58 protein-coding genes and 3 tRNA genes (2 of these 61 running past the window's edge) are annotated in these 55792 nt (G+C 70.7%); 39 read left to right on the top strand and 22 right to left on the bottom strand.

The genetic code is table 11. From position 1 onward, the window contains the following. A protein-coding gene (locus BLT44_RS11950; protein ID WP_143026052.1) for a putative bifunctional diguanylate cyclase/phosphodiesterase crosses the window boundary here: on the top strand, nucleotides 1-248 show its final stretch. 2044 nt of this gene lie to the left of the window's left edge; the window shows 248 of its 2292 coding nt (coding positions 2045-2292); the start codon falls outside the window, past its left edge; it ends in the stop codon at nucleotides 246-248. 9 nt (nucleotides 249-257) lie between these two features. On the opposite strand, the gene BLT44_RS11945 is transcribed toward BLT44_RS11950, so the two are convergent. Continuing rightward, nucleotides 258-1076: a hypothetical protein gene (locus tag BLT44_RS11945; protein WP_010156834.1), complete on the bottom strand. Its 819-nt coding sequence runs from the start codon at nucleotides 1074-1076 to the stop codon at nucleotides 258-260. 352 nt (nucleotides 1077-1428) lie between these two features. Here BLT44_RS11945 and BLT44_RS11940 point away from each other — a divergent pair, with 352 nt between their 5' ends. Both BLT44_RS11940 and BLT44_RS11935 read left to right on the top strand, forming a co-directional pair. Continuing rightward, a complete protein-coding gene (locus BLT44_RS11940; RefSeq protein WP_143026051.1) occupies nucleotides 1429-2178 on the top strand; it encodes a hypothetical protein in 750 nt (249 codons plus the stop codon). Next, a complete protein-coding gene (locus BLT44_RS11935) occupies nucleotides 2175-3116 on the top strand; it encodes a ThiF family adenylyltransferase (protein WP_010156837.1) in 942 nt (313 codons plus the stop codon). The genes BLT44_RS11940 and BLT44_RS11935 overlap by 4 nt, the downstream gene beginning before the upstream one ends. 112 nt (nucleotides 3117-3228) lie before the next feature. On the opposite strand, the gene BLT44_RS11930 is transcribed toward BLT44_RS11935, so the two are convergent. Further along, nucleotides 3229-3304: transfer RNA gene (locus BLT44_RS11930), tRNA-His, on the bottom strand. Nucleotides 3305-3418: 114 nt separating this feature from the next. Continuing rightward, entirely contained in the window at nucleotides 3419-4060 is a 642-nt protein-coding gene (gene orn, locus BLT44_RS11925; protein ID WP_010156838.1) for an oligoribonuclease, read from the bottom strand. Nucleotides 4061-4200: 140 nt separating this feature from the next. Between orn and def the strand changes: the two genes are divergently transcribed. Continuing rightward, complete coding sequence (def, locus tag BLT44_RS11920; RefSeq protein WP_010156839.1) at nucleotides 4201-4764, top strand: peptide deformylase; 564 nt, start codon at nucleotides 4201-4203, stop codon at nucleotides 4762-4764. Here the strand turns inward: def and BLT44_RS11915 are convergent. The 7 genes from BLT44_RS11915 to pepN all read right to left on the bottom strand — a co-directional run bounded on the left by BLT44_RS11915 (nucleotide 4753) and on the right by pepN (nucleotide 11699). Beyond that, entirely contained in the window at nucleotides 4753-5985 is a 1233-nt protein-coding gene (locus tag BLT44_RS11915) for an MFS transporter (RefSeq protein ID WP_010156840.1), read from the bottom strand. The two genes, def and BLT44_RS11915, sit on opposite strands and share 12 nt — an antisense overlap. Nucleotides 5986-6032: 47 nt before the next feature. Then, nucleotides 6033-6105, bottom strand: a tRNA-Arg gene (locus BLT44_RS11910). 43 nt (nucleotides 6106-6148) lie between these two features. After that, nucleotides 6149-7081: a GGDEF domain-containing protein gene (locus BLT44_RS11905; RefSeq protein WP_010156841.1), complete on the bottom strand. Its 933-nt coding sequence runs from the start codon at nucleotides 7079-7081 to the stop codon at nucleotides 6149-6151. Between the two features lie 52 nt (nucleotides 7082-7133). Next, nucleotides 7134-7712 carry an HhH-GPD-type base excision DNA repair protein gene (locus BLT44_RS11900; RefSeq protein ID WP_010156842.1) on the bottom strand — a complete coding sequence of 193 codons (579 nt, stop codon included), beginning with the start codon at nucleotides 7710-7712 and terminating at the stop codon, nucleotides 7134-7136. 25 nt (nucleotides 7713-7737) lie between these two features. Beyond that, a complete protein-coding gene (locus BLT44_RS11895; RefSeq protein WP_010156843.1) occupies nucleotides 7738-8202 on the bottom strand; it encodes a globin in 465 nt (154 codons plus the stop codon). Continuing rightward, nucleotides 8199-9113, bottom strand: a complete 915-nt coding sequence (locus tag BLT44_RS11890) for a mechanosensitive ion channel family protein (RefSeq protein ID WP_010156844.1) — start codon at nucleotides 9111-9113, stop codon at nucleotides 8199-8201. Before BLT44_RS11890 ends, BLT44_RS11895 begins: the two co-directional genes overlap by 4 nt. Then, nucleotides 9114-11699 (bottom strand): aminopeptidase N, encoded by a 2586-nt coding sequence (gene pepN, locus BLT44_RS11885; RefSeq protein WP_010156845.1) that lies wholly within the window; start codon nucleotides 11697-11699, stop codon nucleotides 9114-9116. It abuts the gene before it with no gap. Nucleotides 11700-11843: 144 nt separating this feature from the next. On the opposite strand from pepN, the gene BLT44_RS11880 reads away from it, so the two are divergent. The 11 genes from BLT44_RS11880 to BLT44_RS11830 all read left to right on the top strand — a co-directional run bounded on the left by BLT44_RS11880 (nucleotide 11844) and on the right by BLT44_RS11830 (nucleotide 22617). Further along, complete coding sequence (locus BLT44_RS11880) at nucleotides 11844-12800, top strand: aldo/keto reductase (protein ID WP_010156846.1); 957 nt, start codon at nucleotides 11844-11846, stop codon at nucleotides 12798-12800. A gap of 17 nt (nucleotides 12801-12817) precedes the next feature. Then, nucleotides 12818-13438 (top strand): DsbA family protein, encoded by a 621-nt coding sequence (locus BLT44_RS11875; RefSeq protein WP_010156848.1) that lies wholly within the window; start codon nucleotides 12818-12820, stop codon nucleotides 13436-13438. 27 nt (nucleotides 13439-13465) lie between these two features. Beyond that, nucleotides 13466-13957, top strand: coding sequence for a ribose-5-phosphate isomerase (locus BLT44_RS11870; RefSeq protein ID WP_010156849.1), 492 nt, complete (start codon nucleotides 13466-13468; stop codon nucleotides 13955-13957). Beyond that, entirely contained in the window at nucleotides 13957-14961 is a 1005-nt protein-coding gene (locus BLT44_RS11865; RefSeq protein ID WP_010156850.1) for an Fpg/Nei family DNA glycosylase, read from the top strand. The genes BLT44_RS11870 and BLT44_RS11865 overlap by 1 nt, the downstream gene beginning before the upstream one ends. A gap of 355 nt (nucleotides 14962-15316) precedes the next feature. Next, nucleotides 15317-15664, top strand: a complete 348-nt coding sequence (gene rplS / locus BLT44_RS11860; protein ID WP_010156851.1) for a 50S ribosomal protein L19 — start codon at nucleotides 15317-15319, stop codon at nucleotides 15662-15664. A gap of 150 nt (nucleotides 15665-15814) precedes the next feature. Then, nucleotides 15815-16534 carry a signal peptidase I gene (gene lepB, locus BLT44_RS11855; RefSeq protein ID WP_050803121.1) on the top strand — a complete coding sequence of 240 codons (720 nt, stop codon included), beginning with the start codon at nucleotides 15815-15817 and terminating at the stop codon, nucleotides 16532-16534. 3 nt (nucleotides 16535-16537) lie between these two features. Further along, nucleotides 16538-17221 (top strand): ribonuclease HII, encoded by a 684-nt coding sequence (locus BLT44_RS11850; protein ID WP_010156853.1) that lies wholly within the window; start codon nucleotides 16538-16540, stop codon nucleotides 17219-17221. After that, nucleotides 17218-18057: a glutamate racemase gene (gene murI / locus BLT44_RS11845; protein WP_010156854.1), complete on the top strand. Its 840-nt coding sequence runs from the start codon at nucleotides 17218-17220 to the stop codon at nucleotides 18055-18057. Before BLT44_RS11850 ends, murI begins: the two co-directional genes overlap by 4 nt. A gap of 53 nt (nucleotides 18058-18110) precedes the next feature. Beyond that, entirely contained in the window at nucleotides 18111-18851 is a 741-nt protein-coding gene (gene rph / locus BLT44_RS11840) for a ribonuclease PH (RefSeq protein WP_010156855.1), read from the top strand. A 2-nt stretch (nucleotides 18852-18853) separates the two neighbouring features. Continuing rightward, nucleotides 18854-19453, top strand: coding sequence for an RdgB/HAM1 family non-canonical purine NTP pyrophosphatase (rdgB, locus tag BLT44_RS11835; protein WP_010156856.1), 600 nt, complete (start codon nucleotides 18854-18856; stop codon nucleotides 19451-19453). 146 nt (nucleotides 19454-19599) lie between these two features. Further along, complete coding sequence (locus BLT44_RS11830) at nucleotides 19600-22617, top strand: aminotransferase (protein WP_029608290.1); 3018 nt, start codon at nucleotides 19600-19602, stop codon at nucleotides 22615-22617. A gap of 159 nt (nucleotides 22618-22776) precedes the next feature. On the opposite strand, the gene mgtE is transcribed toward BLT44_RS11830, so the two are convergent. The 3 genes from mgtE to BLT44_RS11815 all read right to left on the bottom strand — a co-directional run bounded on the left by mgtE (nucleotide 22777) and on the right by BLT44_RS11815 (nucleotide 25307). Further along, nucleotides 22777-24135, bottom strand: a complete 1359-nt coding sequence (gene mgtE, locus BLT44_RS11825; protein WP_010156858.1) for a magnesium transporter — start codon at nucleotides 24133-24135, stop codon at nucleotides 22777-22779. 311 nt (nucleotides 24136-24446) lie between these two features. Beyond that, nucleotides 24447-24531, bottom strand: a tRNA-Leu gene (locus BLT44_RS11820). A gap of 29 nt (nucleotides 24532-24560) precedes the next feature. Continuing rightward, nucleotides 24561-25307, bottom strand: coding sequence for a TIGR00645 family protein (locus BLT44_RS11815; RefSeq protein ID WP_010156859.1), 747 nt, complete (start codon nucleotides 25305-25307; stop codon nucleotides 24561-24563). 146 nt (nucleotides 25308-25453) lie between these two features. Here BLT44_RS11815 and BLT44_RS11810 point away from each other — a divergent pair, with 146 nt between their 5' ends. The 7 genes from BLT44_RS11810 (at nucleotide 25454) to BLT44_RS11780 (ending at nucleotide 33471) form a co-directional block, all read left to right on the top strand. Further along, nucleotides 25454-26506, top strand: a complete 1053-nt coding sequence (locus BLT44_RS11810) for a TerC family protein (RefSeq protein WP_074690233.1) — start codon at nucleotides 25454-25456, stop codon at nucleotides 26504-26506. Nucleotides 26507-26767: 261 nt separating this feature from the next. Further along, a complete protein-coding gene (leuC, locus tag BLT44_RS11805; RefSeq protein WP_010156861.1) occupies nucleotides 26768-28306 on the top strand; it encodes a 3-isopropylmalate dehydratase large subunit in 1539 nt (512 codons plus the stop codon). Nucleotides 28307-28309: 3 nt separating this feature from the next. After that, the gene (gene leuD / locus BLT44_RS11800) at nucleotides 28310-28912 is read left to right on the top strand and encodes a 3-isopropylmalate dehydratase small subunit (protein WP_010156862.1); all 603 of its coding nucleotides are present in this window, start codon (nucleotides 28310-28312) and stop codon (nucleotides 28910-28912) included. Further along, entirely contained in the window at nucleotides 28909-30366 is a 1458-nt protein-coding gene (gene murA, locus BLT44_RS11795) for a UDP-N-acetylglucosamine 1-carboxyvinyltransferase (protein WP_010156863.1), read from the top strand. Before leuD ends, murA begins: the two co-directional genes overlap by 4 nt. An 80-nt stretch (nucleotides 30367-30446) precedes the next feature. Then, entirely contained in the window at nucleotides 30447-31223 is a 777-nt protein-coding gene (locus BLT44_RS11790; RefSeq protein ID WP_010156864.1) for a lysophospholipid acyltransferase family protein, read from the top strand. Continuing rightward, nucleotides 31220-32341: an NAD(P)H-dependent glycerol-3-phosphate dehydrogenase gene (locus tag BLT44_RS11785; protein ID WP_010156865.1), complete on the top strand. Its 1122-nt coding sequence runs from the start codon at nucleotides 31220-31222 to the stop codon at nucleotides 32339-32341. Before BLT44_RS11790 ends, BLT44_RS11785 begins: the two co-directional genes overlap by 4 nt. Continuing rightward, nucleotides 32338-33471, top strand: coding sequence for a D-alanine--D-alanine ligase family protein (locus tag BLT44_RS11780; RefSeq protein WP_010156866.1), 1134 nt, complete (start codon nucleotides 32338-32340; stop codon nucleotides 33469-33471). Before BLT44_RS11785 ends, BLT44_RS11780 begins: the two co-directional genes overlap by 4 nt. Before the next feature lie 40 nt (nucleotides 33472-33511). Here BLT44_RS11780 and BLT44_RS11775 read toward each other — a convergent pair whose 3' ends face one another. Continuing rightward, nucleotides 33512-34006: a DUF3515 family protein gene (locus BLT44_RS11775; protein WP_010156867.1), complete on the bottom strand. Its 495-nt coding sequence runs from the start codon at nucleotides 34004-34006 to the stop codon at nucleotides 33512-33514. 88 nt (nucleotides 34007-34094) lie between these two features. Here BLT44_RS11775 and thiL point away from each other — a divergent pair, with 88 nt between their 5' ends. Further along, entirely contained in the window at nucleotides 34095-35189 is a 1095-nt protein-coding gene (thiL, locus tag BLT44_RS11770; protein ID WP_010156868.1) for a thiamine-phosphate kinase, read from the top strand. A gap of 42 nt (nucleotides 35190-35231) precedes the next feature. Here the strand turns inward: thiL and BLT44_RS11765 are convergent, their stop codons facing one another. The 5 genes from BLT44_RS11765 to BLT44_RS11750 all read right to left on the bottom strand — a co-directional run bounded on the left by BLT44_RS11765 (nucleotide 35232) and on the right by BLT44_RS11750 (nucleotide 38260). Continuing rightward, nucleotides 35232-35603, bottom strand: a complete 372-nt coding sequence (locus tag BLT44_RS11765) for a hypothetical protein (protein WP_010156869.1) — start codon at nucleotides 35601-35603, stop codon at nucleotides 35232-35234. A gap of 6 nt (nucleotides 35604-35609) precedes the next feature. After that, nucleotides 35610-35738, bottom strand: coding sequence for a hypothetical protein (locus BLT44_RS16080; RefSeq protein ID WP_269208766.1), 129 nt, complete (start codon nucleotides 35736-35738; stop codon nucleotides 35610-35612). Nucleotides 35739-35804: 66 nt separating this feature from the next. Then, entirely contained in the window at nucleotides 35805-36086 is a 282-nt protein-coding gene (locus tag BLT44_RS11760; RefSeq protein WP_010156870.1) for a WXG100 family type VII secretion target, read from the bottom strand. Continuing rightward, complete coding sequence (locus tag BLT44_RS15955) at nucleotides 36083-36586, bottom strand: hypothetical protein (RefSeq protein WP_231291548.1); 504 nt, start codon at nucleotides 36584-36586, stop codon at nucleotides 36083-36085. Before BLT44_RS15955 ends, BLT44_RS11760 begins: the two co-directional genes overlap by 4 nt. Nucleotides 36587-36703: 117 nt before the next feature. Beyond that, a complete protein-coding gene (locus tag BLT44_RS11750) occupies nucleotides 36704-38260 on the bottom strand; it encodes a PucR family transcriptional regulator (RefSeq protein ID WP_010156872.1) in 1557 nt (518 codons plus the stop codon). 156 nt (nucleotides 38261-38416) lie between these two features. On the opposite strand from BLT44_RS11750, the gene gabT reads away from it, so the two are divergent. Together gabT and BLT44_RS11740 are read left to right on the top strand one after the other, a co-directional pair. Continuing rightward, the gene (gene gabT / locus BLT44_RS11745; protein WP_010156873.1) at nucleotides 38417-39754 is read left to right on the top strand and encodes a 4-aminobutyrate--2-oxoglutarate transaminase; all 1338 of its coding nucleotides are present in this window, start codon (nucleotides 38417-38419) and stop codon (nucleotides 39752-39754) included. Between the two features lie 42 nt (nucleotides 39755-39796). Next, nucleotides 39797-41266, top strand: a complete 1470-nt coding sequence (locus BLT44_RS11740; protein ID WP_010156874.1) for an NAD-dependent succinate-semialdehyde dehydrogenase — start codon at nucleotides 39797-39799, stop codon at nucleotides 41264-41266. 184 nt (nucleotides 41267-41450) lie between these two features. On the opposite strand, the gene rsmD is transcribed toward BLT44_RS11740, so the two are convergent. Next, nucleotides 41451-42041, bottom strand: a complete 591-nt coding sequence (gene rsmD, locus BLT44_RS11735; RefSeq protein WP_010156875.1) for a 16S rRNA (guanine(966)-N(2))-methyltransferase RsmD — start codon at nucleotides 42039-42041, stop codon at nucleotides 41451-41453. Between the two features lie 43 nt (nucleotides 42042-42084). On the opposite strand from rsmD, the gene BLT44_RS11730 reads away from it, so the two are divergent. The 11 genes from BLT44_RS11730 to mutM all read left to right on the top strand — a co-directional run bounded on the left by BLT44_RS11730 (nucleotide 42085) and on the right by mutM (nucleotide 52754). After that, complete coding sequence (locus BLT44_RS11730) at nucleotides 42085-44304, top strand: ATP-dependent DNA helicase RecG (RefSeq protein WP_010156877.1); 2220 nt, start codon at nucleotides 42085-42087, stop codon at nucleotides 44302-44304. 220 nt (nucleotides 44305-44524) lie between these two features. Beyond that, nucleotides 44525-45436, top strand: a complete 912-nt coding sequence (locus BLT44_RS11725; RefSeq protein ID WP_010156878.1) for an ABC transporter ATP-binding protein — start codon at nucleotides 44525-44527, stop codon at nucleotides 45434-45436. 64 nt (nucleotides 45437-45500) lie between these two features. Next, nucleotides 45501-46382 carry an ABC transporter permease gene (locus tag BLT44_RS11720; protein WP_010156879.1) on the top strand — a complete coding sequence of 294 codons (882 nt, stop codon included), beginning with the start codon at nucleotides 45501-45503 and terminating at the stop codon, nucleotides 46380-46382. Nucleotides 46383-46423: 41 nt separating this feature from the next. Then, nucleotides 46424-47833 carry a sensor histidine kinase gene (locus tag BLT44_RS11715; protein WP_074690231.1) on the top strand — a complete coding sequence of 470 codons (1410 nt, stop codon included), beginning with the start codon at nucleotides 46424-46426 and terminating at the stop codon, nucleotides 47831-47833. After that, on the top strand, nucleotides 47820-48509 hold the full coding sequence (locus BLT44_RS11710) for a response regulator (RefSeq protein WP_010157791.1): 690 nt from the start codon (nucleotides 47820-47822) through the stop codon (nucleotides 48507-48509). Before BLT44_RS11715 ends, BLT44_RS11710 begins: the two co-directional genes overlap by 14 nt. Nucleotides 48510-48584: 75 nt before the next feature. Further along, on the top strand, nucleotides 48585-49568 hold the full coding sequence (locus tag BLT44_RS11705) for a siderophore-interacting protein (RefSeq protein WP_010157792.1): 984 nt from the start codon (nucleotides 48585-48587) through the stop codon (nucleotides 49566-49568). Between the two features lie 77 nt (nucleotides 49569-49645). Continuing rightward, complete coding sequence (gene coaD, locus BLT44_RS11700; RefSeq protein WP_029608393.1) at nucleotides 49646-50137, top strand: pantetheine-phosphate adenylyltransferase; 492 nt, start codon at nucleotides 49646-49648, stop codon at nucleotides 50135-50137. Between the two features lie 97 nt (nucleotides 50138-50234). Beyond that, nucleotides 50235-50855 (top strand): YceD family protein, encoded by a 621-nt coding sequence (locus BLT44_RS11695; RefSeq protein WP_010157794.1) that lies wholly within the window; start codon nucleotides 50235-50237, stop codon nucleotides 50853-50855. Between the two features lie 13 nt (nucleotides 50856-50868). After that, nucleotides 50869-51072, top strand: a complete 204-nt coding sequence (gene rpmF, locus BLT44_RS11690; protein ID WP_010157795.1) for a 50S ribosomal protein L32 — start codon at nucleotides 50869-50871, stop codon at nucleotides 51070-51072. 73 nt (nucleotides 51073-51145) lie between these two features. After that, entirely contained in the window at nucleotides 51146-51814 is a 669-nt protein-coding gene (gene rnc / locus BLT44_RS11685; protein ID WP_010157796.1) for a ribonuclease III, read from the top strand. Further along, on the top strand, nucleotides 51807-52754 hold the full coding sequence (mutM, locus tag BLT44_RS11680) for a bifunctional DNA-formamidopyrimidine glycosylase/DNA-(apurinic or apyrimidinic site) lyase (RefSeq protein ID WP_074690365.1): 948 nt from the start codon (nucleotides 51807-51809) through the stop codon (nucleotides 52752-52754). Before rnc ends, mutM begins: the two co-directional genes overlap by 8 nt. A 49-nt stretch (nucleotides 52755-52803) precedes the next feature. On the opposite strand, the gene BLT44_RS11675 is transcribed toward mutM, so the two are convergent. Continuing rightward, entirely contained in the window at nucleotides 52804-53331 is a 528-nt protein-coding gene (locus BLT44_RS11675; protein WP_029608293.1) for a GNAT family N-acetyltransferase, read from the bottom strand. A gap of 50 nt (nucleotides 53332-53381) precedes the next feature. Here BLT44_RS11675 and BLT44_RS11670 point away from each other — a divergent pair, with 50 nt between their 5' ends. Beyond that, nucleotides 53382-53642: a hypothetical protein gene (locus tag BLT44_RS11670; protein WP_010156883.1), complete on the top strand. Its 261-nt coding sequence runs from the start codon at nucleotides 53382-53384 to the stop codon at nucleotides 53640-53642. Here BLT44_RS11670 and BLT44_RS11665 read toward each other — a convergent pair. Next, a complete protein-coding gene (locus BLT44_RS11665; protein ID WP_010156884.1) occupies nucleotides 53639-54259 on the bottom strand; it encodes a chorismate mutase in 621 nt (206 codons plus the stop codon). The two genes, BLT44_RS11670 and BLT44_RS11665, sit on opposite strands and share 4 nt — an antisense overlap. Nucleotides 54260-54329: 70 nt before the next feature. Between BLT44_RS11665 and BLT44_RS11660 the strand changes: the two genes are divergently transcribed. Further along, a complete protein-coding gene (locus BLT44_RS11660; RefSeq protein WP_029608294.1) occupies nucleotides 54330-54725 on the top strand; it encodes a DUF4260 family protein in 396 nt (131 codons plus the stop codon). Nucleotides 54726-54832: 107 nt separating this feature from the next. Beyond that, a protein-coding gene (locus BLT44_RS11655; protein ID WP_074690229.1) for a chromosome segregation SMC family protein crosses the window boundary here: on the top strand, nucleotides 54833-55792 show its 5' end (the start). Its footprint extends 2820 nt past the window's final position; 960 of the gene's 3780 nt are visible here — the first part of the coding sequence; its start codon is at nucleotides 54833-54835; the stop codon falls past the right edge of the window.

Genomic DNA, 55792 nt, shown 5'->3' with positions numbered 1-55792 from the left:
TCGACAAGAGCCTGATCGGCAACCTCGACGATTCCCGGCAGCGCGAGCTGATCAAGGCCCTGCAGGGGTTCGGCGACAACCTCGGGCACACAGTGGTCGTCGAGGGGATCGAGAGCGCCGCGGTTGCGGAGACGCTGCGGGAGCTCGGCGTGCGCAGCGTGCAGGGCTACTACTTCGGCCGGCCGCAGTCGTTCGCGCTCACGCGCGACCGGCTGCGGCGCTTCGGCACGCGCGCGGAGATCGCCTGATCCCCGTCCTCAGTAGGAGGTGTCGGCTCCGGGCGACTGCGGCGTGACGTCGACCCCCGAGCTGAGCCGCGAGATGGCCTCGGCCGCGACGAACTCCGGGTCGGGCTCGATGAACGCGTCGACGACGCCCATGAACGCGAGCGCCGAGACCGACCAGGTCTCGTCGGGCGCCGCCTCGCGGCCCTCGCCCTCCAGTACCGCGCCCGGCGCGCTGAAATGCGCCCCCACGAGAGCAGGGACCGTCGCGCGCACGATGCCGAGGCCCTCGATCACCGAAGCCGCCGCGACGACGAAGGGCTGGTAGTCGTTGTGGAACATCGGCTTCAGCCGATAGCCGACCGTGGGGAGCACGTTGCGGTAGAAGCTCTCCATCGTCTCGACGAACGAGAGCTCGCTCGCCTGCAGCGCGTCGAGCATCCGAGAGCGATCCGCCTCGTCGGGCCACGCCATGATCGTGGTCGAGAGCGCCGCGTACGTGCGCCACTTGCTCGAAGCGGTGACCACCTCGAAGTTGTACTCCGCCGCGGTGCGGATGATGTCGATGAGCACGCTGCGACGGCCCGCGGGCGTCCGCAGATCCTCCGTGCGCATGCTCAGGTACTGCCACGTCGTCAGCAGGGTCTCCGTATCCGCGCGATCGATCTGCGCCTGATTCGCGAGCTCGCAGAACAGGTCGGCCATGAACGCGTTCGCGCTCGGCCACACCTGCCCGAACTGCTTCGCCGAGACGCCCGCTTCGAGGCAGATCCGGTCGATGAGGTCCTGCGAGACCCCGAGGGAGATCCCTACGGTCTCCACGTGCTGCACCGCGGTGAGCAGCACTTTCATGCGGGCGTCATCGAGCGCCGGTCGGGAACGAACACTGTTCCCGCGGTTCCAACCGTCTCCCTGCACCTTTCCCCCAATTTCGACGTCAGTAGTGCACATATGCTAGCATCCCGCTTTTGCTGTCTCCCACCACCGCGCCGCCGTCGCGCTGCGTTCGGAGGCGTCCGGCGGCCCGGACAGGCGCGGCGCGACTCGCCGTGCGAAGCCCGCGCTGCGCGATGAACCGCGATTCGGGCACAATGAGACCTGCAGGAGTCGTTCGAGGTCACACCCGGGCATTCATGACGTATCCGCGGCGCATGCAGCCGCTCCAACAGGAGGATCCTCGGCGTTGTCCCATATCGATCGTTCCGTGACGAATCACGACGTCATCCCCGTCATCGGCTCCGCCCTCTTCGCGGAGCAGCCGACCGCGCGCATGTGCATCGGCATCATCGCGGAGAACGACGTGCCGCGACCCGGGCTCGAGTCGGAGTACCGTGCGCACTTCGAGCTGCGGAGGAACGTCTACGTCGATCAGACGGGCCAGCTCGACGAGAGCGAGATCCAGCCCGACGGCACCGACCGCGACGCCGACGACGCCCGCTCGATCACCTTCGCAGTCTTCGAGAACCACATCGACGGCGTGCGCGTCGTCGGGGTCTCGCGCCTCATCGTGCGCGGCGACGAGCTGCCGCTCCCGGTGGAGGAGTTCTGCCCCGACTCGTTCGTCGACGGCGACCTGTCGCCGCGGAGCGTCGAGGTCTCGCGGGTGATCGCCCGCCACGAGCACGCCGTCATGCAGGAACTGGTGCAGTGGCACCTGTTCGCCGTCATGCTCGCCTACGAGGCGAACCACGGCCTCGAGCGCACCTTCGCCATCATCGAGCCCTGGCTCGAGCGTCATCTGCGGGGCACCATCGCGATCTCGCGCATCGGCGAGCCGCGCTACGTCGAGCACTACCTCGACTACAACCTGCCGATCGAGATCGACATCCCGCTCTCGACGGAACGCGTGAACGACCGCCAGAGCGGAATCATCGATCAGTACCGCGCCGACGACGGCGCCATGACCTATGTGGGCCGCGCCCCGAAGCGCGCGCTGAGCGAGCAGCTGCAATGACCGCTCTGGGCGTCGACGCTCCCCAGTTCTCGAGGAACTACGGGTTCTGGAGCGAAGACGAGCAGCGCGCCCTCACCGCTGCGCGCGTCGCCATCGCGGGTGTCGGCGGCGACGGCTTCCAGCTCGGCCTGAAGCTCGCGCGCATGGGCGTGGCCGCGTTCAGCGTGGCGGATCCCGAGGTCTTCGAGCTCGAGAACGTGAATCGGGTCGAGGGCGCGAGCAGCGCCACGATCGGCAGGCGCAAGGCCGACGTCTTCCGCGAGCGCGTGATCGACATCAACCCCGAAGCCGAGGTGCGCACGTTCTTCGACGGCGTCACCCCCGAGAACGTCGCCGACTTCATGCAGGGGGCGTCTCTCGTGCTCGACGAGTCGGAGCTCACGAAGCCCGAGATCGGATCGCTCATCGCCCGCCGGGCGCGGCTGCAGGGCATCCCCGATCTGCTCGTGATGAACGTCGGCTTCGCCGCCCAGGTCACCTCCTTCGCGCCGGCATCGGCCTGGACGTTCGAGCGCTTCATGGGATTCGACGCGGAGATGCCGCTCGACGAGATCGCCGACGCGGGAGTCGACTTCGCCCGCTGCCTGCCCTACATCCCGTCGTACACCGACCTCCGCTCGCTGCGAGCCGTCGAGGGGGAGGGGGGCGAGGAGCCCGCCTCGCTCCCGTCGATCTCGATCGGCGTCGACGCGGCGTCCGCGATCGGCAGTGCGCAGGCGTTCCTGCACCTCACGACAGCGGTGTCGAATCGGCGCCGCTCGCCCGTATGGGCGCCCCGCGTCGCCTACACCGACGCCTATCTGCTCCGCACGCGCATCGTGCGGGCCGGACGCGCGCAGCACCTCCGCGGGCTGCTCGTCGCCGCGGCGCGCCAGCAGCTGCGCCTCAATCCGCTCGGCAGCTACACGCTCGCCGACATCGCGCGGCACCGCGGGTAGGCGGGGCGCGAGGCGCGGTCGGCCCCAGGCCGGGCCGAACGCGGTGCTCACACGAACGAGGCCCGCCGCGCACCGGATCTGCATCCGTGTGCGAGGCGGGCCTCGATTCACTTGGGGTGGCTAACGGGACTTGAACCCGCGACCACCGGCACCACAAGCCGGTGCTCTACCGACTGAGCTATAGCCACCATGCTGACCTGACTCGCGTGAGCTCGCCGGGCAACCTGATCATCATAACCCACCCACCGGCGCCAATGCCAAACCGACTGGAACGGCGCGCGCGTCGCGCGCCGGTGCCGCGACTACTCGGCGGCGTCTCCGTGCACCAGCGCCGCGAACCGCTCCGTCGCGCGCTTCGCGTGCGATCCGGCCGTCTCCTTGTCGGGGCCGGGCATCGAGACCATCACCGCGTCGCGGAAGTACGCGAGCTCCTGGATGGACTCGGCGATGTCGGCCAGGGCGCGGTGCCCGCCCGTCTTCTCCGGCGCCCCCGAGTACGCCGCCGGGTACCAGCGGCGGCTCAGCTCCTTGATCGTGGAGACGTCGATGCTGCGGTAGTGCAGGCGCTCCTCCAGCACGGGCAGGTATTTCGCGATGAAGCGGCGATCCATGCCGATCGTGTTCCCCGCCACGAGCGGGCGCCGCCCCGCGGTGACGAAGCGCTCCAGGTAGGCGATGACCTGGCGCTCGGCCTCCTCGAGGCTCGCGCCCTCCGCGATCCGGGGCAGCAGCCCCGATTTCTCGTGCATCGTGCGCACGAAGTCGTTCATGTGCTCCAGCGCCTCCGCACCCGGGTCGATGACGATCTCGAAGCCGGCGTCGAGGGGGGTGAGATCGAAGTCGGTGACGATGACCGCGATCTCGCACAGCCCGTCGCGGTCGACATCGAGCCCCGTCATCTCGCAGTCGATCCAGACGATCTGGTCAGCCGGCGTATTCGCCACAGTTGCTCCTCGGGTGCCGTGTCGTGGTGCGGGCGCGCGCCCGCAATCGGTTCAGTCTACTGGGCGGGGTGCGGCCGGCCGGAGGGGTGCGGGCGGGCGGCGGCGTCAGCCGCGCCGGGGCACGCCCTAAACTGGAGACCATGGCTGTTCTTCCCATCGTGATCTCCGGCGAACCCGTGCTGCATCGCCCCGCCGCCCCCGTCACCGAGTTCGACGCGGAGCTGCGCACGCTCGTCGACGACATGTTCGAGACGACGGTCGCGGCGCCCGGCGTCGGGCTCGCCGCCCCGCAGGTGGGCATCGGCAAGCGCGTCTTCGTGTGGATGTACGACGAGCAGGAGGAGGCGGCGCCGCGCGGCGTCGCCATCAATCCGGAGCTGTGGATCTCGCCGCCCGAGCCCGGCATCCCCGGCGAGGACGAGGTGGAGGGGTGCCTCTCCTTCCCCGGCGAGCGCTTCGCGCTCCGGCGCTCCCCGCGCGCCCTGCTGCGGGCGCAGGACATCGATGGGAAGCCGTTCGAGATCACGGCGAGCGGCTGGTTCGCGCGCATTCTGCAGCACGAGTACGACCACCTCAGCGGGCTGCTCTACGTCGACCGGCTCGTGCACCCCGAGCACCGGGGCGCGCAGAAGGCGCAGCGCAAGAACGGCTGGGGGCGGCCCGGCCTCAGCTGGATGCCCGGCGTCGACGACCTAGAGGGCTGACGGCCGCGGCGGTGCCGGCGTCGCCTCGGGCGGCCGAGACGCCGGGGTGAGCGTCCAGGCGAGCGCGGCGACGCCGATGAGTGCGGCGGTCGCGCCGAACGCCCATCCGAACCCGGCGAGGTCGACGATCGCCCCGGCGATGAGCGGCCCGAGCACACCCCCGAGATCGCTCGTCATCGAGTACGCGGCGACCACCGATCCGCCGCGGCGCTGGGCGAGGACGTCGGCGAGCACTGCCTGCTGCCCCGGGTTCACGAGCGCCGACCCGGCGCCCGCGGCGAACATGACGGCGAGCGCGACCCAGAGCACGGGGGAGAACGGGAATGCGGCGTAGGCCGCGGTGAGGATGATGGAGCCGGTGATGAGCAGCGGCTTGCGGCCGATCGTGTCGTTCCACCGCCCCGACGGGAAGATGAGGATCGCGTTGCCCGCCGCGTAGGCTGCGAGCACCCAGGCGGCCATCGTCGCGTCGCCGTGGAACGTCGCGGCGACGAGCAGCGGGATCACGGAGACGCGCACGCCGAACGACGACCAACCGAAGGCGAACACCGAGAGCAGCAGGGTGCGGTACTGCGGAACGCGGAGCGCCGCGCCCAACGTCATCTCGCCGCCGTCGTCGGCCGACCCGCGGGGAGCGCGTCCCGCGAGCGCCGAACGACGCAGTGCGACGGCGACGACGGTCGCCGCTGCGACGAGCGTGAAGAAGTAGAACACGAAGGGCGCGCGGAGGCCGAAGATCGCGACGGCGCCGCCGAGCACCGGCCCGAGGAGGCCGCCGAGCAGGAACCCGGCGGCGTTCACGCTGGCGACGCGACCGCGCGCGGCGGGCGGACTGACCTTGATGAGCAGCGCCGTCGCGGCGACCGTGAACATCGCGGACCCGATGCCGCCGACGCCGCGCAGCACGACGAACTGGGTGTAGTCGGCGGCCAGCGCGGCGGCACCCGTGGAGACGGCGACGATGAGGATGCCGATGATGTACGTGCGTCGCTCGCCGAGCCGGCCGACGACCCAGCCCGCGAGCGGCGCGGAGACGAGGCGCATGAGGGCGAACGCGCTGACGATCGCCGACGCGGCGAAGTTGGAGACGTCGAACTCGAGCCCGAACTGCGGGATCGCGGGCGCGACGACCCCGTACCCGAGCGCGACGGTGAAACCGCCGGCGACGAGCGCCCAGACCTCGAAGGGCAGCTTCGCCTGCGCCGGCTTGGGGGTGGGCACGCGTTCAGATCCCTTCGATGACGCCGCAGCGATCGCGGAACTCCGAGTGCCTCCGGCAGGATTCGAACCTGCGACCGACGGATTAGAAGGCCGTTGCTCTATCCACTGAGCTACGGAGGCAACTCTACGAGCGTACACCGAGTTCGCTGCCGTCGCAGTCGGGTCAGTGGTGCTCCTCGACTTTGCGCGCGTACATCGCGCGGTCGGCCTCCGCGACGGCTTCGGCGAGCGTCGCGAGCCCCGGAACGGCGGCTGCCACGCCCATCGCAGCCGAGACGCCGGCGCGCTCCAGCTCCGCTGAGAACGGGGCGAAATGGTCGTCGGCGCCTCGCGCGGTCACGCCGTTGGCGAGGATCGCGAACTCGTCGCCGCCGATGCGGGCGAGGCGGTGGACGTGCGTCGCGGCCGCCGACAGCGCCTGAGCTGCGCTCACGAGCAGCCGGTCGCCCGCGAGATGGCCCTGCGTGTCGTTGACGCACTTGAGGCCGTTCAGGTCGATGATCGCGACGGCGACCGGATCGCCGAACGCGTCCACGCGCTCCTGCGCATCGGCGAGCACGCGATCCCAGCCGCGCCGGTTGAGCAGGCCGGTGAGGGCGTCGGTGTGCGCGAGTGCGTCCGCGATGGCGATGCTGCGGCGCTCGCGGTCGATGCCGCGTGAGAGTTCGAGCTGCGAGGAGAGCAGGTCGCTGAGCAGGCGGATGAGCTCCTCGTCGATGGTCTCGCCATCGGCGAGCGGAGTCTCGCGCACGCCGCAGAGCACGCCGAACAGCGCTCCGTCGTCATCGCGGATGGTGTACCCGGCGTACGACCCGACGCGCTCGGCGGCGCGGAGGTCGGAGTACTGCGGATCGCGGCGCGAATCGGGCACCACGTGGGCCGCTCCCGCCGACATCCGGCTGCAGAACGACTCGTTCCAGTCGACGCGGTCGCCGACGGAGATCACCTGATCGTGGTGCACGTGCACGTGGATCTGCTCGCCGTTCGTCACCCGCGAGACCGACCAGTCGGTGAGGGGAGTGTGCTCGTTGAGGTAGGCGACGACGCGCTCCGCCGATCGGGTGAACGCGGCGGCTCCGTTGAGGGGATCCGCCATCACCGTCCCCGCTCGACAGCGCGACGGCGCGTCTGCGGCAGCAGGACGCGGCTCATCGTGCGCGCTCGGCCTTCACGGCCGCCTTCGCGGCCCGCTTCGTCTCGCGCACGCGCTGGAGCGCCTCCGGGGAGGTGATGTCGGCCACGCTCCGATACGAACCGGGCTCGCCGTAGGCACCTGCGGCCTCCTGCCAGCCCGCGCCGTCGAAGCCGAGCTGCTTGCCGAGCAGGGCGAGGAAGATGCGGGCCTTCTGGTCGCCGAAGCCGGGGAGCGCTTTCAGCCGCTTGAGCACCGTCTTTCCGTCCGGGGAGTCCGACGTCCAGATCGCGGCGGCGTCGCCGCCCCACTCCTCGACGATGGTCTGGCACAGCGTCTGCACGCGGGTGGCCATGGATCCCGGGAAGCGGTGCACGGCCGGGGTCTCCGTGAAGACGGCGACGAGGCGATCGGGATCGACTGCCGCGATCGCCGCGGCGTCGATCTCGCCGAACCGCTGCTGGATCTTGAGCGGCCCGGTGAACGCGACCTCCATGGCGATCTGCTGGTCGAGCAGCATGCCGATGAGCAGTGCGAGCGGGTTGTTCGTCAGCAGCTCGTCGGCCGCTGCGTCGTCGGTGAGGTGCAGACTCATGGTGTCAGTGTACTGAGCGCGCGAGCTACTCGAAGCGGTTGACCATCGCGAGCGCGGCGCGCTCCACGTAGTCGCGGAAGGCGGCGTCGTGCATGGGCGGGAGCTCAGCGGCGTCGAGGGCAGCGTGCATGTGCCGCAGCCACCGGTCGCGGGCGTCGGGGGTCACGGCGAAGGGCTGATGGCGCATGCGGAGGCGCGGATGCCCGCGCTGCTCGGAGTACGTCGTGGGCCCGCCCCAGTACTGCTCGAGGAAGGCGCGGAGGCGCCAGGTGGCGCCCTCCCAGTCGTCGTCGGGGTACATCGGAGCGAGCACGGAGTCTTCGCGGACGCCGCGGTAGAACTCGGCGGCGATGCGCTCGAAGGTGGGGGTGCCCCCCACCTGTGACCAGAGCGTCTCGGTCACGGCCTCGCCGCTCTCGCCCGCGCGGAGCGTGAGGCGCGGGCCCGGCTGCGGGCCGGGCTCCGGGACGGGCTGCGGTGATTCGTTCATGCGGGCCCTCCGGGCTGTTTCGGCAGTTCATCGGCGAGGGTGATGTCGTGCTCGGCGAACTTGCGCCGCAGCTCGGCGCGCACGCCGCGCTGCACCTCCCACTGCGCCTCCGGGCGCGTCTTCACGAGCAGGCGCAGCGTGGCGCGGTCGCCGAAGATGCTCTCGAGGCCGAGGAGCTCGGGGGAGCCGGTGACCTTGCGGGCGTACTTCTCGGACCGCAGCAGCGTGCGCGCCGCGTCGAGCGCGACGTCGGAGACCCGCGACATGTCCTGCCGCGCGTCGACGGTGAAGTCGATCACGGCCTGGCCCCAGCCCTGCGAAGCGTTGCCGAGCGTCAGCACCTCGCCGTTGCGGATGAACCAGAGGGTGCCGTCGATCGCGCGCACCTGGGTGACGCGGATGCCGACGTCTTCGACCGTGCCCGTGATCGCGCCGATCGTCACGATGTCGCCGACGCCGAGCTGATCCTCGAACACCATGAAGATGCCGTTCAGCAGATCTTTGACGACGTTCTGCGCGCCGAACGCGAGGCCCGCCGCCACGATTCCCGCCGAGGTGAGCAGCGCGCCGAGATTGACGCCCAGCTGGCCGAGGATCAGGATCAGCGCGATGACGACGATGGTCCACGTGATGACGGCCCGGCCCACGGTGCCGAGGGTGCGCGTGCGCTGCACCGCTCGTGCGCTGACGTAGGGGGCCGCGCGCATCTCGGAGGTCGTGTCGACGTCCTGCGCCTTCTTCACCCCGCGCACCACGTGCGTCACCGTGCGCATGAGCAGCTTGCGCAGGAGCCAGTTGAGCAGGAGCGCCGCGATCACGATGACCGCGATCGCGAGCGGCACGTGGTAGGTGGTCAGGAAGGTCTGGAAGGCGTTGCCGACCACCTGCTCCACGTCATCGACGCCGTCCATTCACACCTCCCGGTCCGCCGCCTGCACGCGCAGCGCGCGCTCGACCCCGGCGAGATGCTCGGAGACCATGCGGCGGAGCGCCGCCGGAGCGTCGGGGTGGCCGTCGAGCCAAGCGCGCGTCGCCTCGGCGAGGGGCTCGCTCGCGAGCTCGGCGGGGTAGAAGCCCTCGACGAGCTCCTCCGCGATCGCGTAGCTGCGCGACTCCCACACCGGCAGCAGGGCGTCGAAGAAGCGCTCCACGTAGGGCTCGAGCAGCGCGAGGTCGTGCGCACGGGTGAAGCCGGCTGCCGTGGCGCGCACGATCGCGTTCGGCTGGTCGTCGGCGTCGAACACGGAGGCCCAGGCGCGAGCCTTGTCGTCGGCGCCGGGCAGCGCTGCGCGCGCGTGCGCCGCAGCCTGGTTGCCGTTCGCGGTGCGATCCCCGGCGAGGCGCTCGTCGATCCGGGCCGACGTCGCGCGGCCCCCAGCGGCGAGCGCGAACAGCAGCTCCCAGCCGAGGTCGGTGTCGATCGCGAGGCCCGTGAGCTCGCGGGTGCCGTCGAGGAGCGACTGCACGGTGTCGAGCTGCGCGTCGGTCGCGGCGAGGTGCGCGAACGACTTCACGAACTGGAACTGACGATCCGACCCGGCGTCGGCCTGCTCGGCGAGCGCCCACAGTGCGTCGGCGACCCGCTCGAGCGTCGCGGCGCGGCGGTCGCGCGCGACGTAGCTCGCCGACGCCAGCGACAGCTGCCCGAGCAGCGTGCGCAACGTGGTCGAACCGGTCTCGTGGCGCACGTGGGCGAGCACGATGTCGATGAACCGGCTGGCCGGGAACTCGCCGTCGCGGGTCGCATCCCACAGCGTTCCCCAGAGGAGGGCCCGCGTCAGCGAGTCCTCCGCGGCGCCGAGATGCCGAGCCGCGGTGTCGAGCGAGCGCTCGTCGAGGCGGATCTTCGCGTAGGTGAGGTCGTCGTCGTTGAGCAGCAGCAGGTCGGGCTGCGCCGCGCCGACGAGCTCGGCCACCTCGGTGCGCGCGCCGTCGACGTCGAGCTCGATGCGCTGCGTGCGCCGCAGGGCATCGCCCTCGAGCGCGTAGAGGCCGATCGCGATGCGGTGGGGGCGGATCGTCGGGTGATCGGGGGCGGCCGACTGCTCGACCGCGAAGCTCGCGTAGCGGCCCTCGGCGTCGAGCTCGAAGGCGGGGCGCAGCGTATTGACGCCGGCCGTCTCCAGCCACAGTCGCGACCATTCCGAGAGATCGCGGCCGCTCCGCGCCTCGAGTTCGGCGAGCAGATCGGGCAGCTCGGTGTTGGAGTGGTGGTGCTTGACGAAATAGTCGTGCACGCCCTGCATGAACGGTTCGCGGCCCACCCAGGCGACCAGCTGCTTCAGCACCGACGCGCCCTTCGCGTAGGTGATGCCGTCGAAGTTGACGAGCACGTCTTCGAGGTCGCGGATGGGGGCGACGATCGGGTGCGTCGAGGGCAGCTGATCCTGCCGGTACGCCCACGACTTCTCGGAGGCGGCGAACGTGGTCCAGCACTCCGTCCACTCCGTGGCCTCGGCGACGCCGAGCGTCGACATGTACTCGGCGAACGACTCGTTGAGCCACAGGTCGTTCCACCACCGCATGGTGACGAGATCGCCGAACCACATGTGCGCGAGCTCGTGGAGGATCGTGACGACGCGGCGCTCGCGCATGGCGTCGGTGACCTGGCTGCGGAAGACGTACGCCTCGGTGAAGGTCACCGCCCCGACGTTCTCCATCGCACCCATGTTGTACTCGGGCACGAAGAGCTGGTCGTACTTGTCGAACGGGTAGGCGTAGTCGAACTGCTCCTCGAAGAAGCCGAACCCCTCGCGGGTCTTCTCGAAGATGTAGTCGGCGTCGAGGTGCGGCGCGAGCGACTCGCGGCAGAAGACGCCGAGCGGAATCGTGCGGCCGTCACGGCTCGTCAGCTCGGAGCGCACGACGTGGTACGGGCCGGCGATGAGGGCGGTGACGTAGCTCGACATGACGGGCGTCGGTTCGAACGACCAGGTGGCGATCGCCTGCTCGGGCCAGTCGCCGCCCTGCGCGCCCGCCCGCGCTCCGGCGTCGACCGGCTCGGGCGTGGGCTGGTTGCTCACGACCTGCCAGCGCGCGGGCGCCGTGATGGTGAACGCGAACGTCGCCTTGAGGTCGGGCTGCTCGAACACCGGGAACATGCGGCGGGAGTCGGGCACCTCGAACTGGGAGTAGAGGTACACCTCGCCGTCGGCGGGGTCGACGAAGCGGTGCAGGCCCTCTCCGGTGTTGGTGTACCGCTGCGTCGACGCGATCCGCAGCACGTTCCGCTCGGCGAGGCGCGGCAGGCGCACGCGCGAGTCGGCGAAGACCTCGGCGGGATCGAGCGCATCGCCGTTGAGCTCGACGCTCTCGACCGAGTCGGCGATGAGATCGATGAAGGTGTCGGCTCCGGGGGTGCCGCTGAAGTGCACGGTGGTGACCGCCGAGAACTGCTCGGCTCCGGTGGTGAGGTCGAGCGCCACCTCGTAGCGCTCCGTCGAGACGACGGCCGCGCGCTCCTGGGCCTCTGCGCGGGTGAGATTCGTTCCTGGCACTGATGCTCCTGACGACGGTGGACAACGTATGGGGTCCAGCCTAGGCCCGCCCGCCGACGCCGGTGATGAATCCGCTGAGTGCGCCGTGTGAAGCGGCGGTGCGGGGCTGCCGGGCGCCGGTCTGGCCCCTCTACAGTGGAGCGCATGGATCGCACGCTCGGCACCTCCGACCTCCTCGTCTCCGCTGTCGGCCTCGGCTGCAACAACTTCGGGCGACCGGGCGCTTACACGGAGGACCAGCGCGGAACCGATGCCGTCGTCGGCGCGGCGATCGACGCAGGCATCACCCTCTTCGACACGGCGGATCTCTACGGGTACGCCTTCGGGCGCAGCGAGGAGATGATGGGGCGCGCGCTCGGTGCGCGCCGCGACGCCATCGTGCTCGCGACCAAGTTCGGCCACCCCGACGCCGATGCGCCGTACTCGGGGCGTCGCGGATCGCGCGAGTTCATCCGCGCCTCCGTCGAGGGCTCGCTCGCGCGCCTGCGCACCGACCGCATCGACCTCTACCAGATGCATGTGCCGGATCCCGAGACCCCGATCGCCGACACGCTCGTCGCGCTCGACGAGCTCGTGCGCGAGGGGAAGGTGCGGTGCATCGGGCACTCGAACTTCTCGGCCGAGCAGATGCGGGAGGCCGCCCGGGTCGCGGCGGAACTCGGTACGACGGCGTTCGTCTCGGCGCAGAACGAGCTCAGCCTCGTGCAGCGGGAGGCTGACCGGGCGGAGGTGCCGGCGGCGCGCGACCTCGGCCTCGGCTTCCTCCCGTTCTTCCCGCTCGCGAACGGTCTGCTGACCGGCAAGTTCGCCCGCGACCGGTTTCCCGAGGACACCCGCATCATGCGCCAGCGCCCCCACGTGGCGCAGAACGCCGACTGGGATGCGCTCGACGCCTACCGCGAGCACTGCGCCGACTGGGGCGTCACGATGCTCGAGGCGACCTTCGGCTGGCTGCTCGCCCACGAGCCGGTCTCCAGCGTGATCGCCGGCGCGTCGACGCCCGAGCAGGCGCGCCAGAACGCGCTCGCGGGGGAGCGGTGGCGCCCCGACGAGGCGCAGCGCGCGCGCATCGAAGCGCTCTTCCCGGTGCCGGGCCGGTGAAGAGTAGGCTGAACCGCATGAGCATCGAGCGCAGCGATTCCGCACAGCCCTCCGTCGAGTTCTGGTTCGACCCGATCTGCCCGTGGTGCTGGATGACCAGCCGGTGGATCTCGGATGTGGCCGCGCAGCGCGGGTTCGACATCGCCTGGCACCCGGTGAGTCTGCAGATCATCAACGAGGGCAACGATCCGGGCGAGCACGCGGAGGGCATGCGGCAGGGGCACCGGCTCGGCCGGGCCGCGGTGGCCGCTGGGCGCACGCACGATGCGACGGTCGTGGGGCGCCTGTACACCGAGCTCGGCACCGCGATCCACCCCGGCGGACGCACCGATTTTGACGCGATCCTCGCCGACGGGCTGGAGGCGGCGGGGCTCGACGCCGTGCTCGCCGCAGCCGCCGACGACGAGCAGTACGACGCGGAGCTGCGCGCGAACACCGCGCATGCGCTCGACATCGCCGGCCCCGACGTGGGCGTGCCGGTGATCTCGGTGGACGGCGTCGCGTTCTTCGGCCCCGTCGTCACCCCGGCGCCGCAGGGCGAGCAGGCGCTGCAGCTCTGGGACGGCATCGTCGCGGCGGCGAGCGTGCCCGGCTTCTACGAGCTGAAGCGCGGCCGCACCGCCGGTCCGCAGTTCTGACCCCGCCGCACCGGTAGAATCGGGCCCATGCGCATCCACGTCGCCACAGATCACGCCGGACTCGAATTCAGCCAGCAGCTGCAGGATCACCTGCGCGCCCAGGGCCACCAGGTCATCGACCACGGCCCCGCCGAATACGACGCACTCGACGACTACCCGTCGTTCTGCATCAACGCGGCGATCGGCGTCGCGCGCGACGAGCGCGACGGCGTCGAGGCGCTCGGCGTGGTCTTCGGCGGCTCGGGCAACGGCGAGCAGATGGCCGCGAACAAGGTCGCGGGCATCCGCGCCGCGCTCGTGTGGAACGACGCGACGGCGACGCTGGCGCGCGAGCACAACAACGCCAACGTGATCTCGATCGGAGCGCGGCAGCACGACGTCGCCGATGCGATCCGCTTCATCGAGATCTTCATCGACACCCCCTTCACGGGTGAGGAGCGCCATGTGCGCCGCATCGCGCAGCTCGGCGAGTACGAGCGCACGGGGGCGATCGACGGCAAGCACGTCGACAGCCTCTGATGCCCGAGGGGCACAGCGTCCACCGCATCGCGCGTCAGTTCGCGGTGAACTTCGTCGGCACCGCTCCCGAGGTGACGAGCCCCCAGGGGCGTTTCGCGCAGGGGGCGGCGCAGCTCAGCGGCCGCGAGATGCTCGATGCGCGCGCCGTCGGCAAGCAGATGTTCCTCGAGTTCGCGGGGGATCGCTGGCTCCGCGTGCATCTCGGCATCTACGGCGCGTGGGACTTCGCAGGCGACGTGCGCGTCGATCCGTCGATCCAGATCCACGGGCAGGCCGCGGGGCGCACGAAGCTCGGGCAGACGGGGGAGTACTCCCGGCCCGAGAGCGCGCGGCCGCTCGACCGCGACGGCGAGGACTCGGTGGCGTCGATCGGCGCTCCCCGACGCACTCGGGTGCGCATGGCCGAGTCGGATCGCGAGACGGCCGCCCCTGCGGCGTTCCCACCGGAGCCCGTCGGGCAGGTGCGGGTGCGGCTGCTGAACGAGCTCGTCTGCGCCGACCTGCGCGGGCCGACCGCCTGCGAGGTGCTGACGCCCGGCGAGGTCGATGCCGTGATCCAGCGACTCGGGCCCGACCCCGCGAACGTCAACACTCCGGCGGAGCGCGACCGGTTCGTGGAGCGCGCCCTCCGCAAGCGGACGCCCATCGGACTCGTGCTGATGGACCAGTCGGTGATCGCCGGGATCGGCAACGTGTACCGCGCCGAGATGCTCTTCCGCGCCGAGCTGAACCCGCACACGCCGGCGAACACCATCGATCGCTCGGTGCTGGAGGCGCTCTGGGACGACTGGGCGCACCTGCTCGAGATCGGCATCACCGTCGGGCAGATGATGACGATCGACGGCTTGAGCGGCGAGGAGTACCAGCGCGCGCTCGTCGACCGCGACGAGCGGCACTCGGTCTACAAGCTCGAGGGCACGCCCTGCAAGCGCTGCGGCACGAACATCGTGCTCGAGGAGTTCGGCGCCCGCAAGCTGTACTGGTGCCCGGGCTGCCAGACCTGACGGCGTCGCGCCGACCAGATGCGACGGCGAGGCGCCGACCAGACGCGACGGCGTCGCGCCGAACCCGAGGGTTCGCGCCGAGACGGAGGGATATCCGCCCGCATCTTCCGTCGCGCTCGGCGCGAACCCTCGGGCTCGCGCAGGGAGGCGCAGCGGGCTGGGCGGGCGCGCTCGCGGAGGATCGCGAGAGCCGCGAGCACTGCGCGTTCGCCGCGGAGCAGAAGTGTGACATAATTGATCCTTGTGCCACGGTGCGGTACTGCCGCGAGGGTCCGCACGGACCGTGAGCCGAACACCTCAGTACTTTTCGATATCCGCGTTCCCGACTTGCGGCGGGCGCAGAGAGTAGACAATCATGCAGAAGCTCGACCTGGTCGATGCCGCGTCGCTCAAGAGCGACATCCCCGAATTCCGCGCCGGCGACACCGTCAAGGTGCACGTGAACATCGTCGAGGGCAACCGCTCGCGCGTGCAGGTGTTCCAGGGCGTCGTGATCTCCCGCCACGGCGAGGGCGTTCGCGAGACCTTCACCGTGCGCAAGATCAGCTTCCAGGTGGGCGTGGAGCGCAAGTTCCCCGTGCACTCGCCCGCGATCGAGAAGATCGAGGTCGTCAGCCGCGGTGACGTGCGTCGTGCGAAGCTCTACTACCTGCGCGGCCTCACCGGCAAGAAGGCGAAGATCAAGGAGAAGCGCGACCGCTAGTCGCGTTTCGCGGGCCGTTCGTCGCGAGCCCGCCGCGCTCTCAGGCTCCCCCCTGGAATAGGGTGGGAGCCTGAAGTGTCTCACCGGGGCGGGTGGGGCCAGGAGCGTCAGTTCCATCGCAGTACCGCTCCCATCGACAGGGGAACCCACATGAGTGAAGCCGAGGCAACGACCTCTCCGCAACGTGCGCGTCGAGGCGGGGTGCTCGGGTTCCTGCGAGACCTGCTCGTCATCCTCGTGGTCGCCTTCCTCGTCTCCTTCCTGCTGAAGACGTTCCTCGTGCGCAGCTTCTTCATCCCCTCCGAGTCGATGCAGAACACGCTGCAGATCGACGACCGCATCCTGGTGAATCAGCTCGTGCCCGACCTCATCGACGTGCAGCGCGGCGACATCGTCGTATTCAAGGATCCGGGCGGGTGGCTGTACCCCCGCAGCACGGAGCCCCCGCGCGGCTTCGAGCGCGTGCTCCAGGCGGTCGGGCTCGCCGCCGATACGAGCAACGAGTACGTCGTGAAGCGTGTGATCGGCGTCGGCGGCGACCGCGTCGAGTGCTGCGACGCGCAGGGGCGCGTCATGGTGAACGGCGTGCCGATCGACGAGCCGTACGTCGTGATCCCCCCGGGCGAGACCCGGGCCTCCGCCATCGACTTCGACGTGACGGTGCCCGAGAACTCGCTCTGGGTGATGGGCGACAACCGCTACCAGAGCAAGGATTCACGGTACAACCAGGATCAGCCCGGCAAGGGGTTCGTGCCCGAGGACGAGGTGGTGGGGCGCGCGTTCGTGCTGAACTGGCCGCTCAACCGCTTCACCTGGCTCGGCACGCCCGAGGGGACCTTCACCGGCGTCGACGCCGCGAAGGAGAACTGAGCGGTGGCGGTCGCGGCAGCCGCGGTCGCGAAGGATCCGACGCTCGTCGTCGAGCAGGAGTACTTCGCGGCGGGCGCCGAGATCGTCATCGGCGTCGACGAGGTGGGGCGCGGCGCGATCGCCGGGCCGGTCGCGGTCGGAGTGCACGCCGTCGTCGCCGGCACCGACGCGTTTCCCGAGGGGCTGCGCGATTCGAAGCTGCTGAGCGAGAAGCGGCGCGACGGGGTCGCCCCGCTCGTGCACGCCTGGGGTTCTGGCGCCGTGGGGTTCGCGAGCGCCGAGGAGATCGACGCTCACGGCATCACGACGATGCTCGGCCAGGCGGCGCGCCGTGCGCTGCTCGAGCTGCGGGCGGCGGGAGTGCCGGTGGAGCGCTCGGTGATCCTGCTCGACGGCGCGCACGACTGGCTCTCGACGGTGCTCCGCGCCCCGCTCGACGTCCGCACCCGCGTGGGGGCGGATCGCGCCTGCGCGAGCGTGGCCGCGGCGTCGGTGCGGGCGAAGGTCGCGCGCGACGCGCTGATGCGGGAGGCCGACGAGGCGCACCCCGAGTACGCGTGGGCGTCGAACAAGGGGTACGGGGCGAAGGCGCACTTCGCGGGCATCGCGGCGCACGGCCTCACCGAACTGCACCGGCACACCTGGATCAAGCTCTCGGCGGTCGGCTCCGCTAGTCTGGAAGCGTGAGTTCGCAGCAGCCCGACGCGTTCGCCCCGATCGGGGTGTTCGATTCCGGAGTCGGCGGTCTGACCGTGGCGCGCGCGATCCGGGACCAGTTGCCCGGCGAGGCGATGATCTACGTCGGCGACACGGCGCGCGCGCCCTACGGCCCTCGCCCGATCGCCGAGGTGCGCCGATTCGCCCTCGAGATTCTCGACGGCCTCGTGGAGCAGGGCGTGAAGATGCTGGTGATCGCCTGCAACACCGCGTCGGCGGCGGTGCTGCGAGACGCGCGCGAGCGCTACGACGTGCCCGTCGTGGAGGTCATCGGCCCCACGGTGCGCAGCGCCGCCGCCATCACGCGCACCGGCCGGGTCGGGCTGATCGGCACGCGGGGCACGATCCAGTCGCGCGCCTACGACGATCTCTTCGCCATGCGGCCCGAGATCGAGTTGAGCTCCGCCGCGTGCCCCCGCTTCGTCGAACTCGTCGAGGCCGGCGAGACGAGCGGCCCCGCCGTGCACGAGGTCGCTCGCGAGTACCTCGCGCCGCTCGTCGCCGAGGGCATCGACACGCTGGTGCTCGGCTGCACGCACTACCCGTTCCTGCGCGGGGCGATCCGGCAGGTGGTCGGCCCCGACGTCGCGCTCGTGTCGAGCGATATCGAGACGGCGAACGTCGTGTTCCAGGAGCTCACCGAACTGCAGCTGCTGCGCCCGGCGGGCGCGCCCGATCCCGAGCTGCGCTACGAGGCCACCGGCCCCGACACGGCGGGCTTCGTCGAACTGGCGCGCCGCATGCTCGGGATCGGCATCGACAGCGTCGACCACCTCGAGACCGGCGCGATCCGCCTCCCGCGCTGACGCGGGCCCGACCCGCAGCCGACATCCGAATCCCGCAACGTCTGGAGACCTGAATGACCGAGACACTCCGCGCCGACGGGCGCACCCCGCAGCAGACCCGTCCGGTCGCGATCGAGCGCGGGTGGAGCGCGCAGGCCGAGGGCAGTGCGCTCATCTCGTTCGGCGGCACGAAGGTGCTCTGCACCGCCTCCTTCACGCCGGGAGTGCCGCGCTGGCTCACAGGCAAGGGCACCGGGTGGGTGACCGCCGAGTACTCGATGCTGCCCCGCTCCACGAACGAGCGCATGCAGCGCGAGTCGATCAAGGGCAGGGTCGGCGGTCGCACGCACGAGATCTCGCGCCTGATCGGCCGGAGCCTCCGCGCGGTCATCGACACGAAGGCCCTCGGCGAGAACACGATCGTCATCGACTGCGATGTGCTGCAGGCCGACGGCGGCACCCGCACCGCATCGATCACCGGCGCCTACGTCGCGCTCGTCGACGCGATCGAGTGGGCGCGCGAGCGCGGCTTCATCGCGAAGCGGGCCCAGCCGCTCACCGACAGCGTCGCCGCGATCTCCGTCGGCATCGTCGACGGCGTGCCGCTCACCGACCTCGCGTACGTCGAGGATTCGCGCGCCGAGACCGACATGAACGTCGTCGTGACCGGATCGGGCGACTTCGTCGAGGTGCAGGGCACCGCCGAGGGCGCGCCGTTCAAGCGCACCGAGCTCGACGCGCTGCTCGATCTCGCGCTCGTGAGCACGACCGAGCTCGCCGAGCTGCAGCGCACCGCGCTCGCGGAGGGCCGCTGATCATGACGACCGTGGTCCTCGCCTCGCACAACGCGCACAAGCTGGAGGAGCTGCGCCGCGTCCTCGGCCCGCTGATCCCCGGGATCGAGCTGGTCGGATACGACGGGCCGGAGCCCGTGGAGAACGGGCTGAGCTTCGAGGAGAACGCGTTCATCAAGGCCCGCGCCGCTGCCGCCCACACCGGGCTTCCCGCGATCGCCGACGACTCGGGCATCGCCGTCGACGTGCTCGGCGGCTGCCCCGGCATCTTCTCGGCGCGCTGGGGCGGCCCCGCACGCAACGATCGCGCGAACCTCGAACTGCTGCTCTGGCAGCTCACCGATGTCGGAGACGACCACCGCGACGCGGGATTCGTGTGCGCCGCGGCGCTCGCCCTGCCGGGGGAGTCGCGCGAGGGCGACATCTGCGAACTCGGGGTCTGGCCGGGGCGCGTGCTCCGGCAGCCCGCCGGCGCGCACGGCTTCGGCTACGACCCGATCTTCCAGCCCGAGGGGGAGACCCGCTCGGCCGCGGAACTCGCCTCCGCTGAGAAGGACGCCCTGTCGCACCGCACCCGCGCGTTCACCGCGCTCGCTCCGGCGATCCGGGCGCTCTTCGACTGACTCCGCCCCGCTGCAGACGTCGGCTTGTGCGGCCCCATGGCCCGAGCCCGAGTGCCCCGCCTTCCGCACCATCGGCCGGTGCGGGGGCGACGCGGCACCCAACACACGAGTGACATCACTTCGACATCAGAGATGGAGATCGCACGATGAGTGACGCTTCACCGGGTGGATTGGTGCGCCCGGATGTGACCGAGGCCGACGCCCGAACGATTGCACGCGACTGCTACGGGTTGGAGGTGACCGCAGCCGAACTCGGCAGCAACCAGGACCGCAACTTCGCGCTCACCGCCGCCGACGGCTCGCGCAGCGTGCTGCGGATCGACAACCCCGTGTTCGCCGACGACGCGCGTGAGGCGCAGCACGCCGCGCTCGACGCGTACCGCGCCGCCGGTGTGCCCGCGGCGGCCGTGCTGCCGGGACTGGACGGCCGACTGACCCAGCGCTGGCGAGGGTTCGCCGTGCGCCGCAGCGAGTTCGCGCCGGGGGAGCCGATGGTCGACCTCGGCTACTTCGCGCCGGCCGTGCTCGAGAGCTTCGGCGCCCTGTCGGCCGCGTCGGCGAACGCGCTCGCCGACCTCTCCCACCCGGGCCTCGACCGCTCCCACATGTGGGACATGCGGGTCGCCTACGACGAGACCGAGCGGCTCGCCGACTCGATCGACGACGAGGATCTGCGCGAGCGCGTGCTGCGCGCGGCCCGGTCGGCGCACGCAGCGCTGGCACCGCTCGTCGAGGCGCTGCCCGTGCAGGCCGTCCACGGCGATCTGACCGACGACAACGTGATGGGGGTGCGCGGCGCCGACGCCCGCGTGCACCCGCAGACCGTGCTCGACCTGGGCGATCTCTCCTACGGGTGGCGCGTCGCGGAGCTCGCGGTCACCGCGAGCTCGCTGCTGCAGCACGACCCCGATCGCCCGCTCAGGGTGCTCGACGCGATCGCCGCGTTCCACCGCGCGGCGCCCCTCTCGGCGTCGGAGGCGCGGGCCGTCTGGCCCCTCGTCGTGCTGCGCGCGGCGCTGCTGGTGACGAGCGGATACCGGCAGCTCGAGATCGACGGCGACAACGCGTACGCTCGCGACCGCGTCGCGGGTGAGCAGGCCATGCTCGACGCGGCCACCGCGCTGCCGCTCGCCGAGGCGACGGAGCACGTGCTCGCCGGACTCGGGTTCGCGGGCGTCGCGCACGGCACCGGCCTGCGACTGCTGGCCGTTCCGCAGGTTCCCGCCGCGAAGTCGGGCGGCGTCGAACCGCTGCGCGCGCTGCTCCCGGAACTCGACGGCGAGGCCGCCGTGCTCGACCCCGGGGTCGAATCCGATGCGCTCGCATCGGGCGCGTGGCTCGATCCCGACGCCGAGGAGCGTCTCGTGCGGGACGCCCTCGTGGCGGGGCGCGCGGCCGCGGTGCTCCCGTACGGCGTCTTCCGGCTGACGCGCACCCTGATCGACGCGCAGGAGTCGGGAGCGACGTGGCCGATCGCGACCGAGATCCACCTCGCCGCAGGTGGGGCTCAGCCGGTCGCGAGCCCCGTCCCGGGCACCGTCGCCTCGGCGACGAGCCGGGGCGTGCTGCTCGAACTGGAGGGCGGCTGGCATCTCGCGATCGACGGCGCCGCCGCGGAGGCGGCCGAGGGCGGCTCGGTCTCCGCAGGGGCCGTGATCGCGCGCATCGACGCCTCGGCTGACACCCGCGCGATCTCGGTGACGTTGATCCGCGCCGACGCCGTCGATGGCGACGAGCCGCCGATCCTCGCCGTCGACGAACCCGAGGTCGGCCTGGCCCCGCTCGTCACTCCCGACCGGGTGCCGGCCTGGCGCCGGTTCACCGGGGACCCGGCGGCGCTGCTCGGGCTGCCGCACCTCGCCCAGCGCGACGAGTCGGGCGACGAACTCGCCCGACGCTCCGAGATCTTCGCGAGCGCGCAGGAGCGGTACTACGAGCGGCCGATGCAGATCGAGCGGGGCTGGCGCCACCACCTGATCGACACCACCGGCCGGGCCTACATCGACATGGTGAACAACGTCACCGGGCTCGGCCACGGCCACCCGGGCGTCGCCGACGCGGTGAACCGGCAGATCCGCCGACTCAACACGAACTCCCGCTTCCTCTACCGAGAGCTGGCGGAGTACAGCGAGCGCCTGCTCGCGCTGCTGCCCGACCGGTCGGAGCTCGACACCGTGCTCCTCGTGAACAGCGGCTCCGAAGCGGTCGACCTCGCCCTGCGGCTGGCCCAGGCCGCGACCGGGCGCAAGACGGTTGTCGCGCTGCGCGAGGCGTATCACGGCTGGACCATGGCGTCGGATGCGGTCACGACGAGCGCGTACGACAACCCGTACGCGCTGCAGAATCGTCCCGACTGGGTCGAGGTCGCCGATGTTCCCAACCGCTTCCGCGGCACCTACCGCGGCGAGGCGACGGGATCGCGGTACGCGGCCGATCTCGGGGACGACCTGCGGCGCCTCGCCGCCGAGGGGCGCGACGCCGCAGCGTTCATCTGCGAGTCGGTGCTCGGCAACGCCGGCGGCGTGCTGCTCCCCGACGGCTACCTCGCCGATGTCTACGCGCGGGTGCGCGCGGCAGGCGGGCTCTGCATCGCCGATGAGGTGCAGGTCGGGTTCGGGCGGATGGGCTCGAGCTTCTGGGGGTTCGAGCAGTCGGGCGTGACGCCCGACATCATCACGATCGCGAAGCCGATGGGCAACGGATTCCCGATCGGCGGCGTCATCACCTCGAAGCGGATCGCCGACGCGCTCGCGACGCAGGGCCAGTTCTTCTCCTCCGCCGGCGGCAACCCCCTGAGCTGCCGCGTCGGCATCGCGGTGCTCGACGCGATGGAGCAGGAGGGCCTGCAGCAGAACGCGCTCCACGTCGGATCGCGTCTCGCCGACGGCTTCCGCGCGCTCGCCGAGCGCCACGAGATCATCGGGCCGATCCACGGCGAGGGGCTCTACCTCGGCGTCGAACTGGTGCGCGATCGGCAGAGCCTCGAACCCGCGACCGCCGAGGCGGCCGCCGTCTGCGAGCGGCTCAAAGAGCTCGGCGTGATCGTGCTCACCACCTCCGAGCGCTCGAACGTGCTCAAGGTGAAGCCGCCGCTCTGCCTCACCGCCGAGAGCGCAGACGCGGTGCTCGCGGCGCTCGATCGCGCGCTCTCCGAGGGCTGGTAACGCCGCGATCCGGCGCCGAGTCCCTGCCCCCCCCCCCGCCGAGTCCCTGCCCGCGCGCCGAGTCCCTGCGGGATTCGCGCTCCGCGGGCGGGGGCTCGGCGATCGGGCGGGGGCTCGGCGATCGGGCGGGGGCTCGGCGCGCGGGCAGGCGCCGAAGGCTCAGAGCCCGAGCACCGCCGAAGCGATCGCGAAGTAGACGAGCAGACCGGTGGCATCGACGAACGTTGAGATGAACGGGTTCGAGAAGACCGCCGGATCGACGCGCACCGCGCGCGCCAGCAGCGGCATGCACCCGCCCACCACGGCGGCCACCGTGCACACGGCGAGCAGCGTCAGGCCGATGACGGCCCCGATCGGCAGGGAGTAGAGCGCTCCCGCGATCCCGAACCCGAGGGCTCCTAGCAGCAGGCCGAGCAGCGCGCCGGTACGCGATTCGCGGGCGAGTACGCGGAAGATGTCGCGGGGCCGCACGTCGCCCAGGGCGAGCGCGCGCGTCACCGTCGTCGCCGCCTGGTTGCCGGTGTTGCCGCCGGTGCCGATGAGGAGCGGCACGAACAGCGCGAGCACGGTCACCTGCTCGATCGTCGCCTCGAAGATCTCGAGCACCTGCACCGTCAGCGTCGCGCCCACGGCGAGCACGAGCAGCCACACCACGCGCGAGCGCACGAGGGTGCGCACGGGAGTCGACAGGTAGGGGCGGCGCAACGGCTCGGATCCGCCTTGGCGCGCGGCGTCCTCGCTCTCCACGTGCTCGAGGATGCGGATGGCGTCATCGATCGTGAGCATTCCGACCAGGCGCTCTTCGCTGTCGACGATCGGGAGCGCCAGCAGCGAGAGATCGGCGCAGCGGCGCGCGGCGAACTCGTCGGTCTCGGTCGCGAGGGCGGTGTGCGCCGGCCGCATGAGCGCCTCGATCGCGTCCTCGGCTCGGGCGGCCAGCAGCTCGCGCAGGCTGACGATGCCGACCACGACCCGCGTCGCGTCGAGCACCGGGATCGTGTACACCGTCTCGGCGTCATCGATGTGGGCCTGCACGCGCTCGAGCGTCTGCCCGACGGTGAGCGATGCGCGCGTCGACACGTACTCCGGCGTCATGCGGCGCCCCACGCTGCCCTGCGGGTATCCGAGCAGTGCGGCGGTCTGCAGGCGATCCTGCTCGGGGAGGCCGCGCAGCATCTGCGTCGCGAGCACCGACGGCACCTCGTCGAGGAGCCAGAGCCGGTCGTCGGGGTCGAGCTCTGCGAACAGGCGGCTCACCTCGGCGTGCTGCAGGCCGTCGAGCAGATCGCTCTGCAGGGTGGGCGGGAGCGCTTCGAACACCTCCATCGCGCGCTGTTTGGAGAGCAGGCGGAAGAGCACGGCGCGCTGCCGCAGGTCGACCCGGGCGAACAGCGGCACGAGCTCGGCGGCCGTGTGGGGTGCGAGGTCGCGGGTGAGGGCCGGCAGATCGCCGGCGGAGAGATGCTGCATGATGCCGTCGTACGAGGCCTCGATGATCGGGATCTGCTGAGTGGTCATGACGGGTCTCCTCGCGTGCGCGACGAAGCGCGGCTCGGCGGCGCCGTGGCGCCGGGGTACGTGGGAACGTGCGAGCCGGGCGTGCGCGCCGCGACGACGAGGTCGACCTACGGGGCGGGGGGAGTCGCGAGCGCGGAGCCCGGCTGATGACTGCAACTGTCACTGGGCATCGGGCTCACCTCGCTTCGGTTCTTGTCGTACGGGATCACGACACGTCGGGTCGTGTTGCGCGAACAGGGGAACCCTAACAGCAGCGGGCAGCGCGGGCCAAACCGCGTGCGCGGTGTGCCGGGGCGTTGCGACGACCGCCGTGGTGCGCGAGGGGGGACTTGAACCCCCACGTCCGAGGACACTGGAACCTAAATCCAGCGCGTCTGCCGATTCCGCCACTCGCGCGCGGGCCGGCGGCGCCGGCGAGAACCACCTTAGCGGTCGTTCGGCACCACTTCGGCGCCCTCGGGGAGCCGGGATCCTGCCGGCAGGCGCACGGTGACGAACTCCTCGCCGGCGGTGGCCGAGCCCTCGGCGCGCGCCTCGTCGCCGCGCAGCCCCGACTCGATCCTCCCGACGCTCAGCCCGCCGGTGGCGCCGGTTGCGTGGTGCTGGCTCATGCGGTCGATCCAGGCGAGGGCGATGGCCGAGACGATGAACGCGAGGTGGATGACGACCTCCCACATCACGCCGTCCCACGAGTAGAGCACGCTGCCGTCGGCGTTGCGCACGACCCCGTTCTCCATGCGCCCCACCTCGATGAAGGTCTTGAGCAGGTGGATCGACGAGATCGAGATGATCGAGACGGCGAGCTTGACCTTGAGCAGGTTGGTGTTGACGTGCGACAGCCACTCGGGCTCGTCGTGGTGCCCCTGCACGCGGATCTTCGAGACGAACGTCTCGTAGCCCCCGATGATGACCATGATCAAGAGATTCGCGATCATGACGATGTCGATGAGCGCGAGCACGCTGAGCATCACGTCGGTCTCGCTGATGTGCCCCGACGCGACGACGTTCTCGACGAGGTGCCAGAGCTCGACGAAGAAGAGCACGACGTAGACCGCCTGCGCGATGATGAGCCCGAGGTAGAGGGGGGCCTGCAGCCACCGGCTCGCGAAGATGAAGGCGGCGAGGGTCCGCGAGGCGGGGCCCGGGCCGGCCTGCGCGCTGCGTTCGGTCATACTGGGTCGATTGCTCACGTGGTGGGCCCTCTCGTGCTGGTGAAGTGCACCACATGCTAGCGCAGCGCCGCGGGCGGAGAATGAACGGCGCGTGAGCGGTGCACGCGGCGACTAGTATGGCGGGAGCGAAAAGGAAGGTCGTGCCGTTGACTTCAGTGCTCCCGCTCTGGTTCGAGATCGGATCGATGATCGCGCTCGTCGTGATCCTCGTCATCGATCTCGCGCTGATCATCCGACGCCCGCACGTGCCCTCCATGCGCGAGGCGAGTCTCTGGGTCGGCTTCTACGTGCTGCTGGCGCTCGTCTTCGCCGGGGCCATCTTCCTGCTCGGCGACGTGCAGCACGGCACCGAGTTCCTGGCGGGCTGGCTGACGGAGTACAGCCTCTCGATCGACAACCTGTTCGTGTTCGTGCTGATCCTGGCCAGCTTCAAGGTGCCGAGCGCGTACCAGCAGCGGGCGCTGATGATCGGCATCGTGCTCGCCCTCGTGTTCCGAGGCGCGTTCATCCTGGTCGGCGCCGCGATCATCGAGCGCTTCATCGCGATCTTCTTCGTGTTCGGCGCCTGGCTGATCTGGACGGCCTGGCAGCAGGTGAAGCCGGGCGGCGACGACGAGCACGGCGAGAACTGGATCATCCGTCAGATCAAGAAGGTGCTGCCGTTCAGCGACCACTACGACGGGGGCAGGCTCCGCACGACGGTCGACGGCAAGCGCATGTTCACGCCGTTCCTGCTCGTGCTCATCTCGCTCGGCGTCACCGATCTGCTCTTCGCGCTCGACTCGATCCCCGCCATCTTCGGCATCACGCAGAGCGCCTTCATCGTGTTCACGGCCAACGTGTTCGCGCTCATGGGCCTGCGGCAGCTGTACTTCCTGCTCGGCGGTCTGCTCGAGCGCCTGGAGTACCTGAAGTACGGCATCGCCGCGATCCTCGCGTTCATCGGCGTGAAGCTCATCCTGCACGCGCTGCACGAGAACGAGCTCCCCTTCATCAACGGCGGCGAGCACGTTCCCGTGCCCGAGATCAACACGTGGGTGTCGCTGGGCTTCATCGTCGTCTCGATGCTGATCGCGACGGTCGCGAGCCTCGTCAAGGCGAACCGCGAGGCCCGGGCCCGCGGCGAGCACCTCCATCTGGGCGCCGCGGAGGGGTCCGATCAGCAGGGGCAGGATCACCAGCGCGCCAACCGGCACTAGCGTCTCGAGGCGCTCCGCCGGTCGGTGCCACGCCTCGCCCGGGCGCCCGTGCGGGCACTCTGCACGACGCGATGGTAGACTCGCGCCATGCGTTCGCGGGCTCTGCTTCTTCACAGCCGCGACGGGGTCTAGTCCATCGGCCGCCCGTCGCGGAGTTCTCGCATGGTCGATCCGCCGCGTCGATGCTCGCGAAATACTTTCGCGCCGCGCGGTGTTGAACAGCACAGTGCTGAGTGCACGGAACCGGGAAGAGAAGCACACATGAGCGAGCAGTTTGCGTCGGAGGCGGCCGCACGGCCCCGCACCCTGGCGGAGAAACTCTGGGATGACCACGTGGTCGTCAAGGGCGAGAACGGGCAGCCGGATCTCATCTACATCGACCTCCACCTCATCCACGAGGTCACGAGCCCGCAGGCGTTCGACGGGCTGCGCGTCGCCGGCCGCCCGCTGCGACGCGTCGATCTGATGATCGCGACCGAGGATCACAACACGCCGACGGTCAACATCACGCGCCAGATCGAGGACCCGACGAGCCGGCTGCAGATCGAGACGCTGCGGCAGAACGTCGCCGAGTTCGGCGTGCGCGCCCACCCGCTGGGCGACCGCGAGCAGGGCATCGTGCACGTGGTCGGCCCGCAGCTCGGCCTCTCGATGCCGGGCATCACGGTGGTGTGCGGCGACAGCCACACCTCCACCCACGGCGCCTTCGGCGCGCTCGCCTTCGGCATCGGCACGAGCGAGGTCGAGCACGTGATGGCGACCCAGACGCTGCCGCTGAAGCCGTTCAAGACGATGGCGATCAACGTCGAGGGCGAGCTCCGCCCGGGCGTCACGGCCAAGGACATCATTCTGGCGGTCATCGCGAAGATCGGCACGGGCGGGGGTCAGGGCTACGTGCTCGAGTACCGCGGATCCGCGATCCGCAGCCTGTCGATGGACGGTCGCATGACGATGTGCAACATGTCCATCGAGGCCGGTGCGCGAGCCGGCATGGTCGCCCCCGACGAGACGACGTTCGAGTACGTGAAGGGCCGCCCGCACGCTCCCCGGGGCGCCGACTGGGACGCGGCAGTGGAGTACTGGAAGACGCTGCCCACCGACGAGGGCGCGGTCTTCGACAAGGAGGTGTTCATCGACGCGAATGCGTTGGAGCCCTTCGTCACGTGGGGCACGAACCCCGGCCAGGGCGTGCTGCTCAGCGAGACCGTGCCCGACCCGGCCGCCATCGCCGACGCCGACGAGCGCGCCGCGGCCGAGCGCGCGCTCGAGTACATGGACCTCGCCGCCGGCACTCCGATGAAGGAGATCCCGGTCGACGCCGTCTTCATGGGGTCGTGCACGAACAGCCGTCTCGACGATCTGCGCACCTTCGCCGAGCTCATCAAGGGCAAGCAGAAGGCTGAGGGGGTGCGCCTCATGGTGGTGCCGGGCTCGGCGCGCGTGCGCGCGGAGGCGGAGGCCGAGGGGATCGACCGCATCGTCGAGGCCTTCGGCGGCGAGTGGCGGTTCGCGGGCTGCTCGATGTGCCTCGGCATGAACCCGGACCAGCTGGCCCCGGGGGAGCGCTGCGCGTCGACCTCGAACCGCAACTTCGAGGGCCGCCAGGGCAAGGGCGGCCGTACGCACCTCGTCTCGCCGCTCGTCGCCGCTGCGACCGCGATCCGCGGAACGCTGTCGAGCCCGTGGGATTTGCAGGCCGACCTGGAGCGGGGCATCACGCATGATGCGCCGGAGGGCGCCGAGCTCCCCGTGCGGCGACGCATTCCGATCATGCCCGTCAGCGAGAAGGCGGGAGCCTGAGCCATGCAGAAGTTCACGACTTTCACGGGCGTCGCCGCTCCGCTGCAGCGGACCAACGTCGACACCGACCAGATCATCCCGGCCGTCTTCCTGAAGCGCGTCACCAAGACCGGCTTCGACGACGCGCTGTTCTCGCACTGGCGGCAGGATGAGAGCTTCGTGCTGAATCAGCCCGCGTTCCAGGGCGCCGAGATTCTCGTCGCCGGCGCCGATTTCGGAACGGGATCGTCGCGCGAGCACGCGGTGTGGGCGCTCCGGGACTACGGGTTCCGCGTCGTCATCTCGCCGCGCTTCGCCGACATCTTCCGCGGCAACTCGGGCAAGCAGGGGTTGCTCGCCGCCCAGGTGACCGAGGACGACGTGAAGCGGATCTGGGCCGCGATCGACGCGAACCCGGGCATGGCGCTCACCGTCAGCCTGGAGGATCGCACCATCACCGCCGGCGACCTCGTGATCCCCTTCGAGGTCGACGACTACACGCGTTGGCGCCTCATGGAGGGGCACGACGATATCTCTTTGACGCTCCGCGAGGCGGACGCCATCACCAGATTCGAGGCGAATCGCCCGAGCTGGATGCCGACAACGACCCCCGTGGAGGCCGAATGACCAAGCACACCGTGACCGAGGCCGAGTTGGAGTCGAACGAGCAGGTGCCGGAGGAGACCGGCGCTTCGGTCGAGGATTCCGAGGCGGCGGGCCGCAAGCTCGACGCGCAGAAGGCGGGCGCCCGAGTCGGGCTGACCTCCGACGAGATCATCATCAACGGCGGCCGTCCGCTGCGCGGTCGCATCGAGGTGCGCGGCGCGAAGAACCTCGCGACCAAGGCCATGGTGGCGGCGCTGCTCGGCAAGACGCCGAGCGTGCTGCGCAACGTGCCGAACATTTCCGACGTTCGCGTCGTCGCCGGGCTGCTGGCCCTGCACGGCGTGCTCATCACCCGGGGCGAGCAGGCCGGGGAGTGGCGTCTCGATCCGTCGAACGTCGAGGTCGCGCATCAGGCCGACATCGACGCGCACGCCGGCTCCTCGCGCATCCCGATCCTCTTCTGCGGCCCGCTGCTGCACCGCCTCGGCGAAGCCTTCATCCCCGACCTCGGCGGGTGCCGGATCGGCGATCGCCCGATCGACTTCCACCTCGACGCGCTGCGCAACTTCGGGGCGGTCATCGAGAAGCTGCCGAGCGGCATCAGCCTGACGGCGCCGAACGGCCTCCACGGGGCGAACATCGAGCTGCCGTACCCGTCGGTGGGCGCCACGGAGCAGGTGCTGCTCACGGCCGTGCTCGCCGAGGGGCAGACCGAGTTGCGGAACGCCGCCATCGAGCCGGAGATCGTCGACCTCATCTGCATCCTGCAGAAGATGGGCGCGATCATCTCGATGGAGCCCAACCGCGTCATCTTCATCGAGGGCGTGCCCGAGCTGCGCGGCTACGACCACCGCGCGATCTTCGACCGCAACGAGGCCGCCAGCTGGGCGGCGGCGGCGCTCGCCACGAAGGGCGACGTGTTCGTCGGCGGCGTGGAGCAGGAGGAGATGATGACCTTCCTCAACGTCTTCCGCAAGGTCGGCGGCGACTTCGACGTGCACGACGACGGCATCCGCTTCTGGCACCCGGGCGGCCCGCTGAAGCCCGTCACCATCGAGACCGATGTGCACCCGGGCTTCATGACGGACTGGCAGCAGCCGCTCGTCGTGGCGCTCACCCAGGCCGAGGGGCAGTCGACCATCCACGAGACGGTCTACGAGAACCGCTTCGGGTTCACCGACGCCCTGGTGAAGATGGGGGCCGACATCGTGGTCTACAAGGATGGCCTGCACGACGAGACCCGCCGCGTGAAGCGCCGCGAGTTCGAGCAGGCGGCCGTCATCACGGGGCCGACGCCGCTGCACGGCGCCGACATCGAGGTGCCCGACCTGCGCGGCGGCTTCAGCCACCTCATCGCGGCGCTGACCGCGGAGGGGCAGTCGAAGGTCACGAACCTCGGCATCATCTCGCGCGGCTACGAGAACTTCATCGAGAAGCTGCGGCTGCTCGGCGCCGATTTCGTCTACGAGAGCTGAACCGGCGACTCACCTGCGAATGGGGCGGCTGCCCGCGGCGTATGCCGTCGGGCAGCCGCCGCATTCGAGATAATGGACGTATGACTGACACCGTGAAGTTCCGCAGCCGATTGTCGCCGGAGAAGCGTCGGCCGTCGGTGTTCTGGGTGCTGGCCGCGCTGATTCTGCCGATCTGGTCGCTCATGGTGCGCTACCGCTTCACCCCGCAGTCCAAGCTTCCCGAGCGCGGGCCGTTCATCCTCGCCCCGAACCACTACAGCGAGGTCGATCCGATCGCGGTGGGGGCCGCCGTCTGGCACCTCGGCCGCCTGCCCCGATTCATGGCGAAGGCGAGCCTCTTCAAGGTTCCGGTGCTCGGCGGGCTCATGCGGGCGTCCGGCCAGGTGCCCGTGCAGCGCGACGGCGTCGCGCGCTCGGCGCACCGCGACGGCAATCCGATGAGCGCCGCCGCACAGATCATCGAACGGCAGGACGGCGTGATCGTGTACCCCGAGGGCACGCTGACCCGCGATCCCGATCTCTGGCCGATGCGGGGCAAGAGCGGGGCCGTGCGCCTCGCCCTCGAAGCGGGAATCCCGCTGATCCCGGTCGCGCACTGGGGCACCCACCGGCTCATGCCGCGCTACGCGAAGCGGCTGCACCCGTTTCCGCGGAAGACCATCGAGGTCGCCATCGGCGAACCGATCGACCTGAGCCGCTTCGACGGCAAGCCCGTCGATCAGCGCGTCATCAACGAGGCGACCCGCGAGCTCATGGACGCCATCACCGCGCTCCTGTCGGAGCTTCGCGGGGAGGCGGCTCCGGCTGAACGCTGGGATCCGAGCAAGCATCAGCAGAGCGAGACGGGGCGCTTTTGAGCATCCGAGCCGGGGCGGCCGCAGCGCCGCACGCCGAACGCAACCGCGGGCGCACCGTCGCCGTCATCGGCGCCGGAAGCTGGGGCACGACGTTCGCCAGGGTGCTCGCCGACGCGGGGTGCGATGTCACCATCTGGGCGCGGCGGCCCGAGGTCGCGCACGAGATCCAGGTGGCGCGGCGCAACAGTCAGTACCTGCCCGGCGTCAACCTGCCGAAGACGCTCTCGGCGACCGACGACCTCGCGACGGCGCTCCGGGGCGCGCGGCTGGTCTTTCTCGCCGTGCCCAGCCAGACGCTGCGGCAGAACCTCATCGACCTCGAGCCGTTCCTCGACCGCCGGTCGGTGCTCGTGAGCCTGGTGAAGGGGGTCGAGAAGACCACCACCATGCGCATGTCGGAGGTGATCGCCGACACCCTCGACCTCGAGCCCGACCGCATCGCAGTGGTCTCGGGCCCGAACATCGCCCTCGAGATCGCGAAGGAGCAGCCGACCGGCGCCGTCGCGTCGTGCGCCGACCTCGGCGTGGCGCAGGAAGTCGCGATGGCGGCGAATGCGCCGTACTTCAGGACGTACGTCAACACCGACGTGATCGGCACCGAGCTCGGCGGAGTGCTGAAGAACCTCATCGCCCTCGCCATCGGCATCGTCGACGGCGTCGGCTACGGCGAGAACACGAAGGCCGCGATCATCACGCGCGGGCTCGCCGAGATGACAGAGTTCTCGGTCGCCTCGGGCGCCGATCCGGCGACGCTCTCGGGTCTCGCCGGCCTCGGCGACCTCATCGCCACCTGCCAGTCGCCGCTCTCGCGCAACAACACCGCGGGCCGGCTCATCGGGCAGGGGTACACGCAGGAGGAGACCCGCGAGCAGATGCAGCAGGTCGCCGAGGGCATCACCTCGGTGCCCCCCGTGCTCGAGCTCGCGCGCGAGCGCGGGGTGGGCATGCCGATCGTGGAGCAGGTGCAGATGGTGCTCACGGGCAAGATGCAGCCCAAGCACCTCGGCCCGCATCTCGCCACCGAAGACGAAGTGCCGCAGGCGGAGCTCAGCCTGGGCGCGCCCCCGATCGGTCGACTGAAGCGACTGTTCGACCGGATGAAGGGAACCCGCGCGTGACCGCGACCTCAGCCCGCCAGGACGCCCCCGCGAAGCGCACGGTCGTGCTGCTGTTCGGCGGGCGCTCGAGCGAGCACGGCATCAGCTGCGTCACCGCGGCGGGCGTGCTCCGAGCCATCGATCGCGCGAAGTTCGACGTGATCCCCGTGGGTATCACGAAGCAGGGCGCCACCGTGCTCATGCGCGAGGCAGATCTCGCCGAGTACCGACTCGACGCCGACGCGCTTCCCGAGGTCGCCGACAACGGCACGCGCGTGCTGTGGCCCGCCTCGACCGCGACGCGCGAGCTCAGCGTGATCGAGGAGGGCGGCGTGCTGCGCGGTCTCGGACGCGCCGACGCGGTGCTGCCGATGCTGCACGGCCCCTACGGCGAAGACGGCACCGTGCAGGGCATGCTCGACCTCATCGACCTGCCGTACGTCGGCAGCGGCGTGCTCGGCTCGGCGCTGTGCATGGACAAGCACGCGGTGAAGACCGTGCTCGCCGACGCCGGGATCGCGGTGGCGCCGTGGAACACCGTGACGCGGTCGCAGCTGGATGCCGATCCCTCGCTCGCGTCGCGCCTCGACGCGGGGCTGCAGTACCCGCTCTTCGTGAAGCCGGCCCGGGCGGGGTCGAGCGTCGGCGTCACCAAGGTGACGGCCGCGGCGGAACTGCCCGAGGCGCTCGACATCGCCTTCGCCGAGGATCGCACGGTGCTCGTCGAGTCGGGCGTCATCGGCAGAGAGGTGGAGATAGCGGTGCTCGAAGGGCGGGGCGACGCGCGCCCGCGCACGAGCAGCGTCATCGGGGAGATCGTGATCTCGGGAGGCGGGTTCTACGACTTCGCATCGAAGTACCTGGACGGGTCGGGGGTGCGCCTCGATCTGCCGGCCGAGGTGACCGCCGACGAGTTCGCCGCGCTGCAGCGGGACGCCGTGCTGGCCTTCGAGATCGCGCAGTGCGCGGGGCTGGCCCGCGTCGACTTCTTCCTGACCGACGACGGCCCGGTGCTGAACGAGATCAACACCCTGCCGGGGTTCACGCCGATCTCGATGTACCCGCGCCTCTGGGAGGCGTCGGGCATGAGCTACACGGACCTCATCACCGAGCTCGTCGAGCTCGCCGTGGAGCGGCGCCCCGCCTACTGAGGGAGGGGCTTCTGCTGCGCGGGGCTCCTGCTGCGCGGGGCTACTGCTGTGCGCCGGGCACGTCGAACGTGTCTGACAGGGTGGTGCACTGGCGCTCCTGCGGCAGCTGCTGCACGACCGCGCCGAGGTCGACCGCGGTCTCGGTGCCGCTGACCTGGTCGGAGTCGACGTAGACGGCGAGACCGGGGGAGCGGCCGTAGGGCTCGAACCGGTAGATGGGCGCAGCCGATTCGTCGATCACCCAGTCGACGCCGTTGACATTGACGCAGGTGTCGGTCGTGGGGCCGGTCGGCTCCACGCCGCACACGAGCTGCACGGCGCCATCCCCCCAGGCGCCCGTCGCCTGCGCGTTCGTATAGCGTCGCTCCTCGCCCGCGACGACCTCGGGCAGCCGAACGATCACGTTCGCGCACGCGGGGTCGTTGGCGTTCTCCGCAGCCTCCATCGGCACGATCGGCGCGCAGGCGGTGAGAAGGGTCGCCGTGCTCGCGAGTGCTGCGGACAGTGCGGCGATCTTCAGGGCGCGAGACTTCACCGCTCCAGCCTACTCGTCGGCGGCTGGTCGCATGCTGCGGGCCGGCGGGCGGTTGCGGCGGTAGCGTGGGGATGTGAACGCACGAGAGATGCCCGGAGTCACCGTCGGCGAGCTGGGGGAGCCGGGGGTGCTCGCCCGTGTGCTCGCGCAGCTCTCGGGCGCGCGCGCCGCTCTGCTCGGGCCGGGTGACGACTGCGCGGTGCTCGGTCGCGCGGGCGACGTGGTGGTGACGACGGACACGATGATCGAGGGCCCCGACTTCAGGCTCCCGTGGCACGACGGGTTCGAGCTGGGGTGGAAGCTCGCGGCCACGAACCTCTCCGACGTCGCCGCGATGGGTGCGCGCCCGACCGCGCTGACCGTGGCGCTGGCGGTGCCCCGTGACACGCCCGTGGTGCTGCTCGAACGCATCGCTGAGGGGCTCGACGCCGCGTGCCGAGCGCTGGCCCCGGGCTGCGGGGTCGTCGGCGGCGACCTCGGTCGCGCACCGGTGGTGGTCGCCGCGGTGACGGCGCTGGGCGACCTGGAGGGTCGCCCACCCGTGGTGCGCTCCGGCGCGCGCGCGGGCGACGTCGTGGCGTACGCGGGTGACCTGGGGCTTGCCGGGCTCGGGCTGTCGCTGCTCTTCAGCGAGGCTGTCGATGCGGAGGGGAACGCGAGCGCGGACGAGGTGCCGCGACTGCGCGCGAGCCACCCCGACGCCATCGCCGCTCAGCTCGCTCCCACTCCGCCCATTCCGCTGGGGGTCGAGGCCGCCGAGGCGGGGGCGACCGCGATGATGGACGTCTCCGATTCGCTCTCCATCGATGCCGAGCGGTTGGCGCGGGCGAGCGGCGTGCGCGTCGATTTCTCCGCCGAACTGCTGGTGTCGGGCTTCGGGCGCCGGGGATCCGGCGTGCGCGGCGGTGGGCTCGAACCCGCGGAGCCCGGCTCGCAGGGGCAGCCCGCGGTCGAGATGCCGATCGACGCCATGCTCTTCGGCGGCGAGGATCACGGTCTGCTCGCGACGTTCCCGGCCGGCGCTGCGCTGCCCGACGGGTTCCGTCCGATCGGTGCGGTGCTGGCCGGGGAAGCGGCGCCCGGGACGGGCGGCGCGCCCGGAGCGCTCGTGGCGCTCGACGGTGCGCCGCTCACGGTTCGCGGGTGGGATCCGTACACGGTGCAGGTGCCGGGTGTCGTGTAGCGCTCGCCGCCTCCGCCGCCCTCGCGCTCCGGCTCCTCGCGGTCAGGGCTGCGCCTTCGGCACCTTTCCGTCGGGGCCGAAGCCGAGCTGCAGGTCGCGCAGCAGGAAGGTCTCGGGCGGGCGGTCGTGCTCGAAGTAGTGGAGGAAGGCGTCTGCGGCTTCCGCATACGTGAAGACCTCGTGCTCGTGCACGGAGATGCGGTTCTCGCCGAGGCGGATCTCCCGATTCGGCGCGCTCGCCTGCGATCCGTCACGGGGACGCCCCAGCGCGTACTGGCGATACGCGCCGTCGCGGTTCGTCTTCCATTCGATGGCCATCGCGTCTCGGGTGCCGCCGGCCTGGAGAAACGTGAGCGGATACCGCGTCGTGTCGACGTCCCAGAAATCGACGCCCTCCGGGCCGGGCCATAACACGAAGCCTCACTCGTCCACGCCATCGAGCAGCCAGAGGCAGCGTTCCAACTGGTCATGATGGGACATGAACCAGTCGGTGAACTCTGATCGTTGCAGATCAGGGCCGATGGAAGTCATGTAGTGCGGGGGCGTCACGGCAAGGTCCTTCTGTCGGAAGCGAGGCGTGGCGGGCGGTCAAGGGAAGCGATCCTCTTCCGCGAATCACGTCCAGAGCTGGTACACGGCTGATTCGGTGTTGCAGAGTGTCTCGGTGGCTGCGTTCGCCCCGTTCACCACCTGAAGAGCGACGTGCCGCATTGCGTCCATGTGCTCTCGCCACTGTGCATGGGCATGGGCATGGGCGGCCTGCGCCTCTCCCGACCACGCTTGGTGAAGAACGTCGACTCGGGCGTCGAGCTGCTGCAAAGTTGCGTCCATGGCTGATAGTCGCGCGGAGATTTCGGCGGTTTTCTCCTGCGCCCCCGCCTCGTCGAGCGTGATCACGATCCGCGCACCTTGCCGTCCGGTCCGAAGCCGAGTTGCAGGTCGCGCAGCTCGTACGTCGCCGGCGGACTGTCGTGCAGAAAGTAGTGATGGAAGATGTCCGCCGCCTCCTCGTACGAGAAGACCTCGTGCTCGTACGCGAAGATGCGATTCTCGCCCAGGCGGATCTCGTGATCGGGCTGCGTCGCATCTTTGCCTGGGTTACTGCCGGGATGCCCAACGGCGTATTGCCGAAACTCGCCGTCGCGGTTCGTCTTCCATTCGATGGCCATGCCGTCCCGGGTACCGCCGGCCTGCAGAAACGTCATCGGATATATCGTCATGTCGACGTCCCAGAAATCTACTCCGTCTGGTCCGCGCCACAATGCCAATGCGCGATGATCGCCGCTGTCCAGCAAAGACAACAATCTCGTCAGCTGCTCAAGCGCAGGTATGACGATCTCATTGAGCTCTGAGCGGCTCGCATATTTTTCGATTTTTGTCAGGTAGTACACGGTCATCTACAGCACTGTCTCCTGATGTATGAAGCGGGCCAACGTGCCTCCAGCGGCTCAACCGGCCCCCAGCTGATGCCCACGCTAGCAGAAATGTCGACGATCAGTCACATTGAGTGAAGCTCAGGCGTGCGCACGCGGCGCGGCGAGTCGCAGCGCGGCCCAGAGGTCGGCTCGCACGTCGGGGGAATCGAGGTCGACCTCCAGCAGGTGCGCGGCCGTCTGCACGCGCGACTTCAGCGTGTGGCGGTGCAGGGCGAGCTCGGTCGCAGCGGCACTGGTCTGGCCGTGGTGGGCGAGCCACGCGGTCAGGGCCTCCTCGATGCGGTCGCCGTGACGCTCATCGTGGTGCCGCACGGGAGCCAGCAGCAGTTCGGCACGCCGCCTGGCCTCGGGCTGGCCGTCGAGCAGGTGGATGACCCCCTCGTGGGTCGCGGGCGAGTACTCGACAGGGGCGTGCACCGCGGTCGAGATCGCCCGGTGCAGTGCGAGATCCGCCTGCATCGCGGCCTCCTGCAGATCGGCGAGCGGCACGCGGTCGGAGATCCCGGCGGCGAGCCCGTGAGCGGCGAAGAGGCGCCGGATCGCCGGCAGGTGGCGCGACTCGGCGACGATGGTCGGAGTCGCGCTCGCGGTGGCGGTGAAGAGGCCCGGGCTGCCCGCGTCGAGCGACTGCAGATCTTCGGCGAAGGTCGGGTCGAGGTGATCCGGCCCCGGGTAGCGCACCAGCACAACCTGCCCCTGCGGAAACCGGGCGAGCACCCCCGCGGAGAGGCGCTCGGCGAGTGGGAGCTGCCCCGCGAGCAGCAGCTCCAGGATCGCGTCGCGCAGCACCGCCTGAGCCGACCGGATGCCACTGCGGTGCTCCAGCTGCACCGTGGCGAGTGCACCGACCAGCCCGTGCAGTGCGCGCTCAGCCGTATCGGGCACCCCGCGCTCTTCGACCGCGAGCACGCCGAGCACGTGCTCGCGGCGGCCGAGCGCCTGCAGGTGCATTCCCGTGCCGGTCTCCGTCTCGATGCGCCCGGCGCTCGCGCCGCGCTCGATGAGCCGCCGCGCCTCGCGCCGCACCCAGTCGACCGGGAAGTCGGGTCGGGCGTGCTCGGGCGCGAATTCGACGATGCGGCCGAAGCGGTCGGTGATGCAGACCCAGTGGCCGAGGCGCGACGCCGCCTCCCGCACCGCGGCGCCGAGACCGTCGCGGTGCAGAGATGCGTTCGCCACGGCGCGCTGCGACTCCAGCGACCAGATGTCGCGATCCCGCGTCTTGGCCTCGAGCAGCCGGGCGGCGGTCTGCACGATCTCGATGAACGCCGTGTCGTAGGGCACCCGGAAGAGCGGGAAGTCGAGCCGGTCGCAGGCCGCGACGACGAGCGCGGGCACCCGGTCCCAGTGCAGCCCGACGGCGACGCCGAGGGCCGTCACCCCGGCGTCGATGAGCCGCTGGATGTAATCGGCGGCATCGGCATCCGAGTGCAGGGAGCCGAACCGGGCTCCCGTGGTGAGGAGCACGGTGCGGGGGGTGAGGAACGGCGCCGGATCCTCGAGCTCGCTGACGTGCACCCACTGCACGGGCCGCCGCGACGCTGCGCGGCTCGCGCCGGCGATCAGCGCGAGCTCGAGCTGGTACTGGTGGAGCAGCTCGCCGAGCTCGATCGTCGGGCCGGTCGAGGCGTCCATCGATCCTCCGCTTCCACTCCTGCCAGAATGGTGAAAGTGGGCGGGAGCAAACTCCATTCTGGCACAGGGCAATCTGCTCGCCAGGCCGTAGGCTGAAGCAGCACCCAACGGAGCCCGCGACCGCGGGTTCCCCGAGACTCACAAGGAGAATCAGTCATGACAGCAGTCACCGGCGGTCCCTCGCTCCCGCAGGAGCGCAAGCTCGTCACCAGCATCCCCGGCCCGAAGTCGCAGGAGATGCTCGCACGCAAGAACGCCGCCGTCGCCTCGGGCGTGGGCGTCGCGCTCCCCGTCTCGATCGTCGCTGCCGGCGGAGGCGTCATGGTCGACGTCGACGGCAACTCCCTCATCGACCTGGGCTCGGGCATCGCCGTCACCGGCGTCGGCAACGCCGCCCCCGCAGTCGTCGAAGCCGTGACCAACCAGGTGCAGCAGTTCACGCACACCTGCTTCACCGTCACCCCCTATGAGGGCTACGTCGCCGTCGCCGAGAAGCTCAACGAGCTCACTCCGGGCGATCACGAGAAGCGCTCGGCGCTCTTCAACTCGGGCGCCGAGGCCGTGGAGAACGCGATCAAGATCGCTCGTCACTACACGAAGAAGAACGCCGTCGTCGTCTTCGACCACGCCTACCACGGCCGCACCAACCTCACCATGGGCATGACCGCCAAGAACATCCCCTACAAGGACGGGTTCGGCCCCTTCGCCCCCGAGGTCTACCGCGTTCCCACGTCGTACCCGTTCCGCGACGGCCTCTCGGGCGCCGACGCGGCGGCAGTCGCGCTGAGCCAGATCGAGAAGCAGGTCGGCGCGGGCAACCTCGCAGCGATCATCATCGAGCCCATCCAGGGCGAGGGCGGCTTCATCGCCCCCGCCGAGGGCTTCCTCCCCGCGCTGCAGGAGTGGGCGACCGCGAACAACGTCGTCTTCATCCTCGACGAGGTGCAGACCGGCTTCGCGCGCACCGGCGACCTCTTCGCCGCGAACCACGAGGGCGTCGTGCCCGACCTGGTCACCACCGCGAAGGGCATCGCGGGCGGTCTGCCGCTTTCGGCCGTCACCGGCCGCGCCGAGATCATGGACTCCGCTCACGCGGGCGGCCTGGGCGGCACCTACGCGGGCAGCCCCATCGCCTGCGCCGCGGCGCTCGCGACGATCGACACCTACGAGCGCGAGAACCTCACCGAGCGCGCCCGCGAGATCGGCGCGATCATCGACGAGTTCTTCGGCGAGCTGCAGAAGACCGACGACCGCATCGGCGACATCCGCGGGCGCGGTGCGATGAAGGCCATCGAGCTGGTCGAGTCGGGTTCGCAGAAGCCCGCCGCCGCGCTCACCGGGGCGATCGCCAAGGCAGCCGGCGAGCAGGCCGTCGTCGTGCTCACCTGCGGCACCTACGGTAACGTCATCCGCTTCCTCCCGCCGCTCTCGATCTCGGACGAGCTGCTGCGCGAGGGCCTGCAGGTCGTCGCAGACGCGCTCGCAGCGAACTGACCCGCGTCCCGCGATCCAGAGTTCTCTGAAAGGACACGAAACATGGCATTGAAGCCCAACGAGCAGGAGCTGCTCGACCGCGTCGCCTCCGGCCTCGGCATCGGCGGCACCTGGGAGCCGTCGACCTCCGGCGCCACCCTCGACGTGCACGACCCCGCGACCGGTGAAGTCATCAAGACGATCGCCGACGCGACCGTCGAGGACGCCGTGCGCGCACTCGACGCCGCCGTCGACGCTCAGGAGCAGTGGGCGGCGACTTCGAGCCGCGAGCGCTCGAACATCCTGCGCCGCGCCTTCGACCTGCTGATGGAGCGCAAGGAGGAGTTCGCGCTCCTCATGAGCATGGAGATGGGCAAGCCCATCGCCGAGGCCCGTGGAGAGGTCGTCTACGGCGGCGAGTTCCTCCGCTGGTTCTCGGAGGAGGCCGTGCGGGTTCCCGGCGACTACCGCCAGAACCCCGAGGGCACCGGCACCATGATCGTCTCGCAGATGCCGGTCGGGCCGTGCTACTTCATCACGCCCTGGAACTTCCCGCTCGCGATGGCCACCCGCAAGATCGCACCCGCGCTCGCCGCGGGCTGCACGGTCGTCATCAAGCCGGCGGCGCTCACCCCGCTGACCACGATCTTCTTCGCGCAGCTGCTCGAAGAGGCCGGCCTCCCCGCCGGCGTGGTCAACGTCGTCGCCACCTCGAAGTCGAGCGCGCAGTCGAGCGCGCTCCTCTCCGATCCGCGCCTGCGCAAGCTCTCCTTCACCGGTTCGACGCCCGTCGGCGTCAAGCTGCTGCAGGCCGCAGCGCAGAACGTGCTCCGCACCTCGATGGAGCTCGGCGGCAACGCCCCGTTCATCGTGTTCGAGGACGCGGATCTCGATAAGGCCGTCGAAGGCGCGATGCTCGCGAAGTTCCGCAACATCGGCCAGGCCTGCACCGCTGCGAACCGCATCATCGTGCACGAGTCGGTCGCCGACGAGTTCGCGCGTCGCGTCGGCGAGAAGGTCGCCGCCATGACGATCGGCCGCGGCGCCGACGAGGGCAACGACATCGGAGCGCTCGTCGAGGAGAAGGCCGTGACGAACACGGCGCGTCTCGTCGCCGATGCCGTCGAGACCGGAGCGAAGATCGTGACGGGCGGCGAAGCCGTCGACGGGCCGGGGCACTTCTTCCAGCCCACCGTCATCGATCACATCAGCCCGCAGGCTGCGATCATGCGCGAGGAGATCTTCGGGCCCGTGCTCGGCATCATCCGCTTCTCGACCGAGGAGGAGGCGGTCGAGATCGCCAACAACACCGAGTACGGCCTCGTGAGCTACGTGTTCACCGAGAACATTGGTCGCGGCCACCGCATGATCGAGAAGCTCGAGACCGGCATGATGGGCCTGAACACCGGCCTCGTCTCGAACGCCGCGGCGCCCTTCGGCGGCGTGAAGCAGTCGGGCATCGGCCGCGAGGGCGGCTTCGAGGGGATCCACGAGTTCCTCTCGTCGAAGTACACCCTGCTGCCGCGCTCCTGAGCATCGCAGTGAGCTGAACGGGCTCGGGATCGCAAGATCCCGGGCCCGTTTGCCTTTCTGACACCCCGGCATCGTGCAGTGGATTCGGTGTCGTGCAGTGCCGGATGCGCGATGTCATCCGTCTACAGCCGGATTTCCTGCGCGAGCATCACGCGAAGTTCGAAGATGGCTCCGTGATCCGCGGCTACTCCGCGGGCTCGGCCCACCACAGCGCGGTCTCGCCGTAGCGCTTCTCGCGCACCGGCTGCAGCCCGGCCGGCCACGTCGGCTCGGGCGAACGCGTGCTGCGCTCGACGAGCACCGCGCCGCCGTCGACGACCATCGGCGCCAGCGTCTCGAGCACCTCGGCGATCTCCGCCTCGGAGTGGTCGTACGGCGGATCGATCATCACGACGTCCCACCGCGGCGTCACTGATCGTTCGCGCTCCGCCGCGAGAAACGTCTGCACCGACTGCCGCACGACCTCGATCCGCGGAGCCTCGGCCGACGAGCGGCCGAACGCGTCGAGCACTGTGCGCGTGTTCCGCTTCGCGACCTCCGCGGCCTGCGGGTGCTTCTCGACGAGCACGATGCTCGCCGCGCCCCGGCTCGCCGCCTCGAGGCCGAGCGCGCCCGATCCCGCGTAGAGATCGAGCACGCTCACGTCGTCGATCAGGTCCCACGACGTGAGCGTGGAGAAGACCGCCTCGCGCACCCGGTCGCTGGTCGGGCGCGTGCCCGACTTGGGAACGTCGAGCCGCAGTGAACCGGCTGCTCCGGCGATGATTCTCGTCACGATTCGAGCGTAGCGCGTCGGCGGTCGGCGATACGCTGGAGGAATGACCCGGGCGACCCTCGACACCCCCCTCGCCGGAGTGGTCGGCGATCGCACCGCGAAGCCGCTCGAGCGCGCCTTCGAGATGCGCACGGTCGGCGATCTGCTGCACCACTTCCCCCGTCGCTACTCGCGCCGCGGTGAACTGACCCCGTTGAACGACCTGCCCGTGGGGGAGCAGATCGCGGTGGTCGCCCAGGTGCTCGACGTGCGCGAGCGCCAGATGCAGCGGCGCAACGGGAAGCTGCTGGAGGCCCGCATCACCGACGGCACGGGCACGCTCACGCTCACGTTCTTCAACCAGCAGTGGCGCGTTCGCGAGCTGCTGCCCGGCAAGCGCGGCCTCTTCGCGGGCAAGGTCAGCGAGTACCGCGGCCAGCTGCAGTTGCAGCACCCCGAGTACGAGCTCTTCGAGCACCGCGACGACGCGCCCGGTGGCGACCGACTCGACGAGGCGGCCGCGAAGGCGTGGTCGGAGACGCCGGTGCCGATCTATCCGGCGACGGCGCAGGTGCCCACCTGGACGCTGCAGCGGGCCGTCGAGCTCGCACTTGACGCCCTCGGCGATGTGCCCGATCCGCTGCCCGATGAGATCCGAACGGCGGAGGGCGTCGAGCGGCTCGGCCGCGCCCTCGAGCACATCCACCGACCGCAGACCGACGCCGACTGGCGCGCGGCCCGCGACAGCTTCCGCTTCCGCGAGGCGTTCGAGCTGCAGCTCGCGCTGCTCGACCGGCGGCGCCGTGCCGGCCTGCAGTCGAGCACCCCGAGGCCGGGCGCCGCCGACGGCGTGGCCGCACGGTTCGACGCGGCGCTGCCGTTCGAGCTGACCGGCGATCAGCGGCGATCCGGGGCGACCATCTCGGCGGAGCTCGCGCAGCCGCACCCGATGCACCGCCTGCTGCAGGGCGAGGTCGGATCGGGCAAGACGCTCGTGGCCCTGCGCGCCATGCTGCAGGTCGCCGACAGCGAGGGGCAGAGCGCCCTGCTCGCGCCCACGGAGGTGCTCGCCGCGCAGCACTACCGCTCCATCGTCGACTCGCTCGGCCCCGAGCTCACGGAGGAGCTGCGGCCGGTGCTGCTCACCGGTCGCATGCCGGTCGCCGAGCGCAAGCGCGTGCTGCTCGCGCTGGTATCGGGCGCCTCGCGCATCGCCGTCGGCACGCACGCGCTGATCAGCGAGGGGGTGTCGTTCCTCGACCTCGGTCTGATCGTGGTCGACGAGCAGCACCGCTTCGGCGTCGAGCAGCGGGAGGCGCTGCGGCAGAAGGGCAACCAGCCGCACGTGCTCGCGATGACCGCGACGCCGATTCCGAGAACCGTCGCCCTCACGGCGTTCGGCGACCTCGAGGTGTCGACGATTCGGGAGCTGCCCCCCGGCCGACAGGGGATCTCGACGTTCGCGGTGCCCGAGATCGAGATGCCGAACCGAGCGGCCCGCGTCTGGGCGAGGGCGGGGGAGGATCTCGCGGCGGGGCGTCAGGTGTACGTGGTCTGCCCGGCGATCGCACCCGGCGAGATCGAGGACGGGTTCGAGAGCCCGGACGAGGCGGCAGACCCCGCCGCGCGACGAGGATCGGACGCCGCGGACGATGCGGCGGCGGCACGTCGGCTCGCGAACGTCGAGGAGACCGTCGAGGAGCTGCGCCGCCATCCGGCGTTCGCCGGAGCGGAGATCGCCGGCCTGCACGGCGGCATGCCGTCTGATGAGAAGGACCGGGTGATGCGCGGCTTCGCTTCGGGCGCCATCGGTGTGCTCGTGGCGACGACGGTCATCGAGGTGGGCGTCAACGTGCCGAACGCGTCGATCATGATCGTGCGCGACGCCGACCGCTTCGGCATCTCCCAGCTGCATCAGCTCCGGGGCCGGGTCGGTCGCGGGGAGCACGCGGGGCTCTGCCTCCTGATGACGGCGGCGGCCGCGGGCACCGTGGCCCGGGAGCGCATCGAGGCGGTCGCCGCGACGTCGGACGGGTTCGCGCTCGCCGAGATCGACCTCGAGCTGCGGCGCGAGGGCGACATTCTGGGAACCGCGCAGTCGGGCGGCCGCTCGACCCTCCGGCTCCTCCGCGTCGCGGAGCACGGGCCCCTCATCGCGCACGCCCGCGAGGTGGCGGGTGCGCTGCTCGAACGCGATCCCGAGCTCGCCGACGCACCGGGTCTCGCCGAACTCGTCGCGAAGGATCACGAGGCCGGTCTGCTCGACAACCTCGCGAAGTCGTAACGCCAGAAGGCGGAGCGGGAGCCCGTGCGCGGCGCCCCTGCGCGGCGTCCGGTCCGCTCGCCCGCGCTCCGCGCCCGCGCACCGCACGTACGCACCGCGGCACCGACCCCCGGTACTCGAGTACTACGCGGGTCGGCACCCGCGACCGATGCGCCGACGGCCGCCCGAATCTACCGTTGAAGCAACGTCGCGCACACTGCGGCGAAGAAACGGAGACATCATGATCGAAGCGCGCGGGCTCACCAAGCACTACGGCAGCAAGACGGCGGTCGACGACGTCACGTTCAGCATCAAGCCCGGGCAGGTGACTGGCTTTCTCGGCCCGAACGGCGCCGGAAAGTCGACGAGCATGCGGCTGATGCTCGGCCTCGACCGGCCGACCTCGGGCACGGTGACGGTGAACGGCGGGCGCTACGCCGACGCGGCGGCGCCGCTCTCCGAGGTCGGGGCGCTGCTCGACGCGAAGGGCGTGCACCCGGGCCGCAGCGCTCGCAGCCACCTGCGGGCGCTCGCGGCGACGCACGGCATTCCGGATCGCAGGGTCTCGGAGGTGCTCGAGCAGACGGGCCTGTCGGGCGTCGCGAATCGGCGCGTCGGCGGGTTCTCGCTCGGCATGGGGCAGCGTCTCGGCATCGCGGCGGCGCTGCTCGGCGATCCGCGGATCCTGATCCTGGACGAGCCCGTGAACGGGCTCGATCCCGACGGAGTGCTATGGGTGCGCCAGCTGCTGCGCCACCTCGCATCCGAGGGGCGCACGGTGCTGCTGTCGAGCCACCTCATGAGCGAGATGGCGCAGACCGCCGACCACGTCATCGTGCTCGGGCGCGGACGCGTGGTCGCCGACGCGCCCATCGGTGAGTTCATCGGGGGCGGGCGCACCTCGAGCGTCGCCGTTCGCAGCCCGCAGGCGACGAAGCTCGCGTCGCTGCTGATGAGCGCGCAGCGCGAGGGCGTCACCCTCGAACCGCGGGGCGACGAGGGGTTCACCGTGCGCGGCCTCGCCGCTGCCGACATCGGCGCCGTCGCGGCGGCCCACCAGATCGCGCTGCACGAGCTGAGCCCGCAGCAGGCGAGCCTCGAAGACGCCTACCTCGAGCTCACCCGCGGCGAGGTCGAGTACTCGACCTCGTGAACCCGCGGCGCGCCAGCGCCCCGCCCTCGTCCGCTGTGACCTTCGACTGAGAAAAGAGAATTCCATGACCTCCACCATCGTGATCGACGCCGGCTCGGCGCCGACGCCACCCGCGACCCCGCAGCGCTCGTCGGCGGGCGCCGCCCCCGGCCGGGTGACCTTCGGCGGCGTCCTGCGCTCGGAGCGCATCAAGCTCACGTCGCTCCGGAGCATCAAGCTCACGCTGCTGATCACCGTGATCGTCGGAATCGGGCTGAGCACCGCCATCGCACTGCTCTTCAGCAACGAGATGCGCGATGCGGGCAGCGTCGCGGGCGACAGCGATCTGCAGTTCTACCTGCTGGTCGTCTCGACGTTCGCATCGCCGTTCCTCGCACTCATCTTCGGGGTGCTCGGCGTGTTCGCCATCTCGAGCGAGTACTCGAGCGGCATGATCCTCTCGACGCTCACCGCGGTGCCGAAGCGCACTCCGGTGTTCCTGGGGAAGGCGCTCGTGCTCGCCGCGGTGTCTGCGCTCACCGCTCTCGTGCTCGTCGCGGGCGGCCTCGCGGCGGCCGTGATCTGCTACCCGCAGAGTGCCGCGGAGATCGGCAGCTCCATGGTGATCACCGGAGTGCTCGGCACGATCGCCTACCTGGTGCTGATCTCGCTCTTCGCGTTCGGCGTCTCGGTGCTGCTGCGGTCGACCGCGGGCGGCATCGCCGTGGTGGCGGGCGTGACCTTCGTGCTGCCGATCGCCTTCCAGATGCTGACCATGACCGGCTGGGAGTGGGTGACCACGGTCAGCGCGTATCTTCCGGCGCAGCTCGGGTCGGTGCTGTCGGCCGGTGCGGTGGAGGTCGCGAGCGGCCCCACCTTCGCGGTCGCGATGCTCGCGATGGCGGTCTGGGTCGTCGCGGTGATGCTCCCGGCGGCGGCGGCGTTCAAGCGTCGGGACGCCCGCTGACGCACATCTCGACAGGGAGGCGTGCCAGTACAGTGAACGGTATGACGCCGGATGCCGAGGTGCGCCTCCCTCGCCCGCCCGGAGTGATCCGGCGGGCCTTCGCCGCGCATCCCCGAGCCGTCGACATCACGATCGTCGTCTGGTACTTCATCGGCAGCGCCCTCGGGTTCACCCTCGACATCGCGACGTCGACGACGTGGGACGAGGCGACCGGGTCGAGCACCTGGGAGGGCGTGCCCGCGCACCTGATGTGGCCCTGGGTGCTCATCGCGATCCTGCGCGTACTGATCATCGCGGCGGCCCTGCTCTTCCGCCGTCGCTTCCCGCTGGTCGGGCTCATCGTCATCGTGGTGGTGACGTTCGGCGAGCAGGGCATCCAGGCGCTCGCCAACGGCGTGGCGCTCATGTTCCTGCTGTACGCCGTGCCGGTGTATCGCAGCGTCGCGGCGGGATGGGTCGCCTACGGAATCGCGGTGGCGGCGTCCCTGCTGCAGTCCGCACTGTCGTTCTGGCGGGGATCGGCGAATTTCGAGGCGACGAGCCCGGCGAATCTGCTCGCGGCCGAGTCGACCTCGGTGCAGAGCATCGGCGAGCTGATCACGATCTCGATCATCAGCGCGGTCTGGCTGCTGGCGATCCTCATGCTCGGGATCAACCTCGGGAACCGTCGCCGGTACATCGCGGCCGTGATCGATCGCGCGCACCAGCTGGCGCGTGAGCGCGACCAGCTCGCGCAGCTCGCGGTGGCGGAGGAGCGATCGCGCATCGCACGGGAGATGCACGACATCGTCGCGCACTCGGTCTCGGTGATGATCGCGCTGTCGGAGGGCGCGGCGCGCGCCTCGGAGCGGGCGCCCGAGGCCGCCGCGGACGCCATGCGCCGGAGCGCCGAGACGGGGCGCACGGCGCTCGCCGAGATGCGGCGCCTGCTCGGTGCCCTGCACTCGAGCGGGGAGGAAGCCGATCTGCTCCCGCAGCCGGGCGTCGAGGATCTGCCGCAGCTGGTCGAGGGGTTCTCGAAGGCGGGCCTGCTCGTCACGCTCGACGTGCAGGGCAGCGCGGCCGGGGATCGCGGGCAGGATCTCGCCGTCTACCGCGTGGTGCAGGAGGGTCTGACCAACGTGCTGCGCTACGCCGGCACCGGGGCGCGCGTGCGCGTGACCCTCGATCGTGAGGCGGATCGCACGACGGTGCTGGTGCGCGACTACGGGCCGGCACCGGGCGCGCCCCCGCCCGTCGCCGGCCTGGGGTCGGGGCGCGGCCTCGCGGGGCTCGCCGAACGCGCGCGCGTCTTCGGTGGCAAGATCGAGTCGGGCCCCGTACCGGCCGGCTCCGGCGGCGGGTGGCGCCTGTGGGCGGTGCTCCCGGTGAGCGCTGCGGCCAGCGGTGCCGACGAGCCGTCGACGCCGCCCCGAGATTCGAGCGAGAGGAGCCCCGATGGCAACCGATGAGATTCGCGTCATGCTGGTCGACGATCAGGAGCTGATCCGCACCGGCTTCAAGCTGGTGCTGCTGGGGGAGCCCGACATCGACGTCGTGGCGGAGGCCTCGGACGGGGCCGCGGCCCTGCAGCGGCTCGAGGACCTCGGGCCCGGGGGGTGCGATCTGGTGCTCATAGATGTGCGCATGCCCGGCATGAACGGCATCGACGCGACCGCCGAGATCGCGCGCCGCTTCCCCGACGTGCGGGTGCTGGTGCTGACCACGTTCGATCTCGACGAGTACGCGACGGGAGCGATCCGCGCCGGGGCGAGCGGCTTCCTCCTGAAGGACGCGCGGCCGACCGAGCTGGTCGACGCCATCCACCGCGTCGCCGCCGGGGATGCGGCGATGGCGCCGAGCGTCACCCGCCGCATGCTCGAGCAGATGCGCGCCGGCGGCGGGCTGGAGTTCGCCGCCGCAGGCGCCGAGGCCCCACCCGCGGCCGACGCGGCGCTCGACGCGCTCACCGAGCGCGAGCTCGACGTGCTGCGGCTCATCGCCGAGGGCAGGAACAACGCGGAGATCAGCGGCGAGCTGTACCTCTCGGAGTCGACGGTGAAGACCCATGTGGGCCGGGTGCTCGCCAAGCTGCAGCTGCGCGACCGCGTGCACGCGGTGATCTTCGCCAAGCAGCACGGACTCTGACCGATCCGCCCGAGCGCGCCCCGCCCGGAGCGCGCCCCGCCCGCGCACGCCCCCAGACCTTTCAGGGAGATTCTCGTGAGTACATCCGCCTACCGCCTGTTCGACGTCGTGGTGACGGAGATGCATCGGCCGTCGCCCGGCTTCGTGCGCGTGGTGCTCACCGGCCCGGGGCTCGAGCGATTCCGCTTCATCGGCACGGATCAACGCGTCAAGATCCTGCTCCCGAACGATCGCGGCGTCATCCCGCCGCTCGGAGACGGCGACGGCTGGTATCAGGCGTGGTGCGCGCTCGCCGACGAGGATCGGCCGCCCATGCGCACCTACACGCCGCGTGCGTTCCATCGCGATGCGGCGGGCGCGCGGCTGACGGTCGACTTCGCGCGGCACGCGGCCGACCCCGGTCCGGCCTCCGCCTGGGCGGAGCAGGCGGTGGTCGGCGACGCGATGGCGATCCTCGGCCCCGACGCCGAATACTCGGGCGCGAACACGGCCGTCGGGTGGATTCCGCCGCGCGACGCGCGCCGCTTCCTCATCGTCGGCGACGACACGGCCCTTCCGGCGATCGCGGGCATTCTCGCGTCGCTCGATCGGAGCGCGTGCGCTCGGGTGATCCTCGAAGTCGGCGATGCCGCGGACGCCGCCCTGCTCGACGCCGACGAGATGCTCGCCGACGGTCGGCTGGAGCTGACGGTGCTCGAGCGCGACGAGTCAGATCGCGGCGCTGCGCTCGTCGCGGCGGTGCGCGCGCTCGGCGAGGTCTTCCCCGGTACGGCCGCCGCGACCCTCGAAACGTCGCGTGATGGGGCCGGGCGCGCGCCGAGCGCCGACCTGCAGGAGATCGACATCGATCGGGAGATCCTCTGGGAGGTGCCGGGCATGGACGCGGCGACGGGCGCACCGCTCGCGAGCGATGCGCGGCGTTCGGAGGGGTACGCCTGGCTGGCGGGGGAGGCCGGGGCGATCAAGGCGATACGCCGCCACCTGGTGAGCGAACGCGGCATCGACCGGCAATCCGTCGCCTTCATGGGGTACTGGCGCCGCGGGCGCGCCGAGAACTGACGTCGCGCTCCTTTGCGCGGGGCGCGTCTCGGTGCATTCTCAAGAAATCATCCGGCGGCGAACCCTAGGCTGAAGCCATGACGAAAATCGCTGTGGTTCCCGGCTCCTTCGACCCGGTGACGATGGGGCACCTCGATGTCATCCTCCGCGCCGCGGGCATCTTCGACGAGGTGCACGTACTGGTGGTGCACAACCCCAACAAGCACGCGATGCTGCCGATCTCGGAGCGGATGACGCTGATTCAGAAGTCGCTCGACGAGGCCGGCGCGCCGCAGAACATCACGGTCGCCTCCTGGTCGGTCGGCCTCCTCGTCGACTACTGCACCGAGGTCGGCGCATCGGTGCTCGTGAAGGGCATCCGGTCGCAGATCGACGTATCGTACGAGACCCCGATGGCGATCATGAACCGCAGCCTCGCCGACGTCGAGACGGTGTTCATGCTCCCGGATCCCGCTCACGCGCACGTGTCGAGCACGCTCGTGCGGCAGGTGTCGGAGATGGGCGGCGATGTGAGCCCGTACGTGCCCGCAGCCGTCGCGCGCTTCCTCGACACGCGACGCCCGGCGTAGGGCTCGACCGATCCGCGATCGCGAAGCCCGGCGCGCCGGGTGTTTCGCGGCCCGCGAAGAGAGCGGATCCTCCGCCGCGCCGCGGTAGAATGGGTCGGTGAGCAACAGCCGAGTCTACGAGGAGAACGTCCGCGACATCATCAACCGCCCGGGGGAGATGCGGGAGCGGGGTCGCACACTGACGGTTCCGGAGAAGTTCGGCGAGGGCCTCGCCGAGATCCGGGAGGGCGCCGAGCTCGATCTCGACGTGCGCTTGGAGTCGGTGCACGAGGGGATTCTCGTCTCCGCCGAGGTGGCGACGACGATGCACGCCGAGTGCGGTCGGTGCCTGAAAGCGTTCACCACGCCGTTCGAAGTCGAGTTCCAGGAACTTTTCGCGTATACTCCTACGGAGGCCGACGAGTACGAGGTTCACGGTGATCACGTGGATCTTGAACCTCCGCTCCGAGACGCGGTAGTGCTTGCACTGCCGTTCCAGCCTGTGTGTCGTCCGGACTGCCCGGGTCTCGATCCCGAGTCCGGTGAGTTGCGCGACACCGAGGCTGCAGTGCCGAACAGTGCGGATATCGATCCGCGGTGGGCGGCGCTGGCGGGTTTCGCTCCGGAAGGTGCGGCTGCCCCTGAACACGCAGGAGCACCCCACGAAGTGAAGACCAATGCAGTCGAGGCTGAAGTAGACCACGGCTCGGGTGAGACTCCCGAGTCCGCAAGCAAGTAGGAAAGAGAGCATCATGGCTGTTCCCAAGCGGAAGATGTCGCGATCGAACACCCGTCACCGTCGTTCGGCGTGGAAGGCTTCGGCACCCACCCTGGTGAAGACCGAAGAGAACGGTCGCACCGTGTACAGCCTGCCGCACCGCGCCCGCGTGGTCGAGGATTCGCAGGGCAACGCCCTCTTCCTCGAGTACAAGGGCCGCAAGGTCGCCGACGCCTGAGTTGACCCAGAGCGTTGCAGAGCCGTCGGGCTCCCCGGAAGGGGACCCCGGCGGCTTTCTCCATGCATTCGGCGTGCAGGCCGACCCCGAACTGGTGCAGCTCGCGCTGACGCATCGCTCGTGGGCGTACGAGCACGGCGGCGCGCCGCACAACGAGCGGCTCGAGTTCCTCGGCGACGCGGTGCTCGGCCAAGCCGTCACCGTCGAGCTCTTCACGACGTTCCCCGACCTCAGCGAGGGCGAGCTCGCGAAGCGCCGCGCCGCCCTCGTCTCCACCGTCGCGCTGGCCTCGGTCGCGCGTCGGCTCGGTCTCGGCGATCTGCTGCGCCTCGGCAGGGGCGAGGAGCTGACGGGAGGGCGCGACAAGGACTCGCTGCTGGCGGACGCCGTGGAGGCGATCATCGGCGCCGTGTACCTGTCGACGGGGCCCGCGACCGCCACGGCGTTCGTGCTCGATCTCGTCGCGCCGTTGCTCGACGACGCCGACCGCTTCCTCGACGCGCTCGAAGCGCTCGATCCGAAGACGTCGCTGCAGCAGGAGGCGTCGCGCCGCGGACTGGCCCACCCGCCCTACGAGACCACGGGGGCGGGCCCCGATCACGATCGCCGGTACACCTCCCGCGTGACGCTCGACGGCGTGACGGGTCGCGGCGAGGGCACGAGCAAGAAGGCGGCCGAGCTCGCCGCCGCGCGCGATGCGGTGGCGCGGCTGCGCACGCCCGCGAAGCGCCGACGTGCCTGAGCTTCCCGAAGTCGAGGTCGTGCGCGCGGGGCTCGCCCCCGCGGTGACGGGCGCGCGCGTCGCCGCCGTCGAGGTGCGCGATGCGCGCGCGCTCAAGCGGCACCTGCCCACGAGCGGCGACGACGGGCTCGGCGGGCACGGCGTCACCCTCAGCGAGGCCGCCGCCGCGGCCCGGAGCGCAGACTTCGAGCGGCGCACCACCGGGATCCGGCTCGGCGCGCCCGAGCGGCGCGGCAAGTTCCTGTGGATACCGACGTCGGGAGCGTCGGCGGACGGCTCGCCGCTCGCGCTGCTCGCCCACCTGGGCATGAGCGGGCAGCTGCTCCTGCGCGCGCACGACGCCGTCGATGACCGCCACGTGCGGATTCGCATGTGGATCGAGCACGCGCAGCACGGCGAGCTGCGCGTCGACTTCGCCGATCAGCGACTGTTCGGCTCGCTGGCCCTCGACGCGCTGCGGGCCGCGCCCGACGGCGTGGGCGCGGTGCCGGCGCAGGCCGCGCACATCGCACGGGATCCGCTCGACCCGGCCTTCGACGACGCCCGGTTCATCGCCGCGCTGCGCAGCCGCGCGACGGGCGTGAAGAAGCTGCTGCTCGATCAGACGCTCATCAGCGGGGTCGGCAACATCTACGCGGATGAGGCGCTGTGGCGCGCGCGGCTGCACCCGGACACGCGGGGCTCTGCGATCGGCCCGCGCAAGGCCGCCGAGCTGCTGGCGGTGCTGCGCGCGGTGTTCGCGCAGGCCCTCAGCGAGGGCGGCACCAGCTTCGACGCGCAGTACGTCAACGTCAACGGCCAGGCCGGGTACTTCGCGCACTCGCTGAATGCGTACGGGCGGGCGGGGGAGCCGTGCGCCAGATGCGGCACGCCGATCCGGCGCGTGCCCTTCGGCGGGCGGTCGTCGCACTTCTGCCCGCGGTGCCAGCGCAAGCGCTGACGCCCTCCAGCGCCGCCGTCGTCGCGGGGCGAAGCGGGCCCGCGCGCCGTCAGTGCGGCTCGGCGTCGCCGCGATCCACCGCGAAGGCCAGATGCGGCATGTCGACGCCGCGATAGTGCTTCGTGAAGCGCCCGCGGACGGTCATGCCGAGCCGGATCGCGACGTTCATCGAAGCGATGTTGGTGTCGCGCACCTGCGCCCAGAGGCGGTCTGCGCCGAGCTCAGCGAAGGCGTACCGCTGCGCTGCTCGTGCGGCTTCGACGGCGTACCCCCGGTGCCAGTGCGCACGATTGAAGAGGTAGCCGACCTCGAGCACCTCCGCGTCCATGATGCGCTGCGTCGTGAGCCCGCACTGGCCGATCATCGCGCCGGTGCTGCGCAGGTCGACGGCCCAGAGCCCGAAGCCGTCCTCCCGGTAGCGTCTCTGCATCCCGTCGAGCCAGCTCAGCGTCATCGCCTCGTCGAAGGCGCCCTCGTACGCGGTCATCGCCTCGTCGTCCTGCAGGATGGTGCGAAGCGACGGCAGGTCGGCGGAGGTCATATCGCGGAGGCGGAGTCGGGGTGTCTCGAGGTGCACCAGACCATTCTCCGGCATCAATTACTTCGTGCACGAGTTAGGCTGAGGCCGTGCGTGAACGAAAGCGGCGACTCTGGCATGCGACTCCCTGGGACGGCCAGCCCGGATTCTGGGCGGCCTGGCGGCGCTTCTTCTACCAGTTCGAAGGCACTGCGCAGCTCGGCGACCCGAACGAGCCCGCGTACGTCGCGCCGGCCGACCCGTCGTGCCCGATCTGCGGGAAGCCGATGAGCGACCACCGCATCGACCGCGGCGGCCCGGGCAAGCCGACCTACCTGCAGTGCCCCAAGGAGGCGGCCGCGACCGGCTAGCGGCGGACGTGGTCCAGCAGATCGCGCACGCGCTCCAGCTCGGCCGCGTCCACGTCGTCGAGATCCTCCGCGGCCTCCGCACCGCTCGCAGCGGTGGCGAGCACCAGCTCGGCCTCAGCAGATCGACCGGAGGCGATCAGCAGCTCGCCGAGCACGACCGCGGCGCGCAGCCGCAGGGACAGGTCGGAGGCGGTGTCGAGCAGGCGGATGAGCTCGCTCGTCGCGACAGCCGCGTCGCCCCGCTCCGCCGAGGAGAGCGCGCGCTGCAGCAGGAGCTCGGGGTTCTCCGCCTCGACCACCGCCGCACCGGACCCCGCTGCGCCCGTCTCCGCAGCCGCCCCGCGGTGCACATCGAGCTCCAGCGAGATGAACGCACCGATCAGCGCGCGGTACGTCGCCTCGACCACGTCGGGCGACGCCCCCTGCTCGACGGCGAGCGCGCGCACCCGCGCGATCACCTGCTCGACGCGGGCGGGCGCTCGCACGGCCGCCGCATCGGCCTTCAGCGATCCCGCTCGAACCACGCACGCCTGCCGCTCCGCGATCAGTGCGACCATGCGCCGGTCGATCGCGTCGATACGGCGGCGAACGTCGGCGAGGGCATCGGGTGCGGTCATGCCTCCAGGGTACTGGGCCGGGCCCCGGCCGTGAACGGGGCGTGCGCGGCGACGCCGTAGACTCGGGGGCATGAACTTCATGCGTCTGAGCTGGGGAATGGGCGCCGCCGTCTGGTTCGCGGTGATCGTGCTGGTGTGCGTCGCGCTCGGCCCCGCCGCGGTGATCGTCGCGCTCGTCTTCGGGCTCGGCCCCGATCTCTCGCTCATCGGAGCGTTCGCGGAGCGCGGCCGCCTGAAGCCGTCGCGCGTGCGCCTGTACAACACCGTGCACACGATGACGGTGCCGATCGCGCTCCTCGTCATCGGGGTGGCGACGTTCTTCATCACCGGCGGGGTCGATGGCGGCTTCGTGTACATCGCGCTCGCCGGAGCCGCCTGGTTCGTGCACATCGCGGCGGATCGGGCCTTCGGCTACGGGTTCCGCGATGCCGACGGCACGATCATCCCGGTCGGCTTCGTCGTCTAGGCGCCCGACGCGAATCCTCCGCTCGGGGGAGCGCCACGCTCCCCGCACTGCGGCGGTGCCATACAGTAGGCCTCAGCACTCGCGCGGGTGAACGGGAGGGAGACGGCGTGCATCTGAAGAGCCTCACGCTCAAGGGCTTCAAATCGTTCGCGCAGCCGACCACCTTCCAGTTCGAGCCCGGCGTCACCGCGATCGTCGGGCCGAACGGCTCGGGCAAGTCGAACGTCGTCGACGCGCTCGCCTGGGTCATGGGGGAGCAGGGCGCGAAGACCCTGCGCGGCGGCAAGATGGAGGACGTCATCTTCGCGGGCACGTCGACGCGCGGCCCCCTCGGTCGCGCGGAGGTGCGCCTCACGATCGACAACTCCGATGGGGCGCTGCCCATCGAGTACACCGAGGTCACGATCAGTCGCACGCTGTTCCGCAACGGATCGAGCGAGTACGCGATCAACGGGGAGTCGTGCCGGCTGCTCGACGTGCAGGAGCTGCTGAGCGACTCGGGTCTCGGCCGGGAGATGCACGTGATCGTCGGCCAGGGCCAGCTCGACGCCGTGCTCCGTGCGACCGCCGAGGATCGCCGGGGGTTCATCGAGGAGGCCGCCGGGATTCTCAAGCACCGGCGGCGCAAGGAGCGCACGCTGCGCAAGCTCGAGGCGATGGAGACGAACCTCACGCGGTTGGGCGATCTCGCCGGCGAGATCCGTCGTCAGTTGAAGCCGCTCGGGCGGCAGGCCGAGGTCGCGCGCGCCGCGCAGGGCATCGCGGCGGAGGTGCGGGATGCGAAGGCGCGGCTGCTCGCCGATGACGTGCATCGTCTGCGCACCGAGCTCGATGCTCTCGCCCGCGATGAGTCGGAGCAGCACTCCGAGCGCATCGTGCTGCAGGAGCAGATCGAGCAGAAGCAGCTGCGCATCCAGCGGCTGGAGCAGGCCCAGCAGAGCGACGAGCTCGATGCGGCGCGGCGCGTCACGATCGGTCTCGAGTCGGTGCAGTCGAAGCTGCGCGGGCTCTCGGCTCAGGCCCAGCAGCGGCTCGCGTTCCTCGCGACGCAGGCGGAGGCGCCCGAG

The sequence above is a fragment of the Leucobacter chromiiresistens genome (assembly GCF_900102345.1).
Taxonomy (GTDB): Bacteria; Actinomycetota; Actinomycetes; order Actinomycetales; family Microbacteriaceae; genus Leucobacter; species Leucobacter chromiiresistens.
The sequence above is the reverse complement of the archived record's forward strand: the minus strand, read 5'-3'. Positions and strand labels throughout refer to the sequence as shown.

What these genes read in the sequence shown, in the direction of transcription:
- murA (WP_010156863.1), top strand. Translation starts at nt 28,909, where the DNA reads ATGACCAAGCACACCGTGACCGAGGCCGAGTTGGAGTCGAACGAGCAG.
- BLT44_RS11725 (WP_010156878.1), top strand. Translation starts at nt 44,525, where the DNA reads ATGATCGAAGCGCGCGGGCTCACCAAGCACTACGGCAGCAAGACGGCG.
- BLT44_RS11730 (WP_010156877.1), top strand. Translation starts at nt 42,085, where the DNA reads ATGACCCGGGCGACCCTCGACACCCCCCTCGCCGGAGTGGTCGGCGAT.
- BLT44_RS11870 (WP_010156849.1), top strand. Translation starts at nt 13,466, where the DNA reads ATGCGCATCCACGTCGCCACAGATCACGCCGGACTCGAATTCAGCCAG.
- rpmF (WP_010157795.1), top strand. Translation starts at nt 50,869, where the DNA reads ATGGCTGTTCCCAAGCGGAAGATGTCGCGATCGAACACCCGTCACCGT.
- BLT44_RS11875 (WP_010156848.1), top strand. Translation starts at nt 12,818, where the DNA reads ATGAGCATCGAGCGCAGCGATTCCGCACAGCCCTCCGTCGAGTTCTGG.
- mgtE (WP_010156858.1), bottom strand. Translation starts at nt 24,135, where the DNA reads ATGACCACTCAGCAGATCCCGATCATCGAGGCCTCGTACGACGGCATC.
- BLT44_RS11815 (WP_010156859.1), bottom strand. Translation starts at nt 25,307, where the DNA reads ATGACCGAACGCAGCGCGCAGGCCGGCCCGGGCCCCGCCTCGCGGACC.
- rph (WP_010156855.1), top strand. Translation starts at nt 18,111, where the DNA reads ATGACCGAGACACTCCGCGCCGACGGGCGCACCCCGCAGCAGACCCGT.
- BLT44_RS11740 (WP_010156874.1), top strand. Translation starts at nt 39,797, where the DNA reads ATGGCATTGAAGCCCAACGAGCAGGAGCTGCTCGACCGCGTCGCCTCC.
- BLT44_RS11865 (WP_010156850.1), top strand. Translation starts at nt 13,957, where the DNA reads ATGCCCGAGGGGCACAGCGTCCACCGCATCGCGCGTCAGTTCGCGGTG.
- BLT44_RS11945 (WP_010156834.1), bottom strand. Translation starts at nt 1,076, where the DNA reads ATGAAAGTGCTGCTCACCGCGGTGCAGCACGTGGAGACCGTAGGGATC.
- leuC (WP_010156861.1), top strand. Translation starts at nt 26,768, where the DNA reads ATGAGCGAGCAGTTTGCGTCGGAGGCGGCCGCACGGCCCCGCACCCTG.
- BLT44_RS11750 (WP_010156872.1), bottom strand. Translation starts at nt 38,260, where the DNA reads ATGGACGCCTCGACCGGCCCGACGATCGAGCTCGGCGAGCTGCTCCAC.
- BLT44_RS11715 (WP_074690231.1), top strand. Translation starts at nt 46,424, where the DNA reads ATGACGCCGGATGCCGAGGTGCGCCTCCCTCGCCCGCCCGGAGTGATC.
- BLT44_RS11665 (WP_010156884.1), bottom strand. Translation starts at nt 54,259, where the DNA reads ATGACCGCACCCGATGCCCTCGCCGACGTTCGCCGCCGTATCGACGCG.
- BLT44_RS11830 (WP_029608290.1), top strand. Translation starts at nt 19,600, where the DNA reads ATGAGTGACGCTTCACCGGGTGGATTGGTGCGCCCGGATGTGACCGAG.
- leuD (WP_010156862.1), top strand. Translation starts at nt 28,310, where the DNA reads ATGCAGAAGTTCACGACTTTCACGGGCGTCGCCGCTCCGCTGCAGCGG.
- rdgB (WP_010156856.1), top strand. Translation starts at nt 18,854, where the DNA reads ATGACGACCGTGGTCCTCGCCTCGCACAACGCGCACAAGCTGGAGGAG.
- BLT44_RS11720 (WP_010156879.1), top strand. Translation starts at nt 45,501, where the DNA reads ATGACCTCCACCATCGTGATCGACGCCGGCTCGGCGCCGACGCCACCC.
- BLT44_RS11710 (WP_010157791.1), top strand. Translation starts at nt 47,820, where the DNA reads ATGGCAACCGATGAGATTCGCGTCATGCTGGTCGACGATCAGGAGCTG.
- rplS (WP_010156851.1), top strand. Translation starts at nt 15,317, where the DNA reads ATGCAGAAGCTCGACCTGGTCGATGCCGCGTCGCTCAAGAGCGACATC.
- BLT44_RS11905 (WP_010156841.1), bottom strand. Translation starts at nt 7,081, where the DNA reads ATGGCGGATCCCCTCAACGGAGCCGCCGCGTTCACCCGATCGGCGGAG.
- lepB (WP_050803121.1), top strand. Translation starts at nt 15,815, where the DNA reads ATGAGTGAAGCCGAGGCAACGACCTCTCCGCAACGTGCGCGTCGAGGC.
- BLT44_RS11660 (WP_029608294.1), top strand. Translation starts at nt 54,330, where the DNA reads ATGAACTTCATGCGTCTGAGCTGGGGAATGGGCGCCGCCGTCTGGTTC.
- coaD (WP_029608393.1), top strand. Translation starts at nt 49,646, where the DNA reads ATGACGAAAATCGCTGTGGTTCCCGGCTCCTTCGACCCGGTGACGATG.
- BLT44_RS11935 (WP_010156837.1), top strand. Translation starts at nt 2,175, where the DNA reads ATGACCGCTCTGGGCGTCGACGCTCCCCAGTTCTCGAGGAACTACGGG.
- BLT44_RS11880 (WP_010156846.1), top strand. Translation starts at nt 11,844, where the DNA reads ATGGATCGCACGCTCGGCACCTCCGACCTCCTCGTCTCCGCTGTCGGC.
- BLT44_RS11890 (WP_010156844.1), bottom strand. Translation starts at nt 9,113, where the DNA reads ATGGACGGCGTCGATGACGTGGAGCAGGTGGTCGGCAACGCCTTCCAG.
- def (WP_010156839.1), top strand. Translation starts at nt 4,201, where the DNA reads ATGGCTGTTCTTCCCATCGTGATCTCCGGCGAACCCGTGCTGCATCGC.
- BLT44_RS11895 (WP_010156843.1), bottom strand. Translation starts at nt 8,202, where the DNA reads ATGAACGAATCACCGCAGCCCGTCCCGGAGCCCGGCCCGCAGCCGGGC.
- thiL (WP_010156868.1), top strand. Translation starts at nt 34,095, where the DNA reads ATGCCCGGAGTCACCGTCGGCGAGCTGGGGGAGCCGGGGGTGCTCGCC.
- gabT (WP_010156873.1), top strand. Translation starts at nt 38,417, where the DNA reads ATGACAGCAGTCACCGGCGGTCCCTCGCTCCCGCAGGAGCGCAAGCTC.
- BLT44_RS11790 (WP_010156864.1), top strand. Translation starts at nt 30,447, where the DNA reads ATGACTGACACCGTGAAGTTCCGCAGCCGATTGTCGCCGGAGAAGCGT.
- BLT44_RS15955 (WP_231291548.1), bottom strand. Translation starts at nt 36,586, where the DNA reads ATGACCGTGTACTACCTGACAAAAATCGAAAAATATGCGAGCCGCTCA.
- BLT44_RS11900 (WP_010156842.1), bottom strand. Translation starts at nt 7,712, where the DNA reads ATGAGTCTGCACCTCACCGACGACGCAGCGGCCGACGAGCTGCTGACG.